This window comes from Acinetobacter junii CIP 64.5, from assembly GCF_000368765.1.
Lineage (GTDB): Bacteria > Pseudomonadota > Gammaproteobacteria > Pseudomonadales > Moraxellaceae > Acinetobacter > Acinetobacter junii.
The window spans coordinates 1-57,671 of sequence record NZ_KB849659.1 but is presented as its reverse complement, the minus strand read 5'-3'; the positions used below and the strand labels follow the sequence as shown (position 1 = coordinate 57,671).

Here is a 57,671-nt window from a genome sequence, read left to right as displayed (position 1 = left end):
TTTAAAGCAATTACTTCTCTGTATAAAGTAATTTTTTTCTTCATTATTATAGCTTATATTAAGTAGATGCTTAAAAATTGGCAAAATTGAATACTGATAATAATCAGCATCATAGTTAAAACTTCTTAACATATCTGTTGCAACCCACTCCAGATCATCAATGTTTTTTGAAGAGAATGTATTACTAATCCCTTGCAAATTTTCACGATACCAAATTAATTGACTATTTAAAAAATAAATATTTTTACTAATTGCAAAAATTTTTGGAATTAGGTAAGCATCTTCATAGTTTCTTCCCACAGGGAATTTATATATATCAAATAACTTCCTTTTATATACTCTTAACCAAGCAAACCAAGATGCACTCGAAAAAATAAATTTATAAATATTATTATCTAATTGATATTTACCAAGGTACTCTAAAGGTTTTAGAAATAAAGATACTGATCCACTATTATTAAATCTCAAAGCATCAAATTGAATAATATCAATATCTAAATTTAACTGTAGTACTTTAAGAATTTCTTCAATATAATTATTACTCAGCTTATCATCTGAATCTAAAAAAGCTATATATTCTCCTTTCGCAACTGAAATCCCCGTATTCCTTGCTCCACTCAACCCTTGATTTTCTTGATCTATAAAAACAAATTGCTTTTCTAAATGATTATATTTTTCAGATATATATTGACAAGCCATCAACATAGCGTTATCAGGTGTACCATCATTCACCACAATAACTTCTACACCTTCTACAAGTTGGCAGCATACACTCTCTAAACACTCTATAATGTAGTTTTCCACTTTATAAATTGGAATAATCACACTCAGCTTGATCATTGATTTTGCCTATTTCTATATGTTGATATTAAGAAAACTCGCTTTTGAGTATCGAGTATGATTCTATTTTGATAAAAATAATTAAATACCGTGAATGACATGATTTCTGTGAGTAAAATAGCGAAAACTGCCCCATTCAGCCCCCATTGATAAACACAATAAGCAGTTAATACAATATTGAATGCGACCAGATAAAGTGTTTTTTTCTTTAAATAATCATAAGCATTAAATTTCAACAAATATTTCTCAGCTATTGTTGACAAACCTGAAAATAAAGTAACCAATACAGTAAAGAGTAAAATATCATTCACACCTGCATATTGCTCACCGTATAGCCAATTGACAATATAGCTCCCAGTTATAGCAAAAAATGCCATCACCAATAAACATATCGCAATAATTACTACATTCAATTTTGCAACCATATTTTGGCTGTTTTCAAAATCTTTCTCAAGATAGACTTGTGTAAAATATGATGAGATAATTGAGACAAGAACAAAATAAAAACTATTCCCTAAAGTCATTGCCACAGTATAAATCCCGAGATCATACTGAGATTTCAGACCAAGAAACAATTGTGATGTCTTTGTAAAAACCGCAACTGACAAAGAGTAAAAAATGAGCTTACGTCCTATGCCTAGCATAAGCTTTCGATAGCGCTTGAATTTTTTTACAGCAATTTCATGATCAATGACTTTAATTTTTGAATATACATATTTTCTAATTAAAAATGGGATCATTGTAATGAGAACAATAGGTAAGCTTAACAATTCAATTGCCAACTGAAACTTCGCAATACAATACCTTACAATCAATGAGATAATCAGTGCTAAGATATTGCAATATGCATTTATTTTTGACTGTAAAATTGCATTAAAATAAATTGTATATACATCATGTACAGCAAAGTAAATGGCTACACTTGTTGCAATAGAAAAAACAAATGTCATGTGGTCAGCAAAGTAATATACGTACAACAGAGTCAATGATGACAAACTTAAATATAAAATATCCCTAATTTTTTTTGTTGAATCAATAATATACTCGCCAAGTTTACGATCTTTTGCAGTTTTTTGAAAAATAATATTTTCTGACCCAAGCATGGCGATCGTTTGAATAATTGCAAAAATCGAACTTGCAAAAGTTAGCTTACCAAAGTTTTCTGGTCCAATATATTGAGCAACAAATGAAGTCACAAAAATAAGACCAAAGATCGAAATTAACTTTTCAGACATCATCCATAAAGCATTCGTAAAAACTTTACTTTTGATTTTTTGAAATATTTTCACAGATGAATACTACTTTGACTCAAGCATTTATACGCTAGCTTAAAACTTAATTTGAAAAACACTATTAGAGTTGAAACAGAAAAAATCAATAATTCAAATAAACACTAATCCTACACTTGCGCAAACAAATTCAGACTTTATCAGAATTTATCAGAATTTGTTAGTGAAGTAGCCTTGCGTAAATAAAAATACCTACATTTTTATGATACCCAACTTATCTTTTTTAGCTTACAATTTGCGTTCAAGAATTAGATTCTAAGTATTTTTTAAGCAACAACGTAATACAAAATAAGGGTTTTGAATGTGAAGTATCCTCACACACCACTGTTAGTAATTTTAGCTATTTCTGTTTCATTTTCTGGTTGTGCCATCACTTCTGGTTTACAAACCTATGACATTCCAGACCAAGGTCAATATAAAACTGATCAGGGTGCTGAAGTCTCCGTTGTTCATTTAACACAATCTAATCTTCCGAAATCAGATAATAATCTGACACAAAATGATACAGTAAATATTTCAGCTTTATTTAATAAAAATCATACGCAATATAGACTTAGCGCAGGTGATGTACTCTCTATACAATTGTGGGCTTATCCTGAAATTACTCCACCAATTCAAGATGCAACAAACATAAAAGCTGTAGGTTATCCTATCGACACTAATGGATATATTTATTTACCTTTGATAGGAAAAATACGAGCTGCTGGACAAACACTTCCTCAGTTTAATCAGTCTCTTCGTTCTGAATATGCTCGTTTTCTAAAAACACCTGATGTTGTAGCGCGGGTTTTGTCCTATGAAGGCAAGCGCTATTTTGTAAATGGACAGGTGCTTAAAAGTGGCCAATATACTTTAAACGATCAGCCCATTAGTATTTATACAGCCCTTAGCATGGCTGGTGGTGTAAATACAGAAACAGGTGACAACACTTCCATTCAACTTATACGAAATGGTAAAACCTTCAATCTGAATACATTAAGTTTAGAAAAAAAAGGGTATTCTTTACATAATTTACTCATACAACCAAATGATACGATTTATGTAAATACTAAACAAAATCAAAAACTTTATGTTATGGGTGAGTCCAGTCGCAGCCAAGCAATAGCGCTTCGAGATCAAGGCATGACGCTTAGTGATGTCCTCGGTGAAAGTGAGGGAATTAATCCTACTTCTGCAAGTGCAGCTCGCATCTATGTAATGCGTACTGACTTGAACACAAAATCATCTACAATTTATCATCTTAATTTAAGTAGTTTCGGTAATTTAGCGCTAGCCAATCAATTTGAAATGAAGAAAAACGATATTGTATATATCGATGCAACTGGCTTAACACGCTGGCAACGAGTCATGAATCAAATTATTCCTTTCTCAAGTACCCTCTATACTTTTAATCAATTGGGTAAATAAAGATGCAAATTCGTAATATTTTAGTAATTTGCGTTGGGAATATCTGTCGTAGCCCTATGGCCGAGTATTTTCTCAAACAAAATCATCCAAATATTGAAATAGAATCTGCTGGAATCTCTGGTTTGGTTGGTCATTCTGCTGACGACAAAGCAATCAAGTGTATGGATAGTTTTAACATTGATATGCGTCAACATATTGCAAAAAAGTTGAATGCAGATCACATAAAGAAAGCTGATTTGATACTTGTAATGAGTCAAAATCAACAAAAGCATCTTGAGCAAACATGGCCTTTTTCTAAGGGTAAGGTATTCAGATTAGGACATTGGCAAGGTAAAAATGTTCCTGATCCTTACCAACATGATCAAGATTTTTTTAATGAAACTTGTTTGAATATACAGTCATATGTATCTGACTGGAAATCACATATTTAATTTTACGTAGTTGCATAAACATGAGCCAAAACCAAAATCTCAACGACGATACAATTGATTTAAAAGAGTTATTTTTCTCTTTAATAGCGCAATGGAAAATCATTGCTCTGTGTATTATTTTAAGCTTAATTTGTGCAGTATTATTTCTACGAACTACACCTGAAATTTACTCAGTTGATGCCTTAGTTCAAGTCGAAGATAGTAAAGGCGCTGCTTCTGCAGCATTATTGGGTAGCTTAGGAGGTATTCCTGGTATTTCTGGTCAAAAGTCTTTAGCTGATGCTGAAACAGAAGTTTTAAATTCTCGTATGGTTTTAGGCAAGGTGATAAGCAATCTAAATTTGGATATTCAACTAAAAGATAGTCAGGATGGTTTAATTCATCGTTTAATTTCAACCAAGAAACCACTAATAGAATATTCAAGTCAGGGAGTCTTTTTTTCTAAGCAAAACAAATCTTTTCATATCAAAAAATTAATTGTTCCTCATTATTATTTAGATAAACCTCTTGAGTTACAGTTTCAAAAAAATAATAAATTCACCCTTAGTTATAAAGATAATATCATTTTTAATGGTACAACTGGAAAAGAAAGTGCTTTAAATGATGCTAAAGGTCAATGGTATGTTTATATCAATTCTTCGCAACCTTTTGAGCAAACATTTACTATAAGAAAGTTATCTTTACCAACAGCTGTTGATGCTATTAAAAAAAGTTATGCTGTAGCTGAAAAAGGAAAAATGACAGGGGTTCTAGGGTTAAGTTATCAAGGAACAAACCCAGAGCATATTACTCAAGTTCTGAATAGTATTTTGGTAGTTTACCATGAACAAAATATTGAAAGAAAAACATTAGAATCAAAGCAAACTTTAAGTTTTCTAGATAAACAATTGCCTGAACTTCGTCAGCAGTTAGAAGATTCTGAAAGAAAGTTTAACCAATTTCGTGAGCAGAATAACACTGTTGATGTTACTCAAGAATCTGAATTATTCTTAAAACAAAACATTCAATTAGAAACAATGAAAACAGAGCTTGAACAAAAGCAAGCTGAAATGTCCGCAAAATATACTAATGATCATCCATTAATGCGGGAAATTAATGCTCAATTAGAAACTGTCAATAAAAAAATTGTAGAGTTAAACTCGACTTTGAAGCGTCTACCTGAATTACAACGCCAATACTTACAGCTTTATCGCGATGTTCAAGTAAATACATCTCTCTACACGAACTTATTAAATAGTTATCAACAACTTCGTGTTGCAAAAGCTGGTGAGATTGGGAATGTTCGTGTGGTTGATACCGCTGTTGAACCAATCAAACCAATCAAACCCAAAAAGCTTATTGTGCTTATTCTATCTATTTTTGTTGGTGGATTTATCGGTGTATTAATTGCACTTGCTCGCAATATGCTTCGTTCAGGTATCAAAGATTCATCTCAAATTGAAAATGAATTTGACTTACCTGTATATGCAACAGTACCTCGCTCCCCTGTTCAAGAAACTCGTATGAGTATTTTGAAAAAGAAAAAGAGTATTCCAATTTTAGCAGTGAAACAAAGTGACGATATTGCAATTGAAAGTCTGCGTAGTATTCGTACAGCGATTCACTTTGCATTAGCTAATGCAAAAAATAATATTATTACAATTTCTGGTCCTGCTCCAGAAATTGGAAAATCATTCATTTCTACAAACTTAGCAACTATCTTTGCTCAAAGCGGGAAGAGAATTCTTTTAATTGATGCTGATTTGCGTCGTGGTTACATGCATAAGTATTTTAACTTGGATGTGAAACCTGGCTTAGCTGATTTAATTAGCAATCAAGCTAATGTACAACAAGTAATTCATCAAACTAGCGTTGAAAACTTGGATATGATCACACGAGGCAAGAGTCCAGCATCTCCTTCAGAGCTGTTAAGCACTTCATATTTTGGTGAGTTACTAGAACAATTACGTACTCAATACGACCATATTATTATTGATACACCACCTGTATTAGCTGTTACTGATGGCATTATTATTTCTCAATATAGTGGTGTAAATTTAGTTGTTGCCCGTTATGCTAAAACGCAAATGAAAGAGCTAGAATTGACATTGAATCGTTTCGAACAAGCCAATGTTAAAGTCAATGGTTTCATTCTTAATGACATCCAACAAACAGTTGGTGCGGGTTATGGCTATAGCTATGCATATGCTTATACTGCACATAAGGATGATAAAGAAGATTAAAATTTTCATCCTAGAACGAAAAAACCGAGATTAGTACTCGGTTTTTTCGTTCTTTGGTTAAGCTAAATCGCTAAGAGTTTGTTTAGGATAATATGCAACTCAATAGTTTTTATAAATTAATTGATTTGAATTTCACTATTACGGCGATACCCATCTACATAATACTCAAGTTGAAGTAATGCCCAATCAATATCCTGAGCAACAGCAGTCATTTGACCAAATCTTGTAAAAACTGCTTGTATTTCATGTAATGGATAAAATTTTTCAAAAGAACGTAAAATACGACGATGCTCAGTATATTCTGTATTTTCTTGGTCAATCAAAAGTTCTTCATAAAGTTTTTCACCAGGTCGTAAGCCAGTATATTGAATTTCAATATCCCCATCACCTGTAGGTTTTTCTCGAACTGTTAGACCACTCAAAGCAATCATTTGTCGAGCCAAATCCTGAATCCTTACCGATTCCCCCATATCAAGTAGAAAGACATCTCCGCCTTGCCCTAAAGCTCCTGCTTGGATGACTAGTTGCGCAGCCTCTGGGATAGTCATAAAGTATCGTGTTACATCTGGGTGTGTTACTGTAACGGGACCACCTTTAGCAATTTGCTGCTTAAATAATGGTACTACGGAACCAGATGAACCCAGTACGTTACCAAAGCGAACAATACTAATTTGTGTAGATTTCTGAGTTTCAGCCATTGCTTGGCAATACAACTCTGCCATACGTTTCGACGCACCCATTACATTGGTTGGGCGTACGGCTTTGTCAGTTGAAATCAGGACAAAAGTTTCTACCCCTTTTGCAACTGCTGCATTTAAACAACTAGCTGTACCAACTGCATTATTTTTTAGCCCTGCGATCGGATTGCATTCAACTAAAGGTACATGTTTATAGGCAGCTGCATGATAGATTGTTTGAATTTGGTATTGCTCTATAATTCGCTCAAGCTTGTGCTGTTCTTGAACACTGCCTAATATTGGCACTATTGAGCAACTTGTAAGCGAATTGAGTTCCTTTTCCACACTATACAATGCAAACTCAGTTAACTCGAATAGAATTAAAAGTTTTGGTTGATTCTTAATGATTTGACGACAAAGTTCAGAACCAATCGATCCACCAGCACCAGTCACCATGACCACTTTGCCACTAATATTTTTAGCTAATAATTCCGAAATAGGCGGTACTGGGTCTCGACCTAATAAGTCGATAATATCAACTTCCCTAATATCATTAATTCGAATATCCCCATTGACTAATTTAGTCAAATCTGGAAATTCAGTAATTTTTAAATGTGCTGGCTCTAATTGCTGAATAATATGTGCTTTCTTTTCGCGACCTACGGATGGTAATGCCAATAATACTTCTGCTACATGACGTTGCTTAAGACGACCCAATGCTTTTTTTAATGAATAAACTTTTAGACCACCGAGCATCTGACCTTGTAGAGATGGTGAGTCATCAATAAAAAAAACAGGAAGATGATTATCTGATCGAAATAGAGCTGCTGCAATTTGCTGACCTGCGTAGCCTGCACCATAAATTGCAATACGTTTCTGTTGATGTGCTACACCTAATGCATTATTTACTACAAAACGAATTAAAGCACGGCTGCACCATACCCAAGCAAACATCATGAAACCGAACATGATCGGAATAGACATTGGAATAAAAGCTGGCGTGGTAGTTTTCATCGCATATAAAGCAATCATCATGCAACATACAGCCAATGCCAACTTGACAATAAATGCTTCGTTAAAGGCTCGAACAATAAAACGATATATACCTAGTCCCCAAAACAAAGTAATCGCAATAAGATCAAGATATATCCACCAAAAATCTAACCCTGACATAGCTTCGACATCAAAATTGAGCAAACGAATGACATAACACAGCCAAAATAAAATTGGTAACGCAATAATATCCAATAGCACTAAAAATGCTTGTTTGAATGGACGTGGAGCGGTATCAAGTTGTTCAATAATTTGTTTCACAAGGTATCTTCTGGGCAAAGGGGTACAAAATACGAGTCATTTGGGGATAAACGATGCTATCACATCATTTATCACATTTTTGGGACATCCCCTATTCAATCATTTGCTGTACTTTTTGAATTGCTTCTAACATTGTATTCATATTCTCATTACTCAGCGTGGGATGTACAAGAAACATTAAACTGGTTTCACCTAGTTTCTGTGCATTGACTAAACGCTGCTGCGGACGCCAAGGGGTATCATCAAAGGCATGTTCCAAATACACTTCTGAACATGAGCCACTAAAACATGGCACATTTAAAGAATTTAATTCATGCATAATACGGTCACGCGACCAGCCTTCAGGTAATGCATCAGTATTCACCTGAACGTAACATTTATAATAAGCATGTTGATAATCTACCGAAGGCTCATGGACTATAAAGTAGGGAGATTTCTTAAATACATCAAAAAGTTGTTGAGCATTTTCATAACGCTTTTGCGTCCATTCAGACATACGGCGTAATTGAATACGACCGATGACTGCTTGCATTTCCATCATTCGCCAATTGGTTCCAAATGAATCATGCAACCAACGGAATCCTGGTGGATGCTGTTTATGGTAAATGCTGTCGTAATTCTTACCATGATCTTTGTAAGACCACATCTTTTTCCAAAGTTGCTCATCATGGGTAGTAACCATGCCACCTTCACCACCTGTAGTCATGATTTTATCTTGGCAAAATGACCATGCACCAATATGTCCGATCGAACCTGCTGCTCGACCTTTATACATCGCGCCATGTGCTTGCGCACAATCTTCAATGACATAAATGCCTTTTTCTTCAGCCAATTGCATGATGGGATCCATGTCACACATCCAACCTGCCAAATGCACACAGATAATCGCTTTGGTATTATCTGTCAAAACCGCTTCAATGGTACGGCGTGAAATGTTTTGAGAATCCAGCTCTACATCAGCAAAAATAGGATTTGCACCTGCTGTGACAATCGAACTAGCAGATGCCAAAAAGGTACGAGAAGTGACAATCACATCATCGCCCGCGCCAATGCCTAAAGCCTTTAACGCCACATCTAATGCCACAGTTCCATTGGCCAGTGCAACCGCAAACGGTGTGCCGACATAATGTGCAAATTCTTTTTCAAATTCACGACATTCTTGTCCTGTCCAATAATTAACTCGATTCGACAATAAAACCTGCTGTACCGCGTTTGCCTCTTCGGGCGTAAAACTTGGCCAAGGTTCAAATGCGGTATTTAACATTTTGTTCTTCCAAATAATTCGTTTATCAACTATTTCTTCTGCATAATTCGTGCAGGATTACCAACAACGGTCACCCCTGCTGGGACACTTTTAGTCACTACAGCCCCCATACCTACCACAGCACCTTGACCAATAACGAGGGGTTGATTAGGCGTTCCCTGCTTAATCACAGCTCCAGCACCAATGTAAGCATGGTCATGAATATGGATATTACCATTGCATTTGACGCCTGGTGCAAAAGTCACATAATCCCCAATCAAACAGTCATGCTCTACATAACTGTATAAATTGGCATGGAAACACTTACCAATACGAATGTTAGATGTCACTGTAACAAATGGACTTAATGCTGAACCTTCACCTAGGTCAACTTCATCCATGAGTACCACATTGTCTGCACAAATAGACCACATTTTGATCTCATCTTGCTGCAATTGTAGAGCAATTTTTTCTCGAATTCGGCTGTTCGCGATTGCAATAACCACATGTTTAGAGCTCGCTTGCAACTGCTGAAATGTTGCATAATTTACAGCAGGATGACCATTCCATACTGTTGGCTGATCAAAACGATCATCAATAAAATAGAGTTCTGCGGTTAATCCATCACGCTGTAATTGCTGTCTCGCAACAGGCATTAAACTTCGCCCACACCCCGATGCGCCATAAATTGCATAAATAGGTTTAGTCATGATGCTTACCTGACTCCGAACCCATAAATTTCGACATGGTCGCTTCTCCTTCAGCATGAATACCATCACGAATGAGAACTTTTTTAACCGTTTTCAGCATAATTTTAATATCTAACCACAGCGATTGATGGTCAACATACCATGTATCAAGCTTAAACTTCTGTTCCCAGCTAATAGCATTACGGCCATTCACTTGTGCATAACCCGTAATGCCTGGTCGAACCTCATGTCGTCTGGCCTGTTCAGCATTATACAATGGTAAATATTCCATCAATAACGGTCGAGGTCCTACTATGCTCATTTCCCCTTTCAACACATTCCAAAGCTCAGGCAATTCATCCAAACTGGTGGATCGCAGTAGTTTTCCAAAAGCGGTTAGACGTTCACTATCGGGTAATGCCTCACCTTGGGCATTATAAGCATCTTTCATGGTTCGGAATTTAATCATTTTAAAAGGTAGACCATGTAAACCAGGACGTTCTTGCTGAAATAAAACAGGTGAGCCTAGATTCTTACGAACAAGTAATGCAACCATAATTAAAATAGGTGAAAGTAAGATAAGCGCTAATAAAGCAATCACGATGTCTAATAAGCGTTTAATCATGTTTTGCTCCAGTCACCCATTGTACAAACTGCTGTGACAAAGCCACGCGATTAAACTGCGTCTTAGCAACATTTTGTCCATTTTGTCCCATACGCTTCAGTTGATCACGATCTGACGCAGCTTTCTCTAGCGCATTCGCAAAGGCCTTCGGCTGATCGGGAGGCACAGCAAAACCGCAATGCTCTTTTTCAATCAACTCCGCCAACCATCCTGGATAATTATTCAATACAGGTAATGCAGCTGCAATATAGTCGAAGAATTTATTGGGCGATGTTCCATAATAAAAGGCTGGAACATTGGCTAAAATTTGCATACCAATATCGGCGCCTGCCATTAATGCCGCCAGTTGTTGCTTATTTACAGGATCATGAAAAATAATATTATTCAATTCTAAGCGATGCGCCTGTTGTTGTAAGGCTGGTTTCTGCATACCGTCACCGACCAACACCAATTTAATATCATCCCGTCCACGTTGTTTTAATTCACTTGCCACAGCAATCACTGCATCTAAACCATTGGCTAGACCATGTGTACCTGTAAAAATCGCCATCAAATCACCGCGATTGACTCCTTCTGGTCGCCATACCTCAATCGGCTGATCGAAAATATCCAAATCACATCCATTGGGAATTGAGGCCACACGCTCAGGCTGAATACCACGACCAATAATGCCATCCACAATCCCTGGTGACAGTCCAATTAAACGATCGGCTGAATGGTAAGACAACCATTCGAGCATAGACATCATCATCAAAATGATGGGATTCTTAATCACTCCCATAGCTTTGGGTAATTCTGGCCATAAATCACGCACCTCAAATACAAAGGTTTTACGACGTAGCCATTTTGCAAAAATACCAGGAATACCTGCTGTGAGCGGTGTGGTTGTGGCAAAAACCACATCGTAAGGTTCGGTGAGTGCCACGCGAATCGACTTAAATGCGAAACTTAAGAATATAAGTACGCGTTTAAGAAAGGACAAAGCATTAGAATAAGGCAATTCAAATTCAATAATATCGATGCCATCAACTATGCCACGACGCACACCCTTTTCAAAAGGCTGGCTTAATCCAGTTTGCCCTGCACCAAAAGAACCACACACCATAGTGACCTGATGTCCTTGACGTAATAGAGCTTGTGCCATGGCATATGAACGAATACCAGTCGATCCCTTTGGCGTTGAAAAATGCTGATGGAAATAGAGAATTTTCATGTCAAATCTTTGATAATGGTCACAATGGTAGTGGGCTGTGTTACAGTGATCTCGAGCACAGGTAATGGATTTTTTTGATAATAGTTACGAGATTCTTCGCCTTGTATTAAATGCATTTGCGCATTCTGAGGTCGTTCAAGCTGCAACATGATTTGACCATTGCTTACTCCGTCTGGCGTGAGTACCCAATGATCAGGCTGTAGTCTCCAACGTAAGATGGCTTGACGCTTAAAGTCAGAGACACGATCAATAACCCTAATAGAATGACGAGTTAAAATAATCTCACGTTCATGTTGTCCACCCCAAGCGTCTTGATAGCCACAACGCCAATGATCTTTTGCATAGTGAAGATTTTTGGGTTTCAGCCAATCACCAAATAAAAAACGACTCAAACGTGGCATTTGCAGATGATCATCAAACTGTACGGTATTGTGACTGGCTGTTCCTGAAAAATAGTCCAAATCTTCTAGGGTAGAGTTATAGCTATAGGTTCCCCCATCACGTAACAGGTTTTCTCCGTGCCACCATACATCCAGATGCAAACTATCGCATTGACTCGGTCTAAAGTGAAAGATCGGTAGTTTAAATGCCAAAAAAAAGGGTCCGATTGTAGCGGTCATTAAGCCACTGTCCTGAAAAAACTGTTGCTTACTCGGCAATTCAAAGGCCTGATTTTGCATTTTTTCTAAGGCAAAAAATACCAATACCTGATCATACGTGCCCGCAGTTTGATAGTAACTGTGTCCCACAAATAGCGTGCTAGCTAGCTGTACACTTGGTCGAAAATCCGCATAATCGGTTGCCGATACTACCAACAACCGTGCACCATCATTCGCACCTAAATTGGGAGCATTCCCATGTACTTGTGTTAACACATGAAGCCAATCTGTTGCACGTTGTAATTGCTGTTGTAATCGTATGGAAAAGGTCTTATCGTCAAACTGTCGACGAACAATCTCGGCTAGACAATAAGAATCAAGCATTACACGATGATAATTGACTGAATATTGACTAAAACCACCATCTGCCATAATCAAGCATTTGGCCCGATTTTCTAACCAATAACGCCCTGTATCTTGCCATTGCTTGGCTTGTGATGATGGTCGAAAATGATTGAGAAAAACTCCACCTATATACAGTGCGGTGGCTTCAGAGGTACCATGATTATTGTTTTGGGCTATCGCATAATCTATGGTGGGGGAAATTCGTTGCAAGTGAACGTGTATTAAGTCCAATAATTGAATTTGTGGATCAGCCCGATTTGGTAAACCAAGATAGGCAGCTATCAGGTGCATAACACGAATCGATGCTTCCTGACCACATTTCCAGTTCGGCCCAAAATAAGCTGGATTATTGCAACACCAATCATTCAGCCAACAATCCAGCTCAAGTAAGGCCAGACCATCTTGCTGTTTGCGCTCTCGCACGACAAAGTCAAGCACCCATTGCATGCGAGAAATTTCCCAAATTCCTTTAATGTCACCGATCTGTTCATCAAAGTCGGGAATTTGATACCAAGGTAAATGTGTATCTTTAAATTGACGATGGCTAAACCGATTATAAAACCAATTAGGTATATCCGTTACTGTGGCACCCGATTCTTCATTTGGTCGTGGCGAAGCAAAAAAATTGCCTCGAGGCAACTGTGCTGTCAATTTTTGCACAGAATTCAACCCAATTCTTACACTCAAGCGATATTTCAATACACGAAATAGACTCATAAAGCCTAATGCCCATGCCGTCTTTGCCTTGAGTTGGAGTTGACTCATGTTTGTGCTCGTAATATTTCAGCAACTTGTAAAGTCACACGTGCGACTTCAAAGATTTCATCAGCAGGGATGGGTGTCGGTTGCCCTTGTCGAATACTTTCCACAAATGCTGCCGCACATGCCTCTTGACCTTTATCTTGACGCCACAGATTCATTTTATTGAATCCAGGCCAGCCAAAACCTTTCAGTTTTCTAAAGTTATCGAGCTGTAAAACACGCCCTGCTGTAAAGACTTCTATGCGTTCTTTTGGAAAACTGGATGCACCATTCGCCAAATAAAAAATCGTACCAAATGATCCATCTTCAAAACCAAACGTCATTGAGGCTTTGTCTTCTAGAACCTGCACAGCATCGGTTTCACCCATACGACGAGCCTGAATCGATACAATTTTCGAACCTGCAAGAAAACGCATCAAGTCAATAAAATGGCACGCTTCACCAATTATGCGACCACCACCTATTTGTAAATCTTGTGTCCAATGCTCTGCAGGAATCGCCCCTGCATTCATAGTCATAATAAAACTTTTTGGCTCTTTTACTGTGTCAAGCAAGGCTTTCATTTTTTGCACTTGCGGTGCAAAACGACGATTAAAACCTACCATAACACGACTATAACGATCGGTTGTACTTTGCTGTTGATACAATTGTTCAATGCGATCAATTTCATCGACATGTAACGCCAACGGTTTTTCTACAAAAACGTGTTTACCTGCAGCAAGCACTTTCTCCACCATCGATGCATGACTATTATGCCGTGTCACAATCGCAATCGTATTGATTTCTGGATGTTGTAACATGGCGTTCAGATCTGTCGATGCTTCGGCAAATCCTGTTTTACTACCATGAATGACGCCATTAATTCCGCCAGCAGTCACAATGGTATGAAGTTGTGCGGAAGCTTTCTTAAATGCGGGAATCAAAATACGTGAGGCATAATTACCAGCTCCAATAAAACCAACTACAGCATTCTCTGGTTCAACCTGTATCGGTTTCAACACCACATTTTGTCCAAGACGTGAGGCAATTGCTGAAGGATATTTGAGTAAAATACCCAACCCTGCCTGATCTTCGGTCAGCACATTGTAAGCCTGTGGCGCATCTTCAAAATCAAATCGGTGGGTAATTAAAGGATCAACATTTAAGGTACCTGCAGCCAACATATCCAAAACAGCTACAAAGTTGCGTTGTTCTGTCCAACGTACAAATCCAAGTGGATAATCATGCCCTTTATCTTCATATTCGGCATCGTAGCGACCAGGCCCATAAGAACATGAAACTTGGAAACTCAGTTCTTTTTCATAAAAGTCAGCACGGTTCAACTCTAAACCTGTCACACCCACTAAAATAATGCGTCCGCGTTTTCGACTCATCCGTGCGGCCTGAGTTACTGGGTCACTAACTTTAGTCGAGGCAGTAATAATCACGCCATCAATCCCTAAACCACGACTAAATGCCAACCCTGTTGCAACAGGGTCTTCTCCACGCCCAGGGTTGCACACTTCGGCACCAAATTGCTTCGCCAATTCCAGCTTGCTTTGGTCAAAATCAATCGCCAGTACACGACAACCATTTGCACGGAGCATTTGAATGGTTAATAAACCAATCAGTCCTGCACCAGTGACGACAAAGCACTCCCCCAAGGTCGGTTCAGCAAGGCGAATTCCTTGTAGGCCGATACTGGCAACAACTGCAAAAGCGGCCGCTTCATCGGAGACTTGATCTGGAATTTTCGCGCAGAGATTTTTTGGCACTTTCACCACATCGGCATGAGGACCATTCGATACGACACGATCACCCACTTTCAGCCCGTCGACACCATGCCCAATTTCATGAATCACGCCAACATTGCAATAACCTAAAGCCAAAGGTTGTGCCAATTTTGATTTCACTGCGTCATAGGTTGTCAATAAACCATCGGTCTGCACTTTTTCAAGAACCATTTTGACTTTTTCAGGTTGCTGACGTGCTTTATCAATTAAAGACGCTTTCCCAAATCCCACCAACATTCGTTCGGTGCCTGCGGAAATCAACGATGTAGTCGTCGCAATCAGCACATGTCCTGATGTGCATTGGGGTGCAGGTGCTTCCGTCACCGTTGTTCCACCATTCGCCATGTCTTGAAGAATTTGACGCATTCACATCACCTTAGAAAAAGAAAATCCCACTTGAAGTGCAAGCCATGCAGCCTCAAACACCAATAAAACCACTTAGCACACGTGAGTTTTATTTTACCCCAGCCGAGAATAATTGCATGTATCAGCAGCAACTGATTTTTTGTATTTAAAGCAAAATTCAACTCATCGCCATATTCGTATTCACGCATACAATTTTTTGATCCATAACATCACCTGCTGACGCCCCCATGCCACCTGTTTCAGTTGCTGTTGTTGCAGATGAGAAATATCCGACTGCAGGGATAATACACTGTCTTGAAAAGCCTGTTGAATGGAGGTTACATAGACATCATCAATCACCACACAGGGAAAGTGATCTGTAATGCTTTGATAAGCAGCCAGTTTCGCCAAAATGAGTAAACAACCACAAGAAAGAGCTTCTAAAATTGATGAAGATAACTGATCACTCTTTGGTAAAGACAAGGCGACATCCGCAGCACATAAATAACCTGACAATTGCGCCTGATCAATGAAACCATCAATTAACTGGATATTATTGTCACCTTGAATATGTGATTTAACTTTAGCCAAATATTGCGCATCAAAATCTCCTGCCAAGAGCAGCAGTCGATAGCTCTGACGACCTCGTGCAAACTGTTGAAAAGCCTCCACCACATCCAGTGTACGATACAGCGGCGTAATTCGGCGGTTATAAATCCACACCGTGTCCTGTTCAGAGATGCCTAACTGTTGGCGAACAATTGAACGTTGTTCAGTGGATACACGAAATACCGAAGAAACTCCGAGACTAAAGGTCATTACACGTGATGCTGGTACTGAAAAGTGTTTCGTCAAAGTGTCTTGCATATGTTGTGAAGATGCAGTGATTTTTTCTGCAGCATGTAAGGTCCGTCGAATCAAAAATCGATAGATTATGCTTTTTTGCGGTACAGAAAAAATCTCACTCCCATAGGTGGTCAGCAGATATTTTCGACCACTTAAATATGCACTCAAACCATAACCTGAAGTATTATGCGCATGTAATTGCAAAGCTTTCGGCACAAACAGTCGCAACCATAATCCCAACAGGATATAGGCCACAATACTGCCTAAAGCACCAAAGCGAAGTAAACCATTAAACTTGGTCGTCACCTGTTCTGGTGGGAAAAAGCTATTCTTATGAATGCTATAGATGTGATAAGGAGAACCTAATTCATCGAGATATTCCACCCAATGTCTGACATGCGGACTGCTGGCATTGGCTACATAACTAATGGGTGGGGTCTGCATCGCCATGATTAAATTTCACACTCGCTGAGGTTGACGGCAAAAAAATAGCAATACACTACCTGCATAAGCCAAGAGAATGGCCAATCCAGAAAAGTAAATCTGTGTTGGCAATATCGCTTGCAAACTTAAAGCGATTGTCGCCCAGCATAACGCATTCAATGCTAAACGACTAAATTTCCCCATAGCCACATGTTGTTGAATGTACATCGCCTGTAACGCAGATAAGGGCACCGCACACTGTAACAATACAAAGGTGAGTATCGTAGATGCCTCTAAGGCAAAATGATATAGATAGAATACAGGAACCAATGCTATAGCCGAGCAGAATACCCAAAACATCGAGATCCACAGATAAATGGTTTTCTGTTGACCCGCCGCCTGTTGTTGTTTGACCAATTTCGGCACAAATACCGCACCGAGCACACTCGGAATAAAAATACCGATTTGAAAGAACTGGAAACTTAAAGAAAATACTGCGGCATCATATGCGGAATAGTCAACATTCACCGCTTTCATCAACGCGTAAAGACCAAAAAGCGTGATAAAACCAAATAGAGCCGCTTTAATTGATTGTTCTAGACATTGCTTTAGAACCGTTTTATCCAGCAGTTGCGACAAACCAGTCCCTAAAGTATAAGGCCGAAAGCCAACGTGATAGAATACCAGTGCATTCAACAACATAAACACCAGTGCATAAATCGTAATGATCTCACTCGCAGCGGTTTTACCCAAAAATACACTGGCCATCCAAGCAATGATGAATGCCAAAATGTAGCTCAATAAAGCAAATAACCCTAATGCCTTATATTTTTGTTGATAAGACCATAAGGATTGAATCATGGCAAAACACACACTGCCTGTCGTAAAAAATACAGCTGCAGCAGTGAGTAGACCATTTGAGCGCAGACTTTGCGTATCTCCTCCCCACAACATGGTCGCAAAAGGTAACAGAAACAAACTCAATACGAGGAGTAATATGCTGGTTGCGAGCGTCATTTGTATATGTTGCTCGGGCTGTGAATAAGCGCCTGCCCGTAAAATTTGAGGTCCCCCTCCTAAAGAGGGAAATGCGCCAAATGCAGCACTCAGGCTCAGCATTAATACAAAACTGGCGAGTGCCGCATGTCCAAAATACCATGCCAAATACAGACTAAAGAGTAATTGTAAGAATCGTGCAGACCCTACACCGACCACCATAATCACATGAGGGTTCATGGCTACTTAGACCAATGGTGTGAATGGGAAATATACGCTTGTTTTTCTGCTTGGGTGAATCGTTCAGCAATCTTTTTTGCAGGAACGCCCCCCACAATACTAAACGGCTCAACCGATTTATTTACCACACTCCCTGCGGCAATGATTGCGCCTTGCCCAATCTCGACACCTTTTAAAATGGTGACATTGGCACCCACCCAAACGTCATCCCCTATTTTGATCTTCGCTTGACGCTGTTGATTGTCTTTGACAAAAAACATGGGTTGCGTAATGTCCTTAAATTCATGATCACCGCCCAATATGGTGACATTCGGACCAAACATCACATAAGAACCAATCTCAATTTCGCCAGAGAACCAAGCGCGATTGGCAATAAAAACATGATGCCCCAAAGTAATGGTGGAATAACTCAATACCGAGCCTAAGGGACTAAATAGGACATGCTCACCTGCACTACGAAATTTTTGCAAATAACCATACATCAAGACTCGGTTACATGCCCTAAAACAAAAGTTGTGCAGATAGGCTAAACCACGCGCAAGGATTCGTATCATCTATTCAACTCAAATGACTAAATCGAAAGCTTTTGCACCAAAGTCAATCGACTTAAATTCACGGTGTTTGACCAATAATACACGAATGTCCGCCTGCTCAGCCTCGATTAAATCCACCAAAGGAATGTCTTGATACTGATTTACATTCAAATTCGGCTCTACAGCAACCACCTGACAACCACTGTGTTTGAACAAATGTAAACTAATATCCAAGGCAGGGCTTTCACGCAAGTCATCTATATCCGCTTTAAACGCAAGACCATAACAAGCCAGCTTAATATCTTGAATGGTTTTACTCGGATGTTGTTGTAAATAATCGGCAATTTTAATCTTGACCTGATCAATCACCCAGTGAGGTTTACTGTCATTCACTTCACGGGCTGTACGAATTAAACGAGCTTGCTCTGGTGTTTTAGACACAATAAACCATGGGTCAACTGCAATACAGTGTCCACCAACACCCGGACCAGGCTGCAAAATATTGACGCGTGGATGGCGATTGGCCAATTGAATTAATTCAGCCACATGGATGTCTAACTTATCGCAAATGATTGAAAGTTCATTGGCAAAAGCAATATTAACATCACGAAATGAATTCTCTGTCAGCTTACACATTTCCGCAGTCCGTGCATTGGTTTCAATGCACTCCCCTTTGACAAAGGTTCGATACAATTCAATCGCAGCTTTTGAGCATCGAGGCGTCATCCCCCCAATAATACGATCATTACTGATCAACTCTTGTAATACTTTACCTGGTAAGACGCGCTCGGGACAATGGGCAATCAAAACATCAGCAGCCTCTCCAGCCTGTTGAGGAAACGTTAAATCTGGTCGAGCAGCACTGAGCCATGCTTCCATTTCTTCGGTCGCACCTACAGGTGAGGTAGATTCTAAAATCACCAAATTGCCTGCATTTAAATAAGGTGCTAGAGCCTTTGCTGCAGATTCAATATACGCTAGATCAGGCGCATGATCATCTTTAAAGGGTGTCGGCACCGCAACAATATAGGCATCAGCTGCACAAGGCTCCGTTTGCGCCGAAAGTTGTCCCTGTGCAACCACATCACGGACTAAAGCGGCCAAATCTGGCTCTACAATATGCACTTTACCTTGGTTAATAATATCTACAGCATGCTGATTAACATCGACCCCTGTCACTTTTAAACCATGTGCAGCAAACGTCGCCGCAGTGGGTAATCCAATATAACCCAAGCCCACAACACAAAGATGTTTAAAAGAATGCTTCATATACCCAACTTAATGATTTAAATCACTTAAAAATTTTAAATTACAATGCGTGCTGTCGAAGAAAATCAATAATTTTCTGACAAGCTGTACCATCCCCATAGGGATTATGTGCTCCAGCCATACCATGATATATAGCTGGGTCATCCAACAATGCAGAGACATTTTGCACAATTTGTGCTTTATCTGTCCCAACTAATTTCACTGTGCCTGCTTCAACTGCTTCTGGTCGCTCTGTTGTGTCTCTCATTACCAATACTGGTTTGCCTAAGGAAGGTGCTTCTTCTTGAATGCCCCCAGAGTCAGTCATAATGAGATCGCAACGATTCATCAAATACACAAAAGGTAGATAGTGTTGCGGTGCAATTAAAAAGATATTTGGAATATTGGACAATAACTGTTGTACAGGTTGTTGTACATTCGGATTTAAATGTACAGGATACACAATTTGTAAATCTGGATATTTCTCTGCAAGTTCAGCCAATGCTGAACAAATATTGAGAAAACCTTGGCCAAAATTCTCCCGACGATGCCCGGTCACTAAAAGTAATTTTTTTGTTGAATCCAGAAAGGTAAAAGTATGTTGAAATTCTTTAATCAGGGCTTGATCATGTTCAACTTTCTCTTTGACTTGGAGTAAGGCATCAATCACGGTATTACCCGTAATGACAATGCATTCAGGTTGCACATTTTCTTTGATTAAATTTTGATAGGACGATTGTGTCGGCGCAAAATGATAATTGGCTAAAACGCCTGTTAACTGTCGATTAGCTTCTTCTGGCCAAGGTGAATAGAGATCACCTGTACGTAGACCCGCTTCAACATGACCTACTTTAATTTTATGGTAGTATGCAGCCAAAGATGCTGCAAATGTCGTCGCTGTATCACCATGGACTAAAACCAGATCTGGTTGCCACTCTAAAAAGACCTGCTCAAGCCCTTTTAAAACACCCGCTGTCACGTCCGACAATGTCTGACCTTGCCTCATCAGATTTAAGTCATAATCGGGATTCAGTTGAAATAGTGCTAAGACTTGGTCCAGCATTTCTCGGTGCTGACCTGTCACACAGACTTTACATTCAAAGTCATTCTGCTGCTGAAGATGCAATGCAAGTGGTGCCATTTTGATTGCTTCTGGACGTGTACCGAAAACCAATAAGACTTTTTTCACGACATATATCCTGTTTTCAGCCCTAAGTGACAAGCGAGAGAACTATCTAAGAAAATTCAATCTGTAGATAGTTTGAATATTAGAGTTTGATATAATATCAGACTTTGATTTAGCACTAAATCCATTCTCAAACTGTACTGCAAAGAAGCACTAGAAAAATCACTCTTTTATTTTGATTCTTCAGATATCACATATATAAAGAGTATGTTCACAAATACATAAGAAACGTAGCAAAAATTCACTCGATTTTAAGATCAATGATTCTATGCTTTAACTCAACCATGCTAAGATCAATGGCATCAATTTTATGCAAAAAATGATTTGGACATCTCATGAGTAAAGCTTTACCTCTCATTGCTGCAGTTGTGTTAGGCGGTGCGGCCCTAGTACCTGTTTATTATGCGACACAAAATCCAACCACTGAGTTTGGCGCGAAAGCTGATAAAAATGCAGCGCCTGTTGCTAAGATCAGCTATGCTCTCGGTTATGAAGTTGCAAAACAAACTCCACCAGAGCTTGAAACGAATGCATTTATTACAGGTTTTCGTGATGCACATGCTCAGAAACCTGCAGCATACTCTGAGGAAGAATTACAAGCAGCATATGTAGAATTCCAAAAAGAGATGCAACAAAAGCAACAAGACGAAACCAAAAAAGTTGAGGCAACTAACTCAAGTTTCTTAGCTGAAAATGCTAAAAAAGAAGGTGTTAAAACAACAGCATCTGGCTTGCAATACAAAATCACCAAAGAAGGAACTGGCAAACAACCTGTTGCAACTTCTGTGGTTAAAGTACATTACAAAGGTCAATTGACTGACGGTAAAGTATTTGACAGCTCATACGATCGTGGTGAACCAATTGAGTTTCCATTAAATCAAGTCATTCCTGGTTGGACTGAAGGTCTACAACTCATGAAAGAAGGCGGTAAGGCAACGCTTTATATCCCTGCCAACTTAGGCTACGGTGAACAAGGCGTGCCAGGCTCTATCCCACCAAATAGTACTTTGATTTTTGATGTCGAATTAATCGCTGTAAAATAATGATATAGGGAGAGCTTGTGCTCTCCTTTATTTTGGAAGAAAGAATGAAAAAACTTACACTTACTCTCATAACATTGATGATTGGAACGGTTCAAGCAGCTCCTATCACCCTAAAAAGTCCACAAAAAGATCAATTAGGTTATAGCTACGGTTATTTAATGGGGAAAGGAAATACAGAAACACTCAAAGACTTAAATATCGAAACCTTTGTGCTAGGGCTTGAAGATGCAATTAAGGGAAAACCAGCAACTCTCAGTGATGAGCAAATGGCGACAGTTCTCAACCAATATAAAAAGCGACTTGAAGCCAAACAATTAGTTGAATTCCAAGAGCAGGCAGAAAAAAATGCCCAAGAAGGAAAAAACTTTCTAGCAGAGAATGCTAAAAAACCAGATATCATCACAACAAAATCAGGTTTACAGTATCAAGTTCTTCAACAAGGTACTGGTAAATCGCCAAAGTTAACATCGACAGTAAAAGTAAATTACGAAGGTCGGTTAATTGATGGAACTGTGTTTGATAGCTCAATTGCTCGCAACCATCCTGTTGAATTTAAACTGAATCAAGTCATTTCTGGCTGGACTGAAGGTGTCCAAACGATGAAAGAAGGTGGCAAAAGTCGTTTCTTTGTTCCATCTAACTTAGCATATGGTGACGTGGGTGCTGGAGATGCAATTGGACCAAATAGCACACTTATTTTTGATATTGAATTACTCGAAGTAAAATAGTAATAAACCCTCTTCATGAGGGTTTATTTTTTTAATGTTTCAAATGTCTTGGGTGAAAACCCGTGATTAGTAAACCAATAACATAAGCAGCGACACCCAATACACACAAGCCAACAACTTCTGCGATTCGCAACCACTGAGCGATATCACCTTGGTACCATGTTAAAGCATATGCAAGAGCAGCAATCATGGTTATGTTGGCCACTAAAAATTGGAAACTAAGCTTTTTCCAATGCGCCCCAAAACGATAGATATTTCTTTTGTGTAAATAAAAATAAAGCATCCCAGCATTGACTAAAGCAGAGCCAGAAGAAGCGAGTGCTAAAGCCATATGCTCAGCATGCCAATCAATTAATTTAAAGAACCCAATAAATACAACGTTTAAAATCGCATTTGCAGCAACTGCCATGAGACCGACACGAACTGGTGTTTTGGTATCCTGTTGTGCATAAAAACCTGGTGCAAACACTTTAATCAACATAAATGAAATTACACCCGCACTCATGCATTGCAATGCAAGTGCCGTCATATGTGTATCTTCTAAAGTAAATTCGCCACGTTGGAATAAAGCTTGAATAATCGGCGTCGATAACATGAATAATGCAATACTTGCAGGAATACCGACCAACATAATGATCTTGGCAGCCCAATCAATCATGCTTTTAAATTTAGCTTGATCTTGCTCAGCGTGACGCGCAGACAGTGAAGGCAAAATAACTGTGCCGATCGCAACCCCAATGAGACCTAATGGTAATTCAGTCATTCGTTCAGCACTGTATAACCACGATACTGAACCATCTTGCATGAACGATGCCCAAATCGTATTTAACAATAAATTAATTTGTGTCACTGAAACACCGAATAATGCAGGCAACATTAGTTTTAAGATACGATCAACACCCTCATGCTTAAAATCAACTTTAGGTGGAATAAGTAAGTTCTTTTTCCAAAGCTCAGGGATTTGTATCGCTAACTGTAAAACACCTGCAACCACGACAGCCCACCCTAATGCCATAATGGGTTCTGCCATAAAAGGTGTTAACCACCATGCTCCTGCAATCATCGCAATGTTCAAAAGCACAGGTGAAAATGCTGGCGATGCAAATGAGCCATAGCTATTTAAGATACTGCTCGCAAAAGCCGTCAACGACATGAACATTAAATAAGGGATCGTGAGGCGGAACATATCCACCGCTAAATCAAATTTCTCAGGATCGTTATGGAATCCTGGTGCATACAAATAAATAATCGCTGGTGCGGCAACCATCGCCACAAAAGTTAGCAATGACATAGCCGTCAGCAAACAACCAAATACTCGGCTAATCAGAATCTGTACTTCTGCATGTGTTTTACTAGTTTTATATTCGGTTAAAACAGGAATAAAGGCTTGAGAAAAAGCCCCTTCCGCAAATAAGCGTCGAAAAAAGTTTGGAATACGAAAGGCAACAACGAAAGTATCGAAATCTTTACCTGCACCAAATACATTTAATAGCACGATATCACGCACTAATCCCAAAACTCGAGATAACATCGTCATTGCACTGACAATAATAGTCGATCGCCACAATGCCATCGCATTCACCTACGGCTTATCTTTAAAAAGCGTTATTGTAATGAAACTCAAAATAGATTTCGTTGTGAAATCATAAATTGGCGGATATTTTTTAAGTTAATTTGGCTTGTGATAGTGCTTTTCGGAATCTTTGCCAATCAAAATAAGGACCTGGATCTGTTTTCCGCATTGGTGCAATATCAGAATGCCCCGCAATATGATTCTGAATTTTTGGATAGCTTTTAACTAGCATCAATACAACATCAACCAATGCTTGATACTGTTCGTCCTCGAAAGGAAGATCATCGCTACCTTCCAACTCAATGCCGATCGAATAATCATTACATTCTTTGTGTGCTAGATAACTCGAACGTCCAGCATGCCACGAACGATCATTGAAATTTACAAATTGAATCACTTCACCAGTGCGCAAAATCAATAGATGTGCGGATACTTGCATGCCTTCAATAGTCTGAAAATAAGGATGAGTATTCCAATCTAACTTATTTTGAAAGAATTGCTGGATATAACCACCACCAAATTGAGAAGGTGGCAAACTGATGTTATGAATAACAATCAGTTGAATGTCAGCATCCACTGGACGTGCATTAAAATTTGGTGATGGAAGTTGCGTCGCACCTTCTAATACACCATTTCGAATTTGCGCAAATCTAGAACGTTGCATGGTTTATCAAATCGGCAATTTAATCTTTATCTTTGCCATTTTGACATGCTTTATGCGCAATAATCGAGATGAAATGCTTATTTTTTATGTTGAGGGTGCTAATATAACGCACTAGTTTTTTGGTCAACCTATACTGGAAATAGTATGAGCATTCCTCAATCTTTGCTTGAACAATCGATTCAAATTAATATTCAACAAGCATTACAGGAAGATATTGGGGACGGTGATATTACCGCAATGCTCACACCAGAAGATGAGCAAGCTACAGCAACGATTATCACTCGTGAAGACATGGTATTAGCTGGTCAACCTTGGGTTAACGCCTTAATCAAAGCTTATGATAAAAATGTTCAAATCACGTGGTTAAAGCAAGAAGGTGAACTTGTTCAAGCCAATCAAGCTTTTCTAAAATTGGCAGGTTCAGCCCGTAGCTTACTGACTGTTGAGCGCCCTGCTTTGAATTTTGTGCAAACCCTTTCGGCTGTGGCGACCAAAACGGCAAATTACGTCAAACAATTGGATGGTTTAAACACTAAACTTTTGGATACACGCAAAACCTTACCTGGCTTACGCATCGCTCAAAAATATGCAGTGGCAATCGGTGGTGGTCAAAATCACCGTCTAGGTTTATTTGACGCTTTCTTAATTAAAGAAAATCACATTATGGCAGCAGGTGGTATTGCCCAAGCCATTACCAAAGCACATCAAATCGCACCAGGTAAACCAGTAGAAGTAGAAGTAGAGACTTGGGACGAACTGAATCAAGCACTCGAAGCTGGAGCTGATATCGTGATGTTAGATAATTTCAGCCAGCAACAAATGATTGATGCAGTGAAGCATGTTGCAGGACGTTGTAAGTTAGAAGCTTCAGGCAATATTACTATTGAGAACTTACGCGAAGTTGCAACAACTGGCGTAGATTATATTTCAATGGGTGTACTGACTAAGGATGTGAGAGCTGTAGATTTATCTATGCGTTTTAATGCTTAAGCATCATCCACATCTTTTGTTTCCTTCTGAGTCGAAGTGTCACGAGATACTTCGACTTTTTCATTCCAAGCTGACTTAGCTTGTGTCGAATCAGTAGAGCGTGGATCAACAGCCATCAAAACAAAAGTCACTGCTGTTAAAAAAACGAGAAATACTTGAACCATTATTCCCCCTCCTTGTTATTTTCAATTTACGCAAGCGTACCAAACTAAGATGAGCTAAATAAGCGGGTATTGTTACCGTTTGAAAATTTATAATGCGTCTATGTAGAGATAGATATTCATTGATCATGTTTATTTTTATGTCGCTTAGAGATACATTGACCCATAAACTATTTTAAATCATAAAAAATGGAATCTATTTTCGAAACCTTCTTTACTTTGCTTTTTCAAATCATCCGCTTTTTTCTGCATATCATTTTTGAAGTGATTATCGAAGGCTTAATTCGTGGCACTGGATATTGTGTTGTATCTGCTTATCGATTGAGACGTCACGTTGATATTGAGAGCACTGAGGTTTTTATTGTTGGCTTTATTACATGGGGCATGGTTATCTTTTTGGCTATTTATTTTTTCCTTCTGATCTAATCTTAAATAAAAAAAAGGCGGTCTAAAAAAAACAGACCGCCCGCACTATCAACTGGAACTTACCAACCGAGTGCTTGCTGTTGCTTTTGAATCAACTCTGAGATTCCTTTTTCTGCAAGCTCTAACATGGCATTACACTGCTGGCGTGTGAACGGTTTGTCTTCTGCCGTCCCTTGAATTTCAATAAATTCACCTGCTTGTGTCATCACCACGTTTAAATCCGTTTGGCAATTTGAATCTTCTTCGTAGCATAAATCTAGTAGGACTTCGTCTTGATACATTCCGACTGATATCGCTGCCACTAAACCTTTTAATGGGTCATGTTTAATTTTCTTGTTGCTCAGCAATACATTCATTGCGTCTACCAATGCAACCGCTGCACCTGTGATTGCCGCAGTACGTGTACCGCCATCCGCTTGGATCACATCACAGTCAATCGTAATCGTGTTTTCACCCAACTTCTTCAAGTCCACCATCGCACGAAGACTACGACCGATTAATCGTTGAATCTCTTGAGTACGACCCGTTTGCTTACCACGTGCTGCCTCACGATCACTACGCGTGTGCGTTGAGCGTGGCAACATGCCATATTCCGCAGTTACCCAACCTTGTCCCTGGCCTTTCAAGAAACGAGGTACTGAATTATCAATGCTTGCTGTACACAACACTTTGGTATGGCCAAATTCAACCAAAACTGAACCTTCAGCGTAACGGGTATAATTACGCGTAATCTTTACGTCACGTAACTGGTCTAATGCTCTTTGGTCAATACGCATAATAATTCCTTAAAACGATAGCACAACTATAATTGCACCATAGTATATCTCAATTACACGTACTTTCCCTTTTGCTTGTTGGTAAAGAGCATCGCTTAATGACTCAAACAATGCTCTATCTTAATTAAGCAGCTTTACCAAACATGCTTTTCACTGCGTCAACAAAGCTATGTTTGATCGCCACCAAACGGTCTACCACATTGTCAGGCAAAGAGTGAATCGCCAGACGTTTATATACACTCACAATTTGAGATCCAAACGGCGCTGTATTGTACTGTTGACCAAACTCTGCACAGACTGCACGTACTTTAGGAGCCATTTCTTGATAGCGGTTGGCAGGTACATCTGGGAACAAGTGATGTTCGATTTGATGACTCAAGTTGCCACTCAAGAAGTGCATGATTTTACCGCCAGTAAAGTTTGCTGAACCACGAATCTGACGCAAGTACCACTCTGCTTTGGTTTCATTATCAATATTGTCAGTGATAATTTCAGAGTCTTCTGTGAAGTGACCACAATAAATCACGGTCGATGCCCAGTAGTTACGAATCAAATTGGCAACAAAGTTACCCGCTAATACTGGCAAGAACATTGGACCAGCAATCAATGGGAACAATACATAATCTTTACCGAACTGACGTACCATCTTTTTGCGTAGATTTTTGGATTCTACATACACTTCTTTCCAAGTTTTGGTGCCATCAAATAATACTTTTTCCATCTCTAGACGTTGTAAAGCCAATAGCCATTCAAAACCCGTAGATAATACAAAACCCGTTGGTACGTTAAACAAAAAGCGAGGTTCCCACTTTTGCTCACGACTCATACGCATCACGCCATAACCACTAATGTCATGATCCATGCCGTACACATTGGTATAAGTATGGTGCTTATAGTTATGGGTATATTTCCAATCTTCACCCGTACACACCGTATCCCAGTCGTAGGTTGCACCATTAAGCGTTGGATCATTTAACCAGTCGAACTGACCATGCATCACATTATGACCAAGTTCCATATTTTCAACGATTTTAGATACGCCTAGCATAACGGTACCTAATAACCATACAGGTGGAATCCAACCACCAAACATCAACATGCCGCGTGACGCAATTTCGGTGTAGCGTACAAAGTTACGTACTTTATAAATATAATCAGAATCTTCTTTGCCAATTTTAGCCATGGTTTCAGTACGGATGGCTTCAATCTTACGGCCAAACTCTTGTACTTCTTCTGGTGTTAATGCACGGCTTGTATTACCGCCAAATTTGATTGGAGGAATCGTTTTAGTCGGATTTACTGTCATCATGTTCATAATATTATTCTCTATCTGGTCAATATGAATTAAAGGTCAATCTCAACGGGACTCACCGCTTCACTCACACACAACTTAATTTGCACATTGTTTTGGTTATCGATTTCACCTGTAAGTAGATTTTTCACTGCACCACTAACCTTGGTACAAACACAGGTATTACAAATCCCCATACGACAACCAAAAGATGGTTTCAAACCTGCAGCTTCAGCACTGGCCAATAGGTTGCCACGGCCTTCAAATTCTTGCACACTGCGGCGGAAATTGACTGGTTGGATTTGAGCATCCACATCCATCGTCACTGGCAAGAAGCTTTCTTGCGTTAAACGGTCTAACCAACCACGTTTCGCCCAGATTTGACGTGTCGCTTTCATCAACCCTGGAGCAGCACACACATAGGTTTGACGTTGAGCAGCATCAGCACACAAACGATCCAAAGTTTCTTCATCAAAATAAGCAGGTTGTTCAGCACTATCGACAATAATGTGTAGCTTAAAATGCGCATATTCTGCTGCCAGTGTTTCCAATTCAGTACGGAACGCTGGATCACGTGAGTAATAAATCAACGTTACAGGTTGATTTGAACGTGCTAAAGCCTGTTTCGCAATCGGAATAATCGGCGTAATACCACTACCTGCAGATACCAAAAGAATTGGTTGTTTACCTTCTTCTGTATCAAAGTCTTTTAGCGTAAATTCGCCCATCGCCTGAGTAATTTCAATCACATCACCAGCACGTGCGCTGTTAGCTAAATAGTTAGATACACGACCTTGTTTTTTTATACCCAATACCAATTTGTCGTGACTTGGTGAACTCACCAAGCTATACGCTCGTTGATGCAGCACACCATCAATACGAACCGTCACCATCACAAATTGACCAGGCTGATAGGTTGTAAATTTATTGTTACTGCTTAAAGTGACCTTGATCATTTCATCTGCAATAGGCTCAATCGCTTCGATTTTTGCCATAATGCGGCGCAAAGTCCACATCGGGTTAACCTTTGCAAGGATAAAATCAACAAAATCTTCACGAACCCAATGCGGTTGATAATTTAACTTAGCGTTCATACGTTCCTCGTTTTGTATCTGGCTATTTATATTGAGTGAACAAATGTTCATGTAGTGAACATGTGTACACTATATTAATTTGTGTTCACTGAGTCAACACTTGTTCACTAATTTTTGGTTATTTTTAATACTTTTTTATAAATCGCTAAAATGACGATAAAAAAATAATGGATTAATCAACAAATCTAACCCTAACAAAACATGTTTCTATTCTCACTTGGCAACTTCACTTCTTAACAGGCATTAAATGGTTATGAGAACAAAGAAAGTATTGGTATAAATTCTATTTGCAGCCTATTTGCTCATTTTCTTGCTAGGCTTTAGACACTTCTCAGGACAAAGTTGCTTTGTTTAATCCTCGCTCAGGGCTAAAAAAATCATGTTTTTTTTGCTAGACTCTGCTGTATGAATTCAATGGATCTTTTTCATGTCGATTAGAGATGAACGAAAACAACAGAGCCGACAAGCTCTGCTTGATGCAGCACTCCATCTCAGTACTTCTGGACGCTCATTTAGTAGTATCAGTTTGCGTGAAGTGGCTCGCGAAGTTGGTTTAGTACCAACGGCGTTTTATCGTCATTTCCAAGACATGGAAGCGTTAGGGCAAGAACTCGTTGATCAAGTTTCTTTGCATCTCAAAAGCCTGATTCATCAACTGGGGCAAAGTTATTTACAACACAGTGGGTCTGCCAAAACACGAACCAGCATTGAGTTGTTTGTCCAAGCAGTAAATCATAGCCCTCAACAGTGGCAATTTATGATCGCTGAACGTTGGGGTGGTTCTGAAACAGTACGAATTGCGATTGCCCGTGAAATCGAATTTTTGATAGAAGATCTTGCCATTGACCTGTGCAAACTCGAAACCTTCAAACATATTAAAGAAGCCAAAGACCTCCAAGTCTTATCAACGATTTTGATTAATATGTCCTTTACATGGGCGATGACATGGATCAACTTACCCAAACAGTTCACGATTGATCATTTGTTAGAACAGCAAAATTTATTTATCGATAATGCAGCGACTCAAGTGCGCTTACTATTTCGTGGGATCTCAAACTGGGAACCTCAAAACGCTTGATCATATCAATATGAAAGGTTGATATATAAAAGCATTGCTAAGCGTTATGATGCATTAGACAATAGCGCGATGCCGTTTAGAACACTATGAGGAGCTTAAAAGCATCATGAATCCTGATCGTCATACTCAGTTCTTAATACGTAAAGAAAAAATTTTGCAGGTTGCGGAAAAGCTATTATTAGAAAACAACCAAGAAATGACCCTCGATGAACTGGTTGCCGAACTGGATATCGCAAAAGGCACCTTATATAAGCATTTCCGTAGCAAAAATGAATTGTTACTTGAACTGATCATTCAAAATGAAAAAGAAATTCTCAAGATTTCGGATCAATACAATACAGATTTCAAAGAATATGCCCCTCGTTATATGCTGCATCATTTAACGGCGCCGAGTCGTACGATTCTTTTACATCAGTTAGAAGAACATCTGACCATGACAGAGTCGAAACTCAAACATTTGTTTGATGAACTATACGCTGTTCGCCAACAACGTATTGTTTCACTCAAAGACATGACTGAAAAATATTTAAAATCACAGAACTACGATATGTCGATTCGAGACTATTTATCTTATATCTGGTCTCTTACTTATGGCGCAGCATTATTATTGAACTCAAGCTATTACCAGCGTTCAATTGGCTCTCGCCAAAAACTGATTAATCTCTATGTCAGCCAAGCGCTATCTTTACCTACTCAAACAGTACAGATCGATCTAAAAGAATTTCAGCTCGATGAAAATGCTTAAATAAAAAAAGGACTGTGATGACAGTCCTTTTTTTATGATCGAAGCATGCCAATTATTTAGCTTTACGCTCTTTCTCAAGTAGGAAGTCAACGACTTGAGTCACTTTAGCATCTTCGCCTTGCACCACATATTTACCATTTACTACAACTGCTGGAACACCCGTCAACTGATATTGTTGAGCTAATTTGTTGGATTCAGCAATTTTTGCAGTAATTGGGAATGAATTGAACATACTGTTAAACTTCTGTTCTGGCACACCATAACGTGCAAAGAATTTTGCTTGAGAAGCTTGGTCAAAGATTTGTTGACCCCCTTCATGAATCGCATGGAACAATGGAATATGTGTTTTCTTGCGTACGCCAAGCGCTTCAGAAACGTAGTAACCACGTGCGCCCTGCTCCCATACTTTATTCATCGCAGCAGGTGTACGTAAGAAATAAACATCACTTGGAATCTTCTTTAACCACGTTTGCATATGTGGCTCAAGTTTGAAGCAATGTGGACATCCGTACCAAAAGAATTCACGTACTTCGAGTTTGCCTGCTGGTGCAGCGGTCTTCACTGGATTCGCAACCACCGTATAATCTTTACCAGCAACAAAATTAGCCGCCATAGCATTCATTGAAAACGCCATTGCAACCGCACTTAAACCACCTAATACTAACTTTTTCATTGAGTTTGCTTTTCCTCTAAGCATTTTTCGTAAGTTTATATGCTAAATATAAATCAAACACGATCAATTCGTTTTGCTTCTGTGAAGTTTTTTATAGGATTTATCGCTTTTTTTTCAAGAATCGCTACACTAGACCTAGATCATTATGCCAATAAATAGAGGTGACACCATGTCGCAATTGAATGTTGACCCACAAGAAATCGCAAAATTTGAAGCATTGGCTGCCAAATGGTGGGATCAACATTCTGAATTCCGCCCTCTCCATCAAATTAACCCATTACGTTTAAACTGGATTGATGAGCGTGTAGGTGGATTGGCAGGCAAGAAAGTTTTGGATGTCGGTTGCGGTGGTGGCATCCTCGCAGAAAGCATGGCACGTCGTGGTGCAGATGTTCTCGGTATTGATATGGGCGAAGCCCCACTCGCTGTCGGTCGTCTACACGCACAACAAGAAAATGTACAAAACATTGAATATCGCCAAATCCCTGTTGAGCAGCTTGCTCTAGAGCAAGCAGGTCAATACGATGTTGTCACATGCATGGAAATGATGGAGCACGTGCCTGATCCAGCTTCGATTGTAAAAGCATGTCAAAGTTTGGTGAAACCAGGCGGTCATGTATTCTTTTCAACGATCAACCGTAATCCTAAATCGTATTTGTTTGCGATCATTGGCGCTGAGTACGTGTTACGTTTACTACCAAAAGGCACGCACGATTATCATAAATTCATTCGCCCATCTGAAATGGCGCATGATATTCGCAACGCTGGTCTTAGCTTAAAAGAAATGATTGGTCTTCACTATAATCCAATCACCAAACACTATTGGTTAGCCCCAAATGTCGATGTGAATTATATGGTTCATACTACAAATACAGGTGCCTAATGAAAGCGGTATTATTCGATCTTGATGGAACGCTCATAGACACTGCGGCTGACTTTATTCGCATTATTCAACAGATGTGTCGTGATGAGCAACGTCCAGTTGTTGATGCAGAGTTAATTCGAACTCAAGTGTCAGAAGGCGCTCGAGCCATGGTGAAATTGGTTTATCCAGAGTTAGACGTGACTGATCCTGTGTTTCTCGCTCATCGCCAACGCTTTTTAGATGTATATGGTAAAAATATCGTTGTTGATACAGACCTTTTTAATGGTATGTACCCTTTACTCGAAGAGCTAGAAGCAAAACAAATTCCATGGGGTATCGTAACCAACAAACCACGTGGTCTGAGTGAGTCACTGCTTAAAGAGTTAAATCTCAGCTCACGTTGTTCAGTCTTGGTTTGCCCCGAAGATGTTCAAAATACCAAACCAGATCCTGAACCAATGTATTTGGCAGCAAAACAACTTCAAATCGCTGCCGAAGAAATCATCTATGTTGGTGATCATCCTCGTGATATCGATGCAGGTCGTAATGCGAGTATGTATACGATTTTGGCAGCGTATGGTTATTTACCAACTGAATCACGTGATGACCTTGATGCGTGGAATGCAGATGCGATTATCCAAACAGTTCCGGAATTACATGAATTGCTCAAACAGAAAATCACTGTTTTGTCAGAAAATCAGCGTATGATGGGTTAAACATTAAAGATAATTATAGGAGGCATAACAATGAAATATTCAGAATATCAACCTCGTCCTGATCTATTAAAAGACCGCATTATTCTGATTACAGGTGCGGGTGATGGAATTGGTCGTGCGGCTGCTATTAGTTATGCCTTGCATGGCGCAACCGTCGTATTACATGGTCGCACACTAAATAAGCTTGAAGTTATTTACGATGAAATTGAGGGCTTAGGTGCGCCTCAACCTGCAATTTTACCTTTACAGCTGTCTACCGCATCAAGCCATGACTATGAGCTATTGGTCGACACACTCGAGCAACAGTTTGGTCGTTTAGACGGTATTTTACATAATGCAGGCATGTTAGGTGATCGCGTCGAATTAGCACATTATCCTGTAGATGTTTGGGATGATGTTATGGCCGTTAATCTAAGAGCGCCTTTTGCATTAACTCAAGCATTATTACCTTTACTCGAAAAGTCTGATCGCGCTTCAGTTGTATTTACCAGTTCAAGTGTAGGTCGAGAAGCTCGTGCATTGTGGGGGGCTTACTCCGTTTCAAAAGTCGCGATTGAAGCGATGAGTAAAATTTTTGCAGCTGAAAATACGTATCCGAATATTCGATTCAACTGCATCAATCCTGGTGGGACGCGAACAGCCATGCGAGCAAAAGCCTATCCTGAAGAGGATCCAAAGGTTTTACCAACACCGGATAGCATCATGCCTGCCTATTTATATTTGATGGGTGATGACAGTTTAGAAATGAATGGTCAAAGCATAGATGCTCAAAGTTAGAATGATAAAAATTCTAACGGATGAGTGAGAGAGGCTGCTGAAGGAATCTTCATAGTTTTAAACGAATCATGAATTGATCTTCACAGTTTCTCTGCATTTTTAAGTTACAGTTTTCACATGAGAGACATCCGAAGTCACTAAGGTGCATCATGAAAAAAATTTTCATTATCTTTGTTTTAGGTTCAACCGCTGTATTAAGTAGTATGAACAGCATCGCAGGTCCACACTTTGATCGCGGAGAAGACTCGCGAGGTGGTTGGCAGGGTCGTGGTTTAGATAACTCGGATAATGAAAATCGTATGCGTGAACGTCGTATACGCGAAGAACGTGGTGTTGAACGTTTGAAACAACATCGCTGGCAAGCAGGTTATGTGATGCCTCAACATTATCGAGGTAATGGTTATAAAGTTGATTATAAACAAAATAATCTTCCGAAACCGGGTCGAAATGAACAATGGTATAAAATCAATAATGACTACATTCTAGTCAATTCCGATGATAATAGTATTATTCGTATTGTCGGTTTCTAAGCCTTTGAAACCTCAGTTGAGCAATTTAAATTCGCCACAACAGTACTAAGAGATTTATCTTTTGCTTTTTTTGGTTAGAATCAAATAAATTGCAGTAAATCTGAGATCGATATGGCGAACCAAATCACTGAAACTTCAAATAGTACAGCGCAAGATTATGTACATTGGTTTCGCCATTCAGCACCTTATATCAATGCTCATCGTGATAAAACATTCGTCCTGATGTTTGGCGGTGAAGCGGTTCAACATGATAATTTCCAACATATCATCCATGATATTGCCTTACTGCACTCGTTAGGTATTCGTCTGATCCTAGTACATGGTGCACGCCCTCAAATTAATCAAAATTTGCTTGAACGCAAAATTGAAACACCTTTTCATCAAAATCGTCGTGTAACGACACGCGAGTCTTTACGTGGCGTTATGAATGCTGTTGGTTCGATTCGCTTAGAAATAGAAGCACTACTGTCTATGGGCCTTGCGAACTCACCGATGTACGGCGCCCGTATTGATGTTGTATCGGGTAATTTTGTCACCGCAAAACCTTATGGTATTCGTGATGGTATCGATTTCCAACTGACAGGTGATGTACGTTCAATCGATACAGATGCAATTCAGCGTCATTTAGATAATCACAATATTGTATTGCTGGGACCGACAGGCTACTCCACCACAGGTGAGGTGTTTAATTTACTGGCTGAGGAGGTTGCAACCAAAACCGCAACTGCGATTAAAGCCGATAAACTTATTTTCTTGGGTGAAAAACAAGGTTTAATGAATCAAAAACAGCACTTGCTTCGTGAACTAAGCCCTCGTCAACTTGAACCTTATATTCAACAGTTCCAAGCAGATAATCCTGAATTTTCATTACATTTAAAACAAGCTCAACAAGCCTCTTTATCAGGGGTTCATCGTGTACATTTAATTTCTTATGCTTATGATGGCGCATTGATTGAGGAGTTATTCACTCGTGATGGTATAGGTACCATGATTACCGATGCACATTATGAAGAAGTTCGAATTGCCAATATCCATGATGTTGGTGGTCTCATTAATCTACTTCGTCCACTCGAACAAGAAGGTATTTTGGTTTATCGCTCTCGGGAACGTCTTGAGAGTGAGATTGAACAATTTGCAGTGATTGAACGAGATGGCATGATCTTGGCTTGCGCTGCATTGTATCCAATACCTGCACAGGACGATGAAATTCGTTCAGCCGAAATTGCCTGTGTTGCAGTCGATTCTAGCTATCGAAAATCCAATCGTGGCAGCCAAATTCTGCAATTCTTGGAAAGCAAAGCCAAACAGCAAGGTATACAACAATTATTCGTTCTCACCACTCGAACAGGTCACTGGTTTTTAGAGCAAGGATTTATTCCTGCCACTGTGGATGACTTACCTAACGCCCGCCAAGCGCTCTATAATTATCAAAGAAACTCACTTGTGTTTAAAAAGGCATTGAACTAATCCAAGTACGTGAAGATATTTTTATTTCTGATAAAGATATCTTCGAATCGCTCAATACTGTGATTATCGTTTTAATTTAATTTGATCTAAAACCCTAAAGAAAATTTAAAAGATATAATAAACATTAGCTTAGGTGAGATTTTTTAATTCTTTCATTATTCAATAAATCACTAAACTTATTCTTTTTTCTATTTTGCACTTTTACTGATAACTAAAGCCTGATTATTTATTTTTTCTGCAATAAAAAGCGTTCTAGTTTATTGCTCACTTATTTAGATCTTTTTGGATTTACGGGGAGCACAACCACTATGAACATTTCAATCCATTCTTCATGGCTAAAATACACACTTCTTGCTGCAAGTCTTGGCAGCTTATTGGGTATTTCTGGTTGTGCTAAAAAACCTGAGCAGCAAGCAGAAACAAAACAAGAAACCACAACATTAAACATCGGCTTCCAGAAATATGGCATCTTGCCGATTGTCAAAGCAAAAGGTGAATTAGAAAAAAGTCTTGCTGCTCAGGGTGTGAATATTAAATGGGTTGAGTTTCCAGCGGGTCCTCAACTCTTAGAAGGTTTAAATGTTGGGAGCGTAGTATTTGGTGAAGCAGGTGAAGCACCACCTATCTTTGCTCAAGCAGCGAACCCTAACTTAGTTTACGTTGCAAACCAACCACCTGCACCTACTGCTGAAGCTCTGATTGTGCAGAAAGATTCTCCGATTCAATCAATACAAGATTTGAAGGGTAAACGTGTTGCTTTAAACAAAGGTTCAAACGTTCATTATCTTTTATTAAAACTGCTTGAAGCACATAACCTTACGCTCAATGACATTCAACCCGTTTATCTCCCTCCTTCTGATGCACGTGCTGCGTTTGAAAAAGGTGCCGTCGATGCTTGGGTAATTTGGGATCCATTCTTCTCTGCTGCAGAACATCAAATCCAAGCTCGAGTAATTGCGAACGGTGAACATCTGGTCAGTAATCATCAATTCTATTTGGCTGATCGTAAGTTTGCTGAATCCAATCCTGCAGTTTTGGAAACTCTAGTTGCCACTCTGAATCAAACAACTGACTGGGTCAAAGCACATCCTGATGACGCAGCTAAATTACTCGAAAAACCGACAGGGCTGGAATTTGCGGTTTTAAAAACATCAATCTCTCGTATGGGTTTCGGCGTTCAACCAATCTCTGAAAAAGTCGCTAAAGAACAACAATACGTTGCTGATGCATTTTTTGCGCAAAAACTTATTCCAAAGCAGCTTGTCATCCAAGATGCCATTCTAAAAAACGATGTTAAATAATTGGAGATTTCGATGAAGGTGTTTTCTAAAGTTTCAATTTTGGGTTTATTGATCGCGGCAGCGACAATCGGAGGCTGTCAAAAAATCGAACAGCCGTCGGCAGACACTGCGAGCTCTACTGAAAATAGCGCGGTAAAAACACTTTCCATCGGCTTCCAAAAATCTTCGCTGAATCTACTGGTCGCAAGACAACAGAAATTATTCGAGCAAGCCTTTCCAAATGCCAAAATTGAATGGCGTGAATTTCCTGCAGGTCCACAATTACTTGAAGCATTGGCTGTTGGTGCTGTCGATTTTGGTTCTGTTGGAAATACACCACCTATTTTTGCTCAAGCAGCTGCCAAGCCATTAACTTATGTGGCTTATGAAGTTGTCGCACCTACTGCACAAGCCATATTGGTTCACCCCAATAGCCAAATCAATACACTACAAGATTTGAAAGGTAAACGAATTGCTGTGCAAAGAGGTTCTAGTGCACATGAGCTGCTCGCTAAGACCTTACAGAAAGCTCAATTGTCTTGGCAAGATATCGAACCCATTTGGTTACCGCCCTCTGATGCACGTGCTGCATTTGACAAACAAGCGGTAGATGCTTGGGCAATTTGGGAACCTTATTTGGGCACTACGGAATTACAGGGTCATACCAAAGCGTTGATTGACGGGCGATCTTTCCCAACCACTTATTCTTTTTATATTGGCAACCCAAATTTCATCCAGAAGCATCCTCAAGCTGTACAGAAAGTCATAAATGCGATCAATGATGCAGATCACTGGATCGTAAAACACCAAGATCAAGCCTTAAAAATCTATGCAGGCAGTACAGGCTTAGATAGTCAAGTTGCTCAACGTGTTTTAGACAAAAGACCAAAACCTTCGCCTGTTCGTCCTCTCACAACAGAGGTAATTCTCCACCAACAAGAGATTGCCGATTTATTTCAACAAGAGCAATTGATCCCTGTGCAAATTGACGTTCAGCGCAGCGTTTGGTCTACCAAATAAATACTTATTTTACTTTCATAAGGAACATCGACATGAATATTTTTTGGTTTATTCCCACTCACGGTGACAGTCGTTATTTAGGCACCAGCAAGGGAGCTCGTCAGGTCGATCATGCTTATATGAAACAGATTGCGGTTGCTGTAGATAATCTTGGCTATGCAGGAGTATTAATTCCAACTGGTCGCTCTTGTGAAGACCCTTGGATCACCGCAGCAAGCCTCATCGATGCCACAAAACAGCTTAAATTTTTAGTCGCACTTCGACCAGGAATCACGACGCCTGCACTCGCTGCACGAATGGCTGCCACATTTGATCGCTTATCAAATGGTCGTATTTTATTGAATCTTGTGACTGGTGGTGATGAGCAAGAACTCAAAGGTGATGGCTTATATGAAGACCATAGTACGCGTTATCAAACGGCATCTGAATATGTAAAAATTTGGCGTGAAATCCTAAGCCGATCACATACTGGTGAGTCATTCACGTTTCATGGTGAGCGCTTAAGCGTTGACGATGCCAAACTTTTGTACCCACCTGTGCAAAAACCTTATCCTCCCCTTTGGTTTGGCGGCTCATCAGAAGATGCTACTGAACTTGCGGCGGAACAAGTGGATACCTATTTAACATGGGGTGAACCACCAGCTGCTGTAAAAGACAAAATCGAATATTTAAAAGCTAAGGCTGCGGCAAAGGGTCGTAGCTTGAATTATGGAATCCGTTTACACGTGATAGTACGCGAGACCAACCAACAAGCTTGGGCAGCAGCCGATGAATTAATTCAATATTTAGATGATGAGACTATTGCAGCAGCGCAGAAAAAATTTGCACAAATGGACTCTGTCGGCCAGCAGCGCATGGCAGCCCTGCACGGTGGACGTAAAGATCAGTTGGAGGTCTCACCAAACTTATGGGCAGGTATTGGTTTAGTCCGTGGCGGCGCAGGCACAGCCTTGGTTGGTGATCCAGAAACCGTTGCTGCTCGTATTCAAGAATATGCTGAGTTAGGTATCGATACTTTTATCTTCTCAGGCTATCCACATTTAGAAGAATCAATCCGTTTTGCAGAATTGGTGTTTCCGTTATTGCCACTAAAAACACGAGAGAAACTTGCACAACCTCATTTAACAGGCCCCTTCGGTGAAATTATTGCCAACAATTATGTGCCCGAAGTCAAACAGCCTAAAGTGTTAAACAAGGAGACCGCATGACTACACAAAATGTTTCACGTGGAACACAACGCATTTTTACCAATCTTTTACCGTGGCTATTCCCTATTTTATTGATCGTGATATGGCAAGTTGCATCAAGTTCGGGTCTCTTGCAAAGTCGTGTTCTTCCTGCACCGACCGCTGTAGTGAGTGCCTTTTGGCACTTACTAATTAGTGGCGAGCTTTGGCAGCACGTAAAGGTCAGCGCTGGACGGGCATTACTAGGATTACTCATCGGAGGCGGACTAGGTCTACTGCTCGGGTTGTTGAATGGTTCATCACGGATCGCGTCGACCTTACTCGATACCACTCTACAAATGATCCGCAATATCCCTGCTTTAGCACTGATTCCTTTGGTTATTTTATGGTTCGGTATTGACGAAACAGCCAAATTATTTCTAGTTGCGGTCGGTGTGTTTTTTCCAATTTATATCAACACCTATCACGGTATTCGTTCTGTTGACCCTCAACTAATCGAAATGGGAAAAAGTTATGGTCTGAGTCGCTGGCAACTTTATAAAGAAATTATTTTACCTGGGGCCATGCCTTCGATTTTAGTCGGTTTTCGTTTTTCACTCGGTTTGGTTTGGGTGCTTCTCATCGTAGCTGAAACGATATCAGCGCAATCTGGTATTGGTTATATGACCATGAATGCACGTGAATTTTTACAAACAGATATCGTTTTGGTCGGCATTTTGCTCTATGCCCTACTTGGAAAACTAGCTGATGTTTTTGCACAGATATTAGAACGTTATTTATTGCGTTGGCATGCAGGCTATCAAAAATAAAAAGGATCAATTTATGACGAATCTCAACCTAAAATTCCTAAGTGAATCTCGTACCCAAGACTCACTATCAAAGGATGACAATAGCAATGGGGCTGCTATTCAAATTGAGCAACTCTATAAATTTTATGGTGATGTCAAAGTATTAGAAGATCTAGATTTAGATATTCAAGCAGGTGAATTTGTTGCAATTGTTGGACGTAGTGGTTGTGGTAAAAGCACCTTGTTACGTTTAATCGCCCAACTGGAAAAACCAAGTTATGGCGAAATCAAATATCAATCTGCACGCCATTTTAGAGAAGGGATTACCAATGCTGATATTAGGGTCATGTTTCAAGATCCACGTCTACTACCATGGAAAAGTGTATTGAAAAATACCCAACTTGGATTAGCCAAAGAAAAATATAAATTTACCGAGCAATTGCTAGAAAAAGTGGGCTTAAAAGATAAAGCCGAACATTGGCCCACTCAACTTTCAGGGGGACAACGTCAACGTGTTGCTTTAGCGCGTGCTCTATCGCATGCGCCTCGCATTCTACTACTGGACGAGCCATTAGGTGCATTAGATGCGCTCACACGATTAGAGATGCAAAATCTCATCGAACAACTTTGGAATGAGCAAGGTTTTACCGCTATTTTAGTGACCCATGATGTTAGTGAGGCCGTTCAACTGGCAGATCGTATTATCTTGCTCGATCAAGGTCACATTAAACAGAGTTTCAACGTAGATTTAGCTCGTCCACGCGTTAAGAATATTGCCTTCACACGCCTAGAACAGCAGGTTTTAGAGGCTGTTTTAGCCACTTGAGCTATATGTTTTACGACTAAGAAAAATGACTGATCGTTCTGTTTTTGTCTACAAAATAAGCGGCAGAAGATACCCAAAATGGTCAGTTTTTACCGTTAATCAACAGAACGTTACCGTTAATCTAAGAACTGAAAGATTTTTGCTAAAAAAAATGTGTTCTTGTGCACAGATATATGAATTTATCTTACAATGTCAAGGACATTTTTTGAATCAAGCTCGCAGATGGAACAGAAAAAAAGTACACAAAAGCGCAATCAACTGCTGAATGCTGCCCTAGATGTTTTTTCCGTCTATGGGTTCAGCGGCGCAAGTTTGGATGAGATTGCACAACTTGCAAATATGCATAAATCGAATATTTTCTATTACTATGAAAATAAAGAGTCACTTTATGTTGAAGTGCTCACCACGGTATTACAAAAGTGGCTTGCACCCTTGCAAACCCTAGAGTCTGAGCTTGAGCCAACTGAAGCCCTCACTCACTATTTAATTCAAAAAATTGAAAGCTCGCGTGATCAACCGAAAGCCTCTCGTTTATTTGCATTGGAAATCATTCAAGGTGCGCCACATATTCTGCCAATCCTGAAAGGTCCATTGAAAAAGCTATTTAAGCGTAAAACCAAGGTGATTCAAACTTGGCAACAACAAGGTAAATTGTCGGCAGAGATTGACCCTGAATTGTTGATTCTCAATATCTGGGCAATCACTCAAAACTATGCTGATTTTTCGACGCAAATAGAAATGGTTACGGGTAAAACTTTACGTAACCGTAGCATGTTTCAACGCACGGTTGAGCACACTGTGCATATGATGCTTTATGGTGTGATCCCTCGCTAAATTAGCCCATTGAAAAAAGCCCATCTCGATCGATGGGCTTTTTTATTAGAAGTGAGCTTGATACAAAGCGAGCAGTTTTTGTGCTCCTACCAATAGGTTTTCTTCCCAGTCTAAATGAGCAGTATCATCTGCCCCATCCGTAATATATTTTACTGAAATCAACCGCACCCCAAGTTTTTGACACACCTTTGCCAGAGCATAACCTTCCATATCGACTAAATTGCAATGAACCTTCGGAACCCCAGTTTCAAATGAATCACCCGTACCACAAATCCCTTTAGGTAAATATTCAAAATAGGCTGGTGTATGAATCTCAGCAGGTAAATGTTCATCCATAGGCGTGACCCCGACCGCAAAGCCCAAGGGTGATACATCCATATCACGCTGCACGAAAGTCGTCACCTCAACTAAACTATGTGCATTAAAATGAGAGCTTCCAGCGCTACCCAAGTTGATCAAGGTTTTACATCCCGTTTTTTGGATTACCTCAAATGCCTTGAATGCTGCATTAATTTTACCGATACCACTATAGTGAACTTCAATTCCAGCTTGCTCAAATAGACCTTTTGATTCATTTGGCAGTGCCATCATCAAAGCAACATCAGCATTCATAACCACATACTCTATTCAGATTAAAGCCAACACACATAAAAAGGTGTGCTCTTGCACAACGATTATCTTATTGCATCTTTTGCTGTATGGCGACCAAACAAGGAGAGAAAAATAGTTGACCACTATATGCACCAACCACTGTTTTTTTCATCACCAAAGCCCATAACGCTAGCAAAACAATACTCAAAGCTACAGCAATATAGGTAAAGAAATTGAACTGTAACTGATGCGCCAAATTAAAGATCGCTAAAATAAATACACCAAATGGGAAAGTCAGCCCCCACCAACCAAGGTTAAAAGGAATCCCTGTACGCGCGTGACGTACAGTCGTTAAAACCGCGATGCCAAACCACCACAAGCCAAAGCCCAATAACACCAAACCACCAATGACGCCTATGGCTGGCACTATTGTCGCCAATTCTTCTAATCCAACAGCATTCAAAATACGTTGAGCTTGCTGACCGAGTAACAACAAAGCCAATGCCCCTGTTCCAATCGGTCCTAAACATAACCAGCTAGAAATCGCGACTTCTTTTTCAGGCAACTGATGCAAAGCCAGACGTAACATTAAAATGGTTAAGATTGCAAAAGCAGGCAATACAGAAATCCCCCACAGCACATACCCCATGATCAAGATCGCTAAAGCATGCTGATCCGCGGCCAAATGCTGTAATAGTAATCCTGCAGAACTCGCAGCCACCTCACATGCCACGATTGGCAACAGCCAAACCGCAGTCATACGTTGCAATTGATGGTCCTGACAGCTAAACATACAAAATGGCACCACCCAGGCAATCAGCACCGCAAAAAATACATCGAGATACCAAAGATAAGTCGCTATCTGAACCGCAATATCACCATATAAATGCACCCCAAAGCTCAGGAAACCATTCGCAATCGTCGCTAGTCCCATCGGTATCGCACCTAAAAACAAGCTCATGTTTGGGTGGTTAAAAATCTGTTTTGCTTCAGTCGGAAATAGAATCCAACGCAAGCCATAAAGAATACTGAAAGTGATAAATAGCAAGATATTGAACTGCCATAATTTAGTCGCAAGCATAAACAAGACTGATGAAGCAAAAGGCAGCTGTGCTAAAATCATCGCCACCACACCTGTTCCCATCGTGGCGGTAAACCAGTTTGGGGTAAAATGGCGAATCACATCTCTGCTTTGTTCTAGCTGATAAAATGGCTTTTTCATCTCTTTCTCGATCTATAGCGACGATTAAGCTATCTTAAGCGACCCAATTAATAAGAAAAACTGATTTATTTTTATTTAATGAATCAATAAAAATGATATATTGCGTTTAAATATTGAAATTTCCTTGCGTAAAAACACAACAACAAGACGAATCGCTGAGAATATGGCAATATATAGCCTTTGCAAAATTCACTGAATTTAACGCCCATGAAGTTGCTTCGTCTCAACGCATTATCGCCAGATTTTCAGTTACCTCCGAGCGCGGTAACGATTGGCAATTTTGATGGTGTCCATCTGGGTCACCAAGCGATGATTGCTCAACTGAAAACATTGGCTGATGCCAAAGGCTTAAAAACATTAGTGATGATTTTTGAGCCACAACCGCTTGAATTTTTTAAAGGTTATGACGCACCACCACGTATTAGCTCGCTGAGAGAAAAAGTAGAATATTTAACTGAGTTAGGGGTGGATTATATTGCTGTCGCCAAGTTTGATCAGTATTTTAGAAGTCTTAATGCAACCGAGTTTGCTGAGTTACTCAAATTAAAACTCAATGCTCAAAGCTTAGTATTAGGTGATGACTTTCATTTTGGTAAAGACCGCCAAGGCAATAGCGAATTCCTACGCGATTATGGATTTGACGTCACTAATTTAAATACGGTGGCTTTAAATGGTGAACGTGTGAGTTCAACTCGTATTCGCCAAGTTTTACAAGCAGGTGATCTTGCTTTAGCTGCTAAATTATTGGGTCGTCCATACAGCATTACAGGTCGTGTGCAATATGGCGATCAGATTGGACGTACCCTTGATTTTCCAACGATTAATGTCCGTTTAAATCGCCATAAACCGTGTTTAAGTGGTATTTATGCGGTGGACGTGGTATGTGAGAATGCTTCTCTCACAGCCAAAATTCAACATATAGATACTGAGTTGAATGGAATTGCTGGTTATCAAGCTGATAGTTTGTTTGGTGCAGGTCATGTCGGGACACGTCCAGCTATTCAACAAGATCATCCAGAGTGGCGATTAGAAGTACATTTCCCTGATGTTTCTGCTAATCTGTATGGCCTATTGATGCGGGTAACTTTTCTTCACTATTTACATGGCGAACTGAATTACCCTTCGCTTGAAGCACTCAAAGCTGGGATAGATGATGATGTGCAAAAACTACGAGACTATCGTAAGCGCACACCAGAATTTCCTTTTTAAATTTTAAATTTCATTTTTGTAGAACATGTCAGTTTAGACTGATAAAACTGGAAGAAAACTTGCATGAGCGATAAGCAAACTCCTGAAAATGCAGTGGATTATAAAGCCACACTCAATTTGCCTGATACTGAATTTGCGATGAAAGCAAATTTGGCTGTGCGTGAAGCCAAATGGTTAGAAGAGTGGTATGCCGACAACATTTATCAGCAGATTCGCGCATCGCGTATTGGCAAGAAAAAATATGTACTTCATGATGGCCCTCCATATGCCAATGGTCAAATCCACTTAGGTCATGCAGTCAATAAAGTTCTAAAAGACATCATCATCAAAAGCCGCGTGATGGATGGCTTTGATGCACCCTATGTTCCTGGTTGGGACTGTCACGGATTACCGATTGAGCTTAAAGTAGAAGAGAAAGTGGGTAAGGTTGGTGTCAAGGTCGACGCATCTACCTTCCGCAAAGCCTGCCGTGAATATGCTTACACACAAGTCGAGTTACAGAAAAAAGACTTCGTGCGTATGGGTGTGTTTGGTGACTGGGATAATCCATACCTCACCATGAACTTTAAACAAGAAGCTGACATCGTACGCTCTTTGGGTGCGATTGCTAAAGCGGGTCATATTGAACCAGGTTTGAAGCCTGTGAACTGGTGTTTGGACTGCGGTTCAGCACTTGCAGAAGCAGAAGTTGAATATGAAGATAAAAAATCTGATGCAATTGATGTCGGTTTCACCGTCATTGATCTTAAAGATTTAAGCGCACGTCTAAGTATTGATGTTCAAGATGTGACTGATATTGTCATTTGGACAACTACACCGTGGACTTTACCTGCCAACCAAGCTGTTGCAGTACATGCCGACATTGACTACCAACTGGTACAAGTAAGTACTGAACGAGGCTCACAAAACTTCATTCTTGCCAAAGATTTAGTTGAATCAGCAATCGAACGTTACAAGCTCGAAAATCCAGTTGTATTGGCTGATTTTAAAGGCGCTGTCATTGAGAAGCTATTATTACAACATCCTTTAATTACTGATCGTCAAGTCCCAGTAATTGTTGGTGAGCACGTAATTGCGACTAGCGGTACAGGTGCCGTACACACTGCTCCTGGACACGGTGTGGACGACTATAAAGTCGGTCTGCAATACAATCTAAAAGTCGATAATCCAGTTGGTGGTAATGGCGTATATTTACCAACTGCACCGATTTTTGCGGGTGAGCACATCTACAAAGCCAATCCAAAAATTATCGAAGCTTTGGGTGCTGTAGGTCGTTTATGGGCACATCAGCCGATTAAACATAGCTATCCACATTGCTGGCGTCATAAAACACCGATTATCTTCCGTGCAACACCACAATGGTTTATCAGCATGGATGCCAAAGGTTTGCGTCAAACTGCTTTAAATGCGATTGAGAATGACATCGAATTTGTTCCAGATTGGGGTAAAAATCGTATTCAATCGATGATCGAAGGTCGTCCTGACTGGTGTATCTCACGTCAACGTACTTGGGGCGTACCAATCCCATTCTTTGTACACAAAGATACTAATGCATTACACCCTCGTACACCTGAACTCATTGAAGAAGTCGCTAAACTGATCGAACAAGAAGGTATTGATGGTTGGTATAACCGCGATGCTAGCGACTTCATTGGCGCAGATGCTGAACAGTACAATGCCGTACGCGATACACTTGACGTTTGGTTTGACTCAGGTACTACACATTATGCAGTGTTGCGTGAACGTGAAGAGTTACAAGACCCTGCAGATTTATATCTTGAAGGTTCAGACCAACATCGTGGCTGGTTCCAATCGTCATTGTTAACTTCAATTGCGATTAATGAACGTGCACCGTATAAAGGTCTACTCACTCACGGTTTCGTCGTGGATGAGAAAGGTCGTAAAATGTCTAAGTCATTAGGCAACATCATCACCCCACAAGACATCATCAAAGATATGGGTGCAGATGGTTTACGTTTCTGGATTGCTTCGGCTGACTATCGATATGAAATGACCGCAGGTAAAGAAATCTTTAGCCGTGCGTCTGATGGTTATCGTCGTATCCGTAACACGTTACGTTTCTTGTTGGCAAACTTAAATGGTTTCAAGCCATCAACAGATGCTTTACCTGTAAACGAATTGATCGCATTAGACCAATACATCTTGCAACGTGCTGCTGAAGTACAAAAAACCATTCAGCAAGCCTATGAAGAGATGAACTTCCACATTGTAACTAACGCATTGACCAATTTCTGTATCAATGACTTAGGTGGTTTCTATCTCGACATCATCAAAGATCGTCAGTACACCACCAAAGCAGATTCACAAGCTCGCCGTTCAGCACAAACTGCGCTGTATCATTTAGTACAAGCTTTTGTGCGCTGGATGTCACCAATCCTGAGCTTTACTGCTCAAGAAGCTTGGCCATTGATCCCAGAGCAAACTGAGAAATATGTATTTACTGCTGAATGGTATGACATCCCAACGGCATCAACAGCAAACTTGCTTTCAGAAGCAGATTGGCAAACATTGATTAGCGTAAAATCAGCAGTAAATAAACAGATTGAAGCAGCACGTAACGCTAAACTTGTTGGTAGTAACTTATCTGCAAAAGTTGAACTTTGGGCAGATGAAGCATTACAAACATTATTAAATCAGTTGGCTGATGAATTACGTTTCGTCTTGATCACGTCTCAAGTCATCGTTTACCCGTATGCTGAACAAGGTGAAAGCACTGACTTAACAGGATTACGTGTCAAAGTTTCTGCGGCTGATGGTGAAAAATGTGTACGTTGCTGGCATGTATTGCCAGACGTGAATACCCACGTTGGTCATGCTGGTTTATGCGCTCGTTGTATCGTCAATGTCACTGGTAGTGGCGAAGTGAGAAAGTATGCCTAATACACAAGCAAAAAAAGGCTTGTTCCAGTTTTATCCTCATAATCTCATGTGGCTTGGACTTTCAGTCCTTGCCATTGTGTTAGATCAATGGACAAAATGGATTGCAAGTACACACTTAAACTATGCCGATCCTGTTCCTGTATTACCTTTCCTGAATTGGACATTACTGCATAACTATGGTGCTGCATTCAGTTTTCTTTCTGATGCTGGTGGCTGGCAACGTTACTTTTTTACTTCTTTAGCAGGCTTTGTCTCGATTATCTTTATTTTTTGGTTAATGAAAATGCCAAAAAAAATGATCATCCTTCCGATGGCAATTGCATTAATTCTCGGTGGTGCTATAGGCAACCTTATAGACCGCGTCTCATTGGGTTATGTCGTTGACTTTATTCATGTCTATTATCAAGACAGTCACTTCCCTGCTTTTAATATTGCAGATAGTGCGATTACCTTAGGAACAATCCTGCTACTTATTGATACTTTCTTCCTTGAAAAGAAACGTATCCAAAATGCGGAAACAAAAAATGTCTGAAATTATCCAACCAAACGAAGAAATTCGGATTGAAGATGGTTCAAAAGTTGATTTACATTTTTCAGTATCGATCGAAAATGGTGTTGAAATTGATAATACCCGTGGTCGTGAAGAGCCTGTTAGTCTAGTCATTGGGGATGGCAACCTACTCCCAGGATTTGAAAAAGCATTATTTGGTTTACGTGCAGGCGATCGTCGTACTGTACATTTACCGCCAGAAGATGCTTTTGGTCCATGGAATCCTGAAAATATTCAAACTTTTGATACCGTGAAGTTTGAACAACGTCCTATCATCGGGCATATGATTGAATTTGAAGATAAAGCTAAAGCAACCTTGTTTGGCATCGTAAAATCAGTCAATGATGACATCACAGAGATTGACTTTAATCATCCACTTGCTGGTAAAAACATTACCTTTGAAGTTGAAATCTTTAAAGTGACCCCAGCAGGTCAGCAAGGCATCAAATTGATGTAACACAAAAGCTCTCAAATGAGAGCTTTTTTTAACGCTAAAGAATTGTATAAGATCATAGAAACATTCATTTTTAAATCAAAGCAATAACACATAGGATTTTAAATATGCTCATTTATATTATTGTCGGCAGTGTTCGTGAAAGTCGAACTGCAATTAAAGTTGCAAACTGGGTACAACAAGCAATCTCTGAGCTCACATTAAATAATCTTCAAACAGAAATCGTCGATCTTAAAGAGTGGGATTTACCGTTATTTGCAGGTGCTCACCCACCTGCAACAGGTATCTATGACCAACCTAAACAGCAAGCTTGGGCAGATAAAATTGCACAAGCACAAGGATTCATATTTATTAGCCCTGAATATAACCATGGCTATAGTCCAGCACTCAAGAATGCCTTAGATTATGTCGGTAAAGAATGGCAAGGCAAACCAGCAGCTTTTATCGGCTATGGTTCAACCAATGGTTCACGTTCAATTAGCCAAATTCGTCAAGTAACCTCAAGTTTAGGTCTAGTTGATCCAAATGCCGTCATTGAAATTCGCGACATCTTTAAACGTCATAAAGACGAAAACTTTGAAGCCAATGAGTTTGAAGTTAAAGGATTAGCAGCTCTCGTTGCCAAATTACAGAAATATAATATCGCTTAGTTGTACGTCTAAGCGTACATTGATCAGGTAGATTTACGTCTATTTCACTGTTGACTTGACCGCTAATATAAGATGCATAAAGAGACAGGAAGTCTCATCGAAAATAACAAGATACGCAGGAAGCGGTCGTTGATAAGGAATATAAACGACATGAAACTGAATACTAAGAAGCCCCGTCAGGATGATGGGGCTTCTTTTTATCTATTCTTTCTCTAGCAATTGCTGAATTCTTTTTTGATAATTATTTAAAAAATCCTTTGTCACTCTAAAATGTTCTGTTTCCTCATAAGATATCTCTCTAATCCCTGTATCCGAAAACTGATAAATTTTGGCATTTGGATAAGCCAATAAAATAGGAGAATGGGTAGCAATAATAAATTGAGATTGCTCCTGACATAAACGATCTAAAACCGATAAGGTTGTCATCAACATCGTTGGAGACAAGGCTGCTTCTGGTTCATCTAAAAGGTATGATCCTAGCCAAATAATTAGACAGCGGTTCCCTCTAAATTTTTCAAATATTCTTTTTCAAAAGCTTCGGGACTAACCCAGCCATTTGCAGAATGTCGTCTGATTCGATTGTAATAAACCTCAATATATTCGAACAAGTCCTTATTTGCCTCTTTTCGCGTTTTAAATACACTGCCATGCACGATATGTACTTTTAATGTGTGAAAGAAGCTTTCAGTGACGGCATTATCCCAACAGTTGCCTCGTCGTGACATACTTTGAATGGCTCTATTGGCAGCTAACAAGTCTCTGTAGTCATGACTGCCGTACTGGCTGCCTTGATCAGAATGAACCATTACTCCACGAGGATAACCTTGACGCGCCATCGCATAATTAAACGCATCACAGACTAAGTGACGATCAATATGTTTGCTAGTCTGCCAACCAACGATGCGGCGACTAAATAGATCCAACATGACGCATAAATATAGCCAGCCATGCTGAGTCCAAATATAGGTGATATCGGTAGTCCATACCTTATTTGGTCTCGATACTTTAAACTGACGGTCCAATAAATTTGGTGCTGCTGATAAGCAATCTGCTGGGTCAATTTTATACTTGAATTTACGGGATATTTTACTGCGCAACCCCAGAGTACGTAACATTCTACCTACCGTTCTTTCACTCAAACAATAGCCCTTATCACGCATATCATGGACCAATGATGGGGCACCTAGACGTGCGTGATGCTGCCAATAAAGTAACTGTAAATCATTGAGTTGCTTCTCGCATCTAGGTGTTCGTTTCAACCACGCATAATAGCCCGATCGACTCACACCAATGCAATCACAAGCTGAAGCAACAGTAACCATTTCAGGCGCTATTCCTTTGATTAACGTGTACTTCTCTTGGCATCCTCGGTGAGAAAGTACACATGCGCTTTTTTTAGTATCTCATTCGCCTCACGGAGTCGCTTATTCTCTTTTTCAAGGTCTAGAATGCGCTGCTGCTCAGGTGTTAATTGACGTTTACTGGAGCCTGCTTCGCTAGATTGACGAATCCATTTATCTAGTGTTGAGTAACCGATACCAAGTTTATTGGCTAGTGCGGCTATCGATTCACTTGAGTTCGCTAAGGCGTAATCAATCGCTTGTTGTTTAAATTCCGGACTAAAGCGTTTAGCCATTTTTACATCTCCAAAGATTAAAATTAAACTATCTTTAGAGGGACCGATTGTCCAGTATCTTGGCTAGGATCAGTATAAACCTTTCCCTTTTAATTTTATTGTTAATAATTTTAAGAAAGCCTCTCCATGCGAGCATAAGTGTATATCTCCACCGTACTCAATTAGATAGCCGACTTGCTTCATATAAGTTGCAACGTTATAAAAGCTCTCGGCACGTAAAAAGTAATAATCTTGAGGATTCTTATAGCTTTTTATCGTTCGAATCGCCTGATGCAAATCAGAAGCTGTGGTCGCTGTATTTAATTGTACATTACGCGTTCCACCTTCTTCTGAAAAACCCAAAGCAAGTGCTAAGGCCTCAAGAATGGTCGATTTCCCTGAACCATTCTCCCCGACAAAGAAAGTTACTTGTGGGTGAAACTTGATGCTTTCTAAATCGTTAACAGCTGGTACGACATAAGGGTAGCTAGCCCAATCCAAAGACTCAGGCGACTTAAACTTTACAGCTCGAATATAAGGTCTTTCTTGCATAAAATATTGGGAAATTTATTATTTGTTATAGCATGCTAGATTTTAAGTTTAAAAAAAACCTTAATTCATTTATGAACGTCTTAAGCTGTCGTATGCTAAAAAGCCAGACTAAATTGTGCTAGCCTTAATTTTCTTTATAAATCTTAAAACCACGCAATAAAAAACACCCCCTCTGCTTATGCGGAGGGGGTGTTTAGTATTTAAAAGCTGGCGATGACTTACTCTCACATGGCAAACGCCACACTACCATCAGCGCGAAGAGGTTTCACTTCTGAGTTCGGGAAGGGATCAGGTGGTTCACTCTTGCTATTGTCGCCAGCAAACTGTTGTGGTGTTTTCGGGTCTTATTCACATTAATTAATAATGTTTGCCTTACTTACGATCCAAAGAGTTATTAACGGATTAGATAGTTGGTCTGTATTGTAACTAGTTTGTACACTAAATCAAGTTATGTATTGAATTTATCTTGAATACAACAACTGTTTGGGTGTTGTATAGTCAAGCCTCACGAGCAATTAGTATTGGTCAGCTTCACACGTCACCGTGCTTCCACACCCAACCTATCAACGTCCTAGTCTCGAACGGCTCTTTAGAGGAATAAATTCCTAGGGAAATCTTATCTTGAGGTAGGCTTCCCGCTTAGATGCTTTCAGCGGTTATCCCTTCCGAACATAGCTACCCGGCGATGCCACTGGCGTGACAACCGGTACACCAGAGGTTCGTCCACTCTGGTCCTCTCGTACTAGGAGCAGATCCTCTCAAATTTCCAGCGCCCACGGTAGATAGGGACCGAACTGTCTCACGACGTTCTAAACCCAGCTCGCGTACCTCTTTAAATGGCGAACAGCCATACCCTTGGGACCTGCTTCAGCCCCAGGATGAGATGAGCCGACATCGAGGTGCCAAACACCGCCGTCGATATGAACTCTTGGGCGGTATCAGCCTGTTATCCCCAGAGTACCTTTTATCCGTTGAGCGATGGCCCTTCCATACAGAACCACCGGATCACTAAGACCTACTTTCGTACCTGCTCGACTTGTGGGTCTCGCAGTTAAGCGCGCTTTTGCCTTTATACTCTACGCGTGATTTCCGACCACGCTGAGCGCACCTTCGTACTCCTCCGTTACTCTTTAGGAGGAGACCGCCCCAGTCAAACTACCCACCAGACATGGTCCTCGTCCCGGATTACGGGACAGAGTTAGAACCTCAACATTACCAGGGTGGTATTTCAAGGACGGCTCCATTGGAACTAGCGTTCCAACTTCAAAGCCTCCCACCTATCCTACACAAGTAAGGTCAAAGTTCAATGTCAAGCTGCAGTAAAGGTTCACGGGGTCTTTCCGTCTAGCCGCGGGTACACTGCATCTTCACAGCGATTTCGATTTCACTGAGCCTCTGCTGGAGACAGCGCCGCCATCATTATGCCATTCGTGCAGGTCGGAACTTACCCGACAAGGAATTTCGCTACCTTAGGACCGTTATAGTTACGGCCGCCGTTTACTGGGGCTTCGATCAAGAGCTTCGCTTACGCTAACCCCATCAATTAACCTTCCAGCACCGGGCAGGCATCACACCCTATACGTCCACTTTCGTGTTTGCAGAGTGCTATGTTTTTAATAAACAGTTGCAGCGGCCTGGTTTCTGCGGCTGCCAACCGCTCAGGGAGCAAGTCCCATCACCGTCAGCAGCGTACCTTCTCCCGAAGTTACGGTACCATTTTGCCTAGTTCCTTCAGCAGAGTTCTCTCAAGCGCTTTGGTCTACTCGACCTGACCACCTGTGTCGGTTTCGGGTACGATTCCTGTGTAACTGAAGCTTAGAGACTTTTCCTGGAAGCATGGTATCAGCCACTTCACTGTACAAGTACAGCTTGCTATCGACTCTCAGCATAGAGCACCCCGGATTTGCCTAAGATGCATGCCTACGGTCTTCCACCTGGACAACCAACGCCAGGCTGACTTAACCTTCTCCGTCCTCTCATCGCATTACACAGAAGTATTGGAATATTAACCAATTTCCCATCGACTACGCCTCTCGGCCTCGCCTTAGGGGTCGACTCACCCAGCCCCGATTAACGTTGGACTGGAACCCTTGGTCTTTCAGCGAACGGGTTTTTCACCCGTTTTGTCGTTACTCACGTCAGCATTCGCACTTCTGATACCTCCAGCATACTTCTCAATACACCTTCATCGGCTTACAGAACGCTCCCCTACCACTTGACTAATGTCAAATCCGCAGCTTCGGCACATAGTTTTAGCCCCGTTACATCTTCCGCGCAGGCCGACTCGACTAGTGAGCTATTACGCTTTCTTTAAAGGGTGGCTGCTTCTAAGCCAACCTCCTAGCTGTCTATGCCTTCCCACATCGTTTCCCACTTAACTATAATTTGGGGGCCTTAGCTGGCGGTCTGGATTGTTTTCCTCTTGACTACGGACGTTAGCACCCGCAGTCTGTCTCCCGGATAGTACTCATTGGTATTCGGAGTTTGCATCGGTTTGGTAAGTCGGGATGACCCCCTAGCCGAAACAGTGCTCTACCCCCAATGGTATTCGTCCGAGGCGCTACCTAAATAGCTTTCGGGGAGAACCAGCTATCACCAGGCTTGATTAGCCTTTCACCCCTATCCACAAGTCATCCCCTGGCTTTTCAACGACAGTGGGTTCGGTCCTCCAGTTAGTGTTACCCAACCTTCAACCTGCTCATGGATAGATCGCCTGGTTTCGGGTCTATACCCAGCAACTAAACGCCCTATTAAGACTCGATTTCTCTACGGCTCCCCTATTCGGTTAACCTCGCTACTGAATATAAGTCGCTGACCCATTATACAAAAGGTACGCAGTCACCGAACAAGTCGGCTCCCACTGCTTGTATGCATGCGGTTTCAGGATCTATTTCACTCCCCTCACAGGGGTTCTTTTCGCCTTTCCCTCACGGTACTGGTTCACTATCGGTCAGTCAGGAGTATTTAGCCTTGGAGGATGGTCCCCCCATATTCAGACAAGGTTTCACGTGCCTCGCCCTACTCGTCATCATTATGTGTGCCCTTTCGTGTACGGGAATATCACCCTCTACGTTCGCACTTCCCAGAGCGTTCCACTAAAACACACATAACTTAATGGGCTGCTCCCCGTTCGCTCGCCGCTACTAAGGGAATCTCAATTGATTTCTTTTCCTAAGGGTACTGAGATGTTTCACTTCCCCTCGTTCGCTTCATAAACCTATGTATTCAGTTTATGATACCCGCCTTATAGCGGGTGGGTTCCCCCATTCAGAAATCTCCGGATCAAAGGATATTTGCCGCCTCCCCGGAGCTTTTCGCAGGCTATCACGTCTTTCATCGCCTCTGACTGCCAAGGCATCCACCACATGCACTTAATTACTTGACTATACAACCCCAAACAGTCGTTAACACATACAAGTGAGTGTTATCGTTGCAAACTTAATTGCTACTGGTTTGTTGTCTGTGAATTTAATCACCATACAGCTTCAATCTAAATTCATATACCAAAACGCTTGATTCAGTGTTTTTGCTAGTTCTCAGATTAAATATTAATTTAACAATTACTTGTTATCTTCCTATTTAATCGAGTTTGAACAATTTATTTCAGACTCAATTTTCTAATCTGTTAATGATTAACTACCACCTCGTCGGTGCGTAGTAAACTGTGATAAATCACAGAAGTTAAGAAGCTATTTGCTTACTAAGTTCTGTAATCTTTAGCTCCAAGCTTCGTTCTATGTGTGCCTGCGCACAGCATAGCTGTTTGCTTAAATTCTCGGACAAAGCGTTGCTTTGTTTACCCTCGAATTTGGTGGAGACTAGGAGAGTCGAACTCCTGACCTCCTGCGTGCAAAGCAGGCGCTCTACCAACTAAGCTAAGTCCCCAGCTTTAATCATAATGAACGACATATCTTTTTATCTAGCAGCTTGTGATTATTCATCACTTCGTCAGTAGTGGTGGGTCTGACAAGACTTGAACTTGTGACCCCACGCTTATCAAGCGTGTGCTCTAACCAACTGAGCTACAGACCCTCAGATACATCTTCGAAGAACAACTTGTTGTGGATTCTTACCGGTCACCAATCTTTCGTTAAGGAGGTGATCCAGCCGCAGGTTCCCCTACGGCTACCTTGTTACGACTTCACCCCAGTCATCGGCCACACCGTGGTAAGCGTCCTCCTTGCGGTTAGACTACCTACTTCTGGTGCAACAAACTCCCATGGTGTGACGGGCGGTGTGTACAAGGCCCGGGAACGTATTCACCGCGGCATTCTGATCCGCGATTACTAGCGATTCCGACTTCATGGAGTCGAGTTGCAGACTCCAATCCGGACTACGATCGGCTTTTTGAGATTAGCATCACATCGCTGTGTAGCAACCCTTTGTACCGACCATTGTAGCACGTGTGTAGCCCTGGCCGTAAGGGCCATGATGACTTGACGTCGTCCCCGCCTTCCTCCAGTTTGTCACTGGCAGTATCCTTAAAGTTCCCATCCGAAATGCTGGCAAGTAAGGAAAAGGGTTGCGCTCGTTGCGGGACTTAACCCAACATCTCACGACACGAGCTGACGACAGCCATGCAGCACCTGTATCTAGATTCCCGAAGGCACCAATCCATCTCTGGAAAGTTTCTAGTATGTCAAGGCCAGGTAAGGTTCTTCGCGTTGCATCGAATTAAACCACATGCTCCACCGCTTGTGCGGGCCCCCGTCAATTCATTTGAGTTTTAGTCTTGCGACCGTACTCCCCAGGCGGTCTACTTATCGCGTTAGCTGCGCCACTAAAGCCTCAAAGGCCCCAACGGCTAGTAGACATCGTTTACGGCATGGACTACCAGGGTATCTAATCCTGTTTGCTCCCCATGCTTTCGTACCTCAGCGTCAGTATTAGGCCAGATGGCTGCCTTCGCCATCGGTATTCCTCCAGATCTCTACGCATTTCACCGCTACACCTGGAATTCTACCATCCTCTCCCATACTCTAGCTTCCCAGTATCGAATGCAATTCCCAAGTTAAGCTCGGGGATTTCACATCCGACTTAAAAAGCCGCCTACGCACGCTTTACGCCCAGTAAATCCGATTAACGCTCGC

48 protein-coding genes, 2 tRNA genes, 3 rRNA genes and 3 pseudogenes (1 of these 56 running past the window's edge) are annotated in these 57,671 nt (G+C 40.5%); 25 read left to right on the top strand and 31 right to left on the bottom strand.

Annotation, left to right across the window (positions count from 1 at the left end):
- Positions 1-840: the 5' portion of a glycosyltransferase family 2 protein gene (locus tag F948_RS15300; RefSeq protein ID WP_004966965.1), read on the bottom strand. Its footprint begins 117 nt before the window's first position; the window shows 840 of its 957 coding nt (coding positions 1-840); it begins with the start codon at positions 838-840; the stop codon falls past the left edge of the window.
- Entirely contained in the window at positions 837-2,078 is a 1,242-nt protein-coding gene (locus tag F948_RS15295) for an oligosaccharide flippase family protein (protein WP_004966963.1), read from the bottom strand. Before F948_RS15295 ends, F948_RS15300 begins: the two co-directional genes overlap by 4 nt.
- A 354-nt stretch (positions 2,079-2,432) precedes the next feature.
- Here F948_RS15295 and F948_RS15290 point away from each other — a divergent pair, with 354 nt between their 5' ends.
- The 3 genes from F948_RS15290 to F948_RS15280 are packed head-to-tail and all read left to right on the top strand — an operon-like array spanning position 2,433 to position 6,189.
- A complete protein-coding gene (locus tag F948_RS15290) occupies positions 2,433-3,536 on the top strand; it encodes a polysaccharide biosynthesis/export family protein (RefSeq protein WP_004966961.1) in 1,104 nt (367 codons plus the stop codon).
- A 2-nt stretch (positions 3,537-3,538) separates the two neighbouring features.
- Positions 3,539-3,967, top strand: coding sequence for a low molecular weight protein-tyrosine-phosphatase (locus tag F948_RS15285; RefSeq protein WP_004966960.1), 429 nt, complete (start codon positions 3,539-3,541; stop codon positions 3,965-3,967).
- A gap of 20 nt (positions 3,968-3,987) precedes the next feature.
- Positions 3,988-6,189 carry a polysaccharide biosynthesis tyrosine autokinase gene (locus tag F948_RS15280; RefSeq protein WP_004966958.1) on the top strand — a complete coding sequence of 734 codons (2,202 nt, stop codon included), beginning with the start codon at positions 3,988-3,990 and terminating at the stop codon, positions 6,187-6,189.
- A 116-nt stretch (positions 6,190-6,305) separates the two neighbouring features.
- Here the strand turns inward: F948_RS15280 and F948_RS15275 are convergent.
- The 12 genes and pseudogenes from F948_RS15275 to wecB all read right to left on the bottom strand — a co-directional run.
- Positions 6,306-7,973: pseudogene (locus tag F948_RS15275) on the bottom strand (polysaccharide biosynthesis protein); the annotation flags it as partial.
- Between the two features lie 298 nt (positions 7,974-8,271).
- Complete coding sequence (locus F948_RS15270) at positions 8,272-9,444, bottom strand: DegT/DnrJ/EryC1/StrS family aminotransferase (RefSeq protein WP_004966954.1); 1,173 nt, start codon at positions 9,442-9,444, stop codon at positions 8,272-8,274.
- Between the two features lie 29 nt (positions 9,445-9,473).
- Positions 9,474-10,133: an acetyltransferase gene (locus F948_RS15265; protein ID WP_004966951.1), complete on the bottom strand. Its 660-nt coding sequence runs from the start codon at positions 10,131-10,133 to the stop codon at positions 9,474-9,476.
- A complete protein-coding gene (locus tag F948_RS15260) occupies positions 10,126-10,737 on the bottom strand; it encodes a sugar transferase (RefSeq protein ID WP_004966949.1) in 612 nt (203 codons plus the stop codon). Before F948_RS15260 ends, F948_RS15265 begins: the two co-directional genes overlap by 8 nt.
- Complete coding sequence (locus tag F948_RS15255) at positions 10,730-11,950, bottom strand: glycosyltransferase family 4 protein (protein ID WP_004966947.1); 1,221 nt, start codon at positions 11,948-11,950, stop codon at positions 10,730-10,732. Before F948_RS15255 ends, F948_RS15260 begins: the two co-directional genes overlap by 8 nt.
- Positions 11,947-13,719, bottom strand: a complete 1,773-nt coding sequence (locus tag F948_RS15250) for a heparinase II/III domain-containing protein (RefSeq protein WP_004966945.1) — start codon at positions 13,717-13,719, stop codon at positions 11,947-11,949. Before F948_RS15250 ends, F948_RS15255 begins: the two co-directional genes overlap by 4 nt.
- Positions 13,716-15,854 carry a bi-domain-containing oxidoreductase gene (locus tag F948_RS15245; protein ID WP_004966943.1) on the bottom strand — a complete coding sequence of 713 codons (2,139 nt, stop codon included), beginning with the start codon at positions 15,852-15,854 and terminating at the stop codon, positions 13,716-13,718. The genes F948_RS15250 and F948_RS15245 overlap by 4 nt, the downstream gene beginning before the upstream one ends.
- Before the next feature lie 180 nt (positions 15,855-16,034).
- Entirely contained in the window at positions 16,035-17,129 is a 1,095-nt protein-coding gene (locus F948_RS15235) for a glycosyltransferase family 4 protein (protein ID WP_004966941.1), read from the bottom strand.
- Between the two features lie 9 nt (positions 17,130-17,138).
- The gene (locus F948_RS15230; protein ID WP_004966939.1) at positions 17,139-18,338 is read right to left on the bottom strand and encodes a hypothetical protein; all 1,200 of its coding nucleotides are present in this window, start codon (positions 18,336-18,338) and stop codon (positions 17,139-17,141) included.
- Between the two features lie 2 nt (positions 18,339-18,340).
- Positions 18,341-18,892 carry an acyltransferase gene (locus tag F948_RS15225; protein ID WP_004966938.1) on the bottom strand — a complete coding sequence of 184 codons (552 nt, stop codon included), beginning with the start codon at positions 18,890-18,892 and terminating at the stop codon, positions 18,341-18,343.
- A 9-nt stretch (positions 18,893-18,901) separates the two neighbouring features.
- Positions 18,902-20,140 carry a UDP-N-acetyl-D-mannosamine dehydrogenase gene (gene wecC, locus F948_RS15220; RefSeq protein WP_004966936.1) on the bottom strand — a complete coding sequence of 413 codons (1,239 nt, stop codon included), beginning with the start codon at positions 20,138-20,140 and terminating at the stop codon, positions 18,902-18,904.
- A 40-nt stretch (positions 20,141-20,180) separates the two neighbouring features.
- A complete protein-coding gene (gene wecB, locus F948_RS15215) occupies positions 20,181-21,308 on the bottom strand; it encodes a non-hydrolyzing UDP-N-acetylglucosamine 2-epimerase (RefSeq protein WP_004966934.1) in 1,128 nt (375 codons plus the stop codon).
- Between the two features lie 332 nt (positions 21,309-21,640).
- Here wecB and F948_RS15210 point away from each other — a divergent pair, with 332 nt between their 5' ends.
- Entirely contained in the window at positions 21,641-22,348 is a 708-nt protein-coding gene (locus F948_RS15210; protein ID WP_004966932.1) for a BamJ family beta-barrel-assembly machinery protein, read from the top strand.
- Positions 22,349-22,392: 44 nt separating this feature from the next.
- Complete coding sequence (locus tag F948_RS15205; protein ID WP_017397343.1) at positions 22,393-23,076, top strand: BamJ family beta-barrel-assembly machinery protein; 684 nt, start codon at positions 22,393-22,395, stop codon at positions 23,074-23,076.
- Positions 23,077-23,107: 31 nt separating this feature from the next.
- Here the strand turns inward: F948_RS15205 and murJ are convergent, their stop codons facing one another.
- Both murJ and ampD read right to left on the bottom strand, forming a co-directional pair.
- Positions 23,108-24,658, bottom strand: a complete 1,551-nt coding sequence (gene murJ, locus F948_RS15200) for a murein biosynthesis integral membrane protein MurJ (protein WP_171053839.1) — start codon at positions 24,656-24,658, stop codon at positions 23,108-23,110.
- An 82-nt stretch (positions 24,659-24,740) separates the two neighbouring features.
- The gene (gene ampD / locus F948_RS15195; RefSeq protein WP_004966926.1) at positions 24,741-25,313 is read right to left on the bottom strand and encodes a 1,6-anhydro-N-acetylmuramyl-L-alanine amidase AmpD; all 573 of its coding nucleotides are present in this window, start codon (positions 25,311-25,313) and stop codon (positions 24,741-24,743) included.
- A 144-nt stretch (positions 25,314-25,457) separates the two neighbouring features.
- Here ampD and nadC point away from each other — a divergent pair, with 144 nt between their 5' ends.
- The gene (nadC, locus tag F948_RS15190; protein ID WP_004966924.1) at positions 25,458-26,303 is read left to right on the top strand and encodes a carboxylating nicotinate-nucleotide diphosphorylase; all 846 of its coding nucleotides are present in this window, start codon (positions 25,458-25,460) and stop codon (positions 26,301-26,303) included.
- Here nadC and F948_RS16525 read toward each other — a convergent pair.
- Entirely contained in the window at positions 26,300-26,467 is a 168-nt protein-coding gene (locus F948_RS16525) for an ABZJ_00068 family colistin stress protein (protein ID WP_004966922.1), read from the bottom strand. The genes nadC and F948_RS16525 overlap by 4 nt on opposite strands.
- 186 nt (positions 26,468-26,653) lie before the next feature.
- Between F948_RS16525 and F948_RS15185 the strand changes: the two genes are divergently transcribed.
- Positions 26,654-26,890, top strand: coding sequence for a hypothetical protein (locus F948_RS15185; RefSeq protein WP_004966920.1), 237 nt, complete (start codon positions 26,654-26,656; stop codon positions 26,888-26,890).
- 59 nt (positions 26,891-26,949) lie between these two features.
- Here the strand turns inward: F948_RS15185 and rph are convergent, their stop codons facing one another.
- The 3 genes from rph to F948_RS15170 all read right to left on the bottom strand — a co-directional run bounded on the left by rph (position 26,950) and on the right by F948_RS15170 (position 30,051).
- Positions 26,950-27,666 carry a ribonuclease PH gene (gene rph / locus F948_RS15180; RefSeq protein WP_004907303.1) on the bottom strand — a complete coding sequence of 239 codons (717 nt, stop codon included), beginning with the start codon at positions 27,664-27,666 and terminating at the stop codon, positions 26,950-26,952.
- A 124-nt stretch (positions 27,667-27,790) separates the two neighbouring features.
- Positions 27,791-28,981: a fatty acid desaturase family protein gene (locus F948_RS15175; protein WP_004966919.1), complete on the bottom strand. Its 1,191-nt coding sequence runs from the start codon at positions 28,979-28,981 to the stop codon at positions 27,791-27,793.
- Between the two features lie 29 nt (positions 28,982-29,010).
- Positions 29,011-30,051 (bottom strand): ferredoxin reductase, encoded by a 1,041-nt coding sequence (locus tag F948_RS15170; protein ID WP_004966918.1) that lies wholly within the window; start codon positions 30,049-30,051, stop codon positions 29,011-29,013.
- Positions 30,052-30,478: 427 nt separating this feature from the next.
- On the opposite strand from F948_RS15170, the gene F948_RS15165 reads away from it, so the two are divergent.
- Together F948_RS15165 and F948_RS15160 are read left to right on the top strand one after the other, a co-directional pair.
- Complete coding sequence (locus F948_RS15165; protein ID WP_004956897.1) at positions 30,479-31,129, top strand: TetR family transcriptional regulator; 651 nt, start codon at positions 30,479-30,481, stop codon at positions 31,127-31,129.
- A gap of 106 nt (positions 31,130-31,235) precedes the next feature.
- Positions 31,236-31,874: a TetR/AcrR family transcriptional regulator gene (locus F948_RS15160; RefSeq protein ID WP_004907310.1), complete on the top strand. Its 639-nt coding sequence runs from the start codon at positions 31,236-31,238 to the stop codon at positions 31,872-31,874.
- Between the two features lie 52 nt (positions 31,875-31,926).
- Here the strand turns inward: F948_RS15160 and F948_RS15155 are convergent, their stop codons facing one another.
- A complete protein-coding gene (locus F948_RS15155) occupies positions 31,927-32,547 on the bottom strand; it encodes a thiol:disulfide interchange protein DsbA/DsbL (RefSeq protein ID WP_004907312.1) in 621 nt (206 codons plus the stop codon).
- 169 nt (positions 32,548-32,716) lie between these two features.
- On the opposite strand from F948_RS15155, the gene ubiG reads away from it, so the two are divergent.
- The 11 genes from ubiG (at position 32,717) to F948_RS15100 (ending at position 42,837) form a co-directional block, all read left to right on the top strand.
- Positions 32,717-33,430 (top strand): bifunctional 2-polyprenyl-6-hydroxyphenol methylase/3-demethylubiquinol 3-O-methyltransferase UbiG, encoded by a 714-nt coding sequence (ubiG, locus tag F948_RS15150; protein WP_004907314.1) that lies wholly within the window; start codon positions 32,717-32,719, stop codon positions 33,428-33,430.
- A complete protein-coding gene (locus F948_RS15145; RefSeq protein WP_004966917.1) occupies positions 33,430-34,128 on the top strand; it encodes an HAD family hydrolase in 699 nt (232 codons plus the stop codon). Before ubiG ends, F948_RS15145 begins: the two co-directional genes overlap by 1 nt.
- A gap of 30 nt (positions 34,129-34,158) precedes the next feature.
- Positions 34,159-34,905 (top strand): YciK family oxidoreductase, encoded by a 747-nt coding sequence (locus F948_RS15140; RefSeq protein ID WP_004907319.1) that lies wholly within the window; start codon positions 34,159-34,161, stop codon positions 34,903-34,905.
- A 149-nt stretch (positions 34,906-35,054) separates the two neighbouring features.
- On the top strand, positions 35,055-35,435 hold the full coding sequence (locus F948_RS15135) for an RcnB family protein (RefSeq protein WP_004966915.1): 381 nt from the start codon (positions 35,055-35,057) through the stop codon (positions 35,433-35,435).
- A gap of 111 nt (positions 35,436-35,546) precedes the next feature.
- Positions 35,547-36,902: an amino-acid N-acetyltransferase gene (gene argA / locus F948_RS15130; protein ID WP_004966913.1), complete on the top strand. Its 1,356-nt coding sequence runs from the start codon at positions 35,547-35,549 to the stop codon at positions 36,900-36,902.
- Positions 36,903-37,210: 308 nt separating this feature from the next.
- Entirely contained in the window at positions 37,211-38,203 is a 993-nt protein-coding gene (locus tag F948_RS15125; protein WP_004966912.1) for a sulfonate ABC transporter substrate-binding protein, read from the top strand.
- Positions 38,204-38,215: 12 nt separating this feature from the next.
- Positions 38,216-39,202, top strand: a complete 987-nt coding sequence (locus tag F948_RS15120; RefSeq protein WP_004966911.1) for an aliphatic sulfonate ABC transporter substrate-binding protein — start codon at positions 38,216-38,218, stop codon at positions 39,200-39,202.
- A gap of 32 nt (positions 39,203-39,234) precedes the next feature.
- A complete protein-coding gene (gene ssuD / locus F948_RS15115) occupies positions 39,235-40,410 on the top strand; it encodes an FMNH2-dependent alkanesulfonate monooxygenase (RefSeq protein ID WP_004966910.1) in 1,176 nt (391 codons plus the stop codon).
- Positions 40,407-41,198: an aliphatic sulfonate ABC transporter permease SsuC gene (gene ssuC, locus F948_RS15110; protein WP_004966909.1), complete on the top strand. Its 792-nt coding sequence runs from the start codon at positions 40,407-40,409 to the stop codon at positions 41,196-41,198. The genes ssuD and ssuC overlap by 4 nt, the downstream gene beginning before the upstream one ends.
- Before the next feature lie 13 nt (positions 41,199-41,211).
- A complete protein-coding gene (locus F948_RS15105) occupies positions 41,212-42,003 on the top strand; it encodes an ABC transporter ATP-binding protein (RefSeq protein WP_004966908.1) in 792 nt (263 codons plus the stop codon).
- A gap of 222 nt (positions 42,004-42,225) precedes the next feature.
- The gene (locus F948_RS15100; protein WP_004966907.1) at positions 42,226-42,837 is read left to right on the top strand and encodes a TetR/AcrR family transcriptional regulator; all 612 of its coding nucleotides are present in this window, start codon (positions 42,226-42,228) and stop codon (positions 42,835-42,837) included.
- Between the two features lie 45 nt (positions 42,838-42,882).
- Here F948_RS15100 and F948_RS15095 read toward each other — a convergent pair whose 3' ends face one another.
- The gene (locus tag F948_RS15095; RefSeq protein ID WP_004956924.1) at positions 42,883-43,449 is read right to left on the bottom strand and encodes a 5'-methylthioadenosine/S-adenosylhomocysteine nucleosidase family protein; all 567 of its coding nucleotides are present in this window, start codon (positions 43,447-43,449) and stop codon (positions 42,883-42,885) included.
- A 67-nt stretch (positions 43,450-43,516) separates the two neighbouring features.
- Positions 43,517-44,650, bottom strand: a complete 1,134-nt coding sequence (locus F948_RS15090; RefSeq protein WP_004966906.1) for a TDT family transporter — start codon at positions 44,648-44,650, stop codon at positions 43,517-43,519.
- A 207-nt stretch (positions 44,651-44,857) separates the two neighbouring features.
- Here F948_RS15090 and ribF point away from each other — a divergent pair, with 207 nt between their 5' ends.
- The 5 genes from ribF (at position 44,858) to F948_RS15065 (ending at position 50,414) form a co-directional block, all read left to right on the top strand.
- Positions 44,858-45,859 (top strand): riboflavin biosynthesis protein RibF, encoded by a 1,002-nt coding sequence (gene ribF, locus F948_RS15085; protein WP_004907352.1) that lies wholly within the window; start codon positions 44,858-44,860, stop codon positions 45,857-45,859.
- Positions 45,860-45,922: 63 nt separating this feature from the next.
- Positions 45,923-48,760 (top strand): isoleucine--tRNA ligase, encoded by a 2,838-nt coding sequence (ileS, locus tag F948_RS15080; protein WP_004966905.1) that lies wholly within the window; start codon positions 45,923-45,925, stop codon positions 48,758-48,760.
- Positions 48,753-49,292, top strand: coding sequence for a signal peptidase II (gene lspA / locus F948_RS15075; RefSeq protein ID WP_004907358.1), 540 nt, complete (start codon positions 48,753-48,755; stop codon positions 49,290-49,292). Before ileS ends, lspA begins: the two co-directional genes overlap by 8 nt.
- Positions 49,285-49,767 carry an FKBP-type peptidyl-prolyl cis-trans isomerase gene (locus tag F948_RS15070; protein ID WP_004907359.1) on the top strand — a complete coding sequence of 161 codons (483 nt, stop codon included), beginning with the start codon at positions 49,285-49,287 and terminating at the stop codon, positions 49,765-49,767. The genes lspA and F948_RS15070 overlap by 8 nt, the downstream gene beginning before the upstream one ends.
- A gap of 104 nt (positions 49,768-49,871) precedes the next feature.
- Positions 49,872-50,414, top strand: coding sequence for an NADPH-dependent FMN reductase (locus F948_RS15065; RefSeq protein WP_004966903.1), 543 nt, complete (start codon positions 49,872-49,874; stop codon positions 50,412-50,414).
- A 201-nt stretch (positions 50,415-50,615) separates the two neighbouring features.
- Here the strand turns inward: F948_RS15065 and F948_RS15060 are convergent.
- The 8 genes and pseudogenes from F948_RS15060 to F948_RS15020 all read right to left on the bottom strand — a co-directional run.
- Positions 50,616-50,891, bottom strand: a pseudogene (locus tag F948_RS15060) (AAA family ATPase); the annotation flags it as partial.
- 11 nt (positions 50,892-50,902) lie between these two features.
- Positions 50,903-52,050, bottom strand: a protein-coding gene (locus F948_RS15055; RefSeq protein ID WP_100222360.1) for an IS3 family transposase whose coding sequence is annotated in 2 segments (ribosomal slippage) — positions 50,903-51,813 and positions 51,813-52,050 — 1,149 coding nt in all. Because the reading frame shifts where the segments join, the coding sequence is not laid out codon by codon here.
- Between the two features lie 72 nt (positions 52,051-52,122).
- Positions 52,123-52,581: pseudogene (locus F948_RS15045) on the bottom strand (AAA family ATPase); the annotation flags it as partial.
- Positions 52,582-52,786: 205 nt separating this feature from the next.
- Positions 52,787-52,901 (bottom strand): 5S ribosomal RNA (gene rrf / locus F948_RS15040).
- Positions 52,902-53,075: 174 nt separating this feature from the next.
- Positions 53,076-55,966 (bottom strand): 23S ribosomal RNA (locus F948_RS15035).
- Positions 55,967-56,390: 424 nt separating this feature from the next.
- A tRNA-Ala gene (locus F948_RS15030) sits at positions 56,391-56,466 on the bottom strand.
- 70 nt (positions 56,467-56,536) lie between these two features.
- Positions 56,537-56,613 (bottom strand) — tRNA-Ile (locus F948_RS15025).
- A 59-nt stretch (positions 56,614-56,672) separates the two neighbouring features.
- A 16S ribosomal RNA gene (locus F948_RS15020) occupies positions 56,673-57,671 on the bottom strand; the annotation flags it as partial.

Excerpts from the sequence above, each read along its gene's own strand:
- F948_RS15145 (WP_004966917.1), top strand. The coding sequence starts at position 33,430 with ATGAAAGCGGTATTATTCGATCTTGATGGAACGCTCATAGACACTGCG.
- F948_RS15090 (WP_004966906.1), bottom strand. The coding sequence starts at position 44,650 with ATGAAAAAGCCATTTTATCAGCTAGAACAAAGCAGAGATGTGATTCGC.
- ampD (WP_004966926.1), bottom strand. The coding sequence starts at position 25,313 with ATGCAACGTTCTAGATTTGCGCAAATTCGAAATGGTGTATTAGAAGGT.
- nadC (WP_004966924.1), top strand. The coding sequence starts at position 25,458 with ATGAGCATTCCTCAATCTTTGCTTGAACAATCGATTCAAATTAATATT.
- F948_RS15100 (WP_004966907.1), top strand. The coding sequence starts at position 42,226 with ATGGAACAGAAAAAAAGTACACAAAAGCGCAATCAACTGCTGAATGCT.
- ssuD (WP_004966910.1), top strand. The coding sequence starts at position 39,235 with ATGAATATTTTTTGGTTTATTCCCACTCACGGTGACAGTCGTTATTTA.
- F948_RS15285 (WP_004966960.1), top strand. The coding sequence starts at position 3,539 with ATGCAAATTCGTAATATTTTAGTAATTTGCGTTGGGAATATCTGTCGT.
- ubiG (WP_004907314.1), top strand. The coding sequence starts at position 32,717 with ATGTCGCAATTGAATGTTGACCCACAAGAAATCGCAAAATTTGAAGCA.
- F948_RS15120 (WP_004966911.1), top strand. The coding sequence starts at position 38,216 with ATGAAGGTGTTTTCTAAAGTTTCAATTTTGGGTTTATTGATCGCGGCA.
- F948_RS15170 (WP_004966918.1), bottom strand. The coding sequence starts at position 30,051 with ATGAACGCTAAGTTAAATTATCAACCGCATTGGGTTCGTGAAGATTTT.
- F948_RS15185 (WP_004966920.1), top strand. The coding sequence starts at position 26,654 with ATGGAATCTATTTTCGAAACCTTCTTTACTTTGCTTTTTCAAATCATC.
- F948_RS15260 (WP_004966949.1), bottom strand. The coding sequence starts at position 10,737 with ATGATTAAACGCTTATTAGACATCGTGATTGCTTTATTAGCGCTTATC.
- F948_RS15235 (WP_004966941.1), bottom strand. The coding sequence starts at position 17,129 with ATGGCGATGCAGACCCCACCCATTAGTTATGTAGCCAATGCCAGCAGT.
- argA (WP_004966913.1), top strand. The coding sequence starts at position 35,547 with ATGGCGAACCAAATCACTGAAACTTCAAATAGTACAGCGCAAGATTAT.
- F948_RS15140 (WP_004907319.1), top strand. The coding sequence starts at position 34,159 with ATGAAATATTCAGAATATCAACCTCGTCCTGATCTATTAAAAGACCGC.
- F948_RS15065 (WP_004966903.1), top strand. The coding sequence starts at position 49,872 with ATGCTCATTTATATTATTGTCGGCAGTGTTCGTGAAAGTCGAACTGCA.
- F948_RS15250 (WP_004966945.1), bottom strand. The coding sequence starts at position 13,719 with ATGAGTCAACTCCAACTCAAGGCAAAGACGGCATGGGCATTAGGCTTT.
- F948_RS15095 (WP_004956924.1), bottom strand. The coding sequence starts at position 43,449 with ATGAATGCTGATGTTGCTTTGATGATGGCACTGCCAAATGAATCAAAA.
- F948_RS16525 (WP_004966922.1), bottom strand. The coding sequence starts at position 26,467 with ATGGTTCAAGTATTTCTCGTTTTTTTAACAGCAGTGACTTTTGTTTTG.
- F948_RS15135 (WP_004966915.1), top strand. The coding sequence starts at position 35,055 with ATGAAAAAAATTTTCATTATCTTTGTTTTAGGTTCAACCGCTGTATTA.
- lspA (WP_004907358.1), top strand. The coding sequence starts at position 48,753 with ATGCCTAATACACAAGCAAAAAAAGGCTTGTTCCAGTTTTATCCTCAT.
- F948_RS15160 (WP_004907310.1), top strand. The coding sequence starts at position 31,236 with ATGAATCCTGATCGTCATACTCAGTTCTTAATACGTAAAGAAAAAATT.
- ribF (WP_004907352.1), top strand. The coding sequence starts at position 44,858 with ATGAAGTTGCTTCGTCTCAACGCATTATCGCCAGATTTTCAGTTACCT.
- F948_RS15105 (WP_004966908.1), top strand. The coding sequence starts at position 41,212 with ATGACGAATCTCAACCTAAAATTCCTAAGTGAATCTCGTACCCAAGAC.
- F948_RS15165 (WP_004956897.1), top strand. The coding sequence starts at position 30,479 with ATGTCGATTAGAGATGAACGAAAACAACAGAGCCGACAAGCTCTGCTT.
- ileS (WP_004966905.1), top strand. The coding sequence starts at position 45,923 with ATGAGCGATAAGCAAACTCCTGAAAATGCAGTGGATTATAAAGCCACA.
- F948_RS15230 (WP_004966939.1), bottom strand. The coding sequence starts at position 18,338 with ATGAACCCTCATGTGATTATGGTGGTCGGTGTAGGGTCTGCACGATTC.
- rph (WP_004907303.1), bottom strand. The coding sequence starts at position 27,666 with ATGCGTATTGACCAAAGAGCATTAGACCAGTTACGTGACGTAAAGATT.
- ssuC (WP_004966909.1), top strand. The coding sequence starts at position 40,407 with ATGACTACACAAAATGTTTCACGTGGAACACAACGCATTTTTACCAAT.
- F948_RS15210 (WP_004966932.1), top strand. The coding sequence starts at position 21,641 with ATGAGTAAAGCTTTACCTCTCATTGCTGCAGTTGTGTTAGGCGGTGCG.
- wecC (WP_004966936.1), bottom strand. The coding sequence starts at position 20,140 with ATGAAGCATTCTTTTAAACATCTTTGTGTTGTGGGCTTGGGTTATATT.
- F948_RS15175 (WP_004966919.1), bottom strand. The coding sequence starts at position 28,981 with ATGAACATGATGACAGTAAATCCGACTAAAACGATTCCTCCAATCAAA.
- F948_RS15155 (WP_004907312.1), bottom strand. The coding sequence starts at position 32,547 with ATGAAAAAGTTAGTATTAGGTGGTTTAAGTGCGGTTGCAATGGCGTTT.
- F948_RS15225 (WP_004966938.1), bottom strand. The coding sequence starts at position 18,892 with ATGATACGAATCCTTGCGCGTGGTTTAGCCTATCTGCACAACTTTTGT.
- F948_RS15280 (WP_004966958.1), top strand. The coding sequence starts at position 3,988 with ATGAGCCAAAACCAAAATCTCAACGACGATACAATTGATTTAAAAGAG.
- F948_RS15205 (WP_017397343.1), top strand. The coding sequence starts at position 22,393 with ATGAAAAAACTTACACTTACTCTCATAACATTGATGATTGGAACGGTT.
- F948_RS15295 (WP_004966963.1), bottom strand. The coding sequence starts at position 2,078 with ATGATGTCTGAAAAGTTAATTTCGATCTTTGGTCTTATTTTTGTGACT.
- F948_RS15255 (WP_004966947.1), bottom strand. The coding sequence starts at position 11,950 with ATGAAAATTCTCTATTTCCATCAGCATTTTTCAACGCCAAAGGGATCG.
- F948_RS15270 (WP_004966954.1), bottom strand. The coding sequence starts at position 9,444 with ATGTTAAATACCGCATTTGAACCTTGGCCAAGTTTTACGCCCGAAGAG.
- F948_RS15265 (WP_004966951.1), bottom strand. The coding sequence starts at position 10,133 with ATGACTAAACCTATTTATGCAATTTATGGCGCATCGGGGTGTGGGCGA.
- F948_RS15125 (WP_004966912.1), top strand. The coding sequence starts at position 37,211 with ATGAACATTTCAATCCATTCTTCATGGCTAAAATACACACTTCTTGCT.
- F948_RS15245 (WP_004966943.1), bottom strand. The coding sequence starts at position 15,854 with ATGCGTCAAATTCTTCAAGACATGGCGAATGGTGGAACAACGGTGACG.
- F948_RS15070 (WP_004907359.1), top strand. The coding sequence starts at position 49,285 with ATGTCTGAAATTATCCAACCAAACGAAGAAATTCGGATTGAAGATGGT.